The 55,561-nt window shown below is 71.2% G+C and carries 58 protein-coding genes (2 of these 58 only partly in view); 17 read left to right on the forward strand and 41 right to left on the reverse strand.

Annotation, left to right across the window (positions count from 1 at the left end; translation table 11 throughout):
* Positions 1–768 carry the 3' portion of a magnesium and cobalt transport protein CorA gene (locus ACX25U_RS12320; protein ID WP_454391482.1) on the forward strand. It extends 348 nt beyond the left edge of the window, so 768 of the gene's 1,116 nt are visible here — the last part of the coding sequence; the start codon falls outside the window, past its left edge; its stop codon occupies positions 766–768.
* A 23-nt stretch (positions 769–791) separates the two neighbouring features.
* Positions 792–1,304: a hypothetical protein gene (locus tag ACX25U_RS12325; protein WP_454391484.1), complete on the forward strand. Its 513-nt coding sequence runs from the start codon at positions 792–794 to the stop codon at positions 1,302–1,304.
* A 36-nt stretch (positions 1,305–1,340) separates the two neighbouring features.
* On the opposite strand, the gene ACX25U_RS12330 is transcribed toward ACX25U_RS12325, so the two are convergent.
* Entirely contained in the window at positions 1,341–2,090 is a 750-nt protein-coding gene (locus tag ACX25U_RS12330) for a hypothetical protein (protein ID WP_454391486.1), read from the reverse strand.
* A gap of 234 nt (positions 2,091–2,324) precedes the next feature.
* On the opposite strand from ACX25U_RS12330, the gene ACX25U_RS12335 reads away from it, so the two are divergent.
* The 3 genes from ACX25U_RS12335 to ACX25U_RS12345 are packed head-to-tail and all read left to right on the forward strand — an operon-like array spanning position 2,325 to position 5,372.
* Positions 2,325–3,611 (forward strand): magnesium transporter MgtE N-terminal domain-containing protein, encoded by a 1,287-nt coding sequence (locus ACX25U_RS12335; RefSeq protein WP_454391488.1) that lies wholly within the window; start codon positions 2,325–2,327, stop codon positions 3,609–3,611.
* Positions 3,601–4,197: a DUF1003 domain-containing protein gene (locus ACX25U_RS12340; protein WP_454391490.1), complete on the forward strand. Its 597-nt coding sequence runs from the start codon at positions 3,601–3,603 to the stop codon at positions 4,195–4,197. The genes ACX25U_RS12335 and ACX25U_RS12340 overlap by 11 nt, the downstream gene beginning before the upstream one ends.
* A gap of 41 nt (positions 4,198–4,238) precedes the next feature.
* The gene (locus ACX25U_RS12345) at positions 4,239–5,372 is read left to right on the forward strand and encodes an Mrp/NBP35 family ATP-binding protein (protein WP_454391492.1); all 1,134 of its coding nucleotides are present in this window, start codon (positions 4,239–4,241) and stop codon (positions 5,370–5,372) included.
* Positions 5,373–5,474: 102 nt separating this feature from the next.
* On the opposite strand, the gene ACX25U_RS12350 is transcribed toward ACX25U_RS12345, so the two are convergent.
* A complete protein-coding gene (locus ACX25U_RS12350) occupies positions 5,475–5,864 on the reverse strand; it encodes a hypothetical protein (protein ID WP_454391494.1) in 390 nt (129 codons plus the stop codon).
* A gap of 81 nt (positions 5,865–5,945) precedes the next feature.
* On the opposite strand from ACX25U_RS12350, the gene ACX25U_RS12355 reads away from it, so the two are divergent.
* The gene (locus ACX25U_RS12355; RefSeq protein WP_454391496.1) at positions 5,946–6,491 is read left to right on the forward strand and encodes a DUF6185 family protein; all 546 of its coding nucleotides are present in this window, start codon (positions 5,946–5,948) and stop codon (positions 6,489–6,491) included.
* A gap of 24 nt (positions 6,492–6,515) precedes the next feature.
* On the opposite strand, the gene ACX25U_RS12360 is transcribed toward ACX25U_RS12355, so the two are convergent.
* The 5 genes from ACX25U_RS12360 to sigE form a co-directional block, all read right to left on the reverse strand.
* The gene (locus tag ACX25U_RS12360) at positions 6,516–7,181 is read right to left on the reverse strand and encodes a hypothetical protein (protein ID WP_454391498.1); all 666 of its coding nucleotides are present in this window, start codon (positions 7,179–7,181) and stop codon (positions 6,516–6,518) included.
* Positions 7,182–7,342: 161 nt separating this feature from the next.
* Positions 7,343–7,780, reverse strand: coding sequence for a sec-independent translocase (locus ACX25U_RS12365; RefSeq protein WP_454391499.1), 438 nt, complete (start codon positions 7,778–7,780; stop codon positions 7,343–7,345).
* Between the two features lie 177 nt (positions 7,781–7,957).
* Positions 7,958–9,826: a trypsin-like peptidase domain-containing protein gene (locus tag ACX25U_RS12370; RefSeq protein ID WP_454391501.1), complete on the reverse strand. Its 1,869-nt coding sequence runs from the start codon at positions 9,824–9,826 to the stop codon at positions 7,958–7,960.
* A gap of 103 nt (positions 9,827–9,929) precedes the next feature.
* Complete coding sequence (locus tag ACX25U_RS12375) at positions 9,930–10,895, reverse strand: anti-sigma factor family protein (RefSeq protein WP_454391503.1); 966 nt, start codon at positions 10,893–10,895, stop codon at positions 9,930–9,932.
* The gene (sigE, locus tag ACX25U_RS12380; RefSeq protein WP_454394231.1) at positions 10,892–11,593 is read right to left on the reverse strand and encodes an RNA polymerase sigma factor SigE; all 702 of its coding nucleotides are present in this window, start codon (positions 11,591–11,593) and stop codon (positions 10,892–10,894) included. The genes ACX25U_RS12375 and sigE overlap by 4 nt, the downstream gene beginning before the upstream one ends.
* Positions 11,594–11,838: 245 nt before the next feature.
* On the opposite strand from sigE, the gene ACX25U_RS12385 reads away from it, so the two are divergent.
* A complete protein-coding gene (locus ACX25U_RS12385) occupies positions 11,839–12,537 on the forward strand; it encodes an O-methyltransferase (RefSeq protein WP_454394233.1) in 699 nt (232 codons plus the stop codon).
* Between the two features lie 123 nt (positions 12,538–12,660).
* Here ACX25U_RS12385 and ACX25U_RS12390 read toward each other — a convergent pair whose 3' ends face one another.
* Complete coding sequence (locus tag ACX25U_RS12390) at positions 12,661–12,828, reverse strand: DUF3117 domain-containing protein (protein WP_003966491.1); 168 nt, start codon at positions 12,826–12,828, stop codon at positions 12,661–12,663.
* A gap of 162 nt (positions 12,829–12,990) precedes the next feature.
* On the reverse strand, positions 12,991–13,155 hold the full coding sequence (locus tag ACX25U_RS12395) for a hypothetical protein (protein WP_454391505.1): 165 nt from the start codon (positions 13,153–13,155) through the stop codon (positions 12,991–12,993).
* 98 nt (positions 13,156–13,253) lie between these two features.
* Between ACX25U_RS12395 and chcB the strand changes: the two genes are divergently transcribed.
* Positions 13,254–14,057: a 2-cyclohexenylcarbonyl CoA isomerase gene (gene chcB / locus ACX25U_RS12400; RefSeq protein ID WP_454391507.1), complete on the forward strand. Its 804-nt coding sequence runs from the start codon at positions 13,254–13,256 to the stop codon at positions 14,055–14,057.
* Positions 14,058–14,087: 30 nt separating this feature from the next.
* Here the strand turns inward: chcB and ACX25U_RS12405 are convergent, their stop codons facing one another.
* On the reverse strand, positions 14,088–14,672 hold the full coding sequence (locus ACX25U_RS12405; protein ID WP_454391508.1) for a DNA-3-methyladenine glycosylase I: 585 nt from the start codon (positions 14,670–14,672) through the stop codon (positions 14,088–14,090).
* Positions 14,669–15,016 (reverse strand): DivIVA domain-containing protein, encoded by a 348-nt coding sequence (locus ACX25U_RS12410; RefSeq protein WP_454394235.1) that lies wholly within the window; start codon positions 15,014–15,016, stop codon positions 14,669–14,671. The genes ACX25U_RS12405 and ACX25U_RS12410 overlap by 4 nt, the downstream gene beginning before the upstream one ends.
* Before the next feature lie 132 nt (positions 15,017–15,148).
* Here ACX25U_RS12410 and folP point away from each other — a divergent pair, with 132 nt between their 5' ends.
* Positions 15,149–16,009 (forward strand): dihydropteroate synthase, encoded by an 861-nt coding sequence (gene folP / locus ACX25U_RS12415; protein ID WP_454391510.1) that lies wholly within the window; start codon positions 15,149–15,151, stop codon positions 16,007–16,009.
* 80 nt (positions 16,010–16,089) lie between these two features.
* On the opposite strand, the gene ACX25U_RS12420 is transcribed toward folP, so the two are convergent.
* Both ACX25U_RS12420 and dapE read right to left on the reverse strand, forming a co-directional pair.
* A complete protein-coding gene (locus ACX25U_RS12420; protein WP_454391512.1) occupies positions 16,090–16,848 on the reverse strand; it encodes an LOG family protein in 759 nt (252 codons plus the stop codon).
* A gap of 115 nt (positions 16,849–16,963) precedes the next feature.
* Complete coding sequence (gene dapE / locus ACX25U_RS12425; protein ID WP_454391514.1) at positions 16,964–18,043, reverse strand: succinyl-diaminopimelate desuccinylase; 1,080 nt, start codon at positions 18,041–18,043, stop codon at positions 16,964–16,966.
* A gap of 94 nt (positions 18,044–18,137) precedes the next feature.
* Here dapE and ACX25U_RS12430 point away from each other — a divergent pair, with 94 nt between their 5' ends.
* Positions 18,138–19,109, forward strand: coding sequence for a heavy metal transporter (locus ACX25U_RS12430; protein ID WP_454391516.1), 972 nt, complete (start codon positions 18,138–18,140; stop codon positions 19,107–19,109).
* A gap of 9 nt (positions 19,110–19,118) precedes the next feature.
* On the opposite strand, the gene ACX25U_RS12435 is transcribed toward ACX25U_RS12430, so the two are convergent.
* Positions 19,119–20,210 carry a bifunctional succinyldiaminopimelate transaminase/glutamate-prephenate aminotransferase gene (locus tag ACX25U_RS12435; protein ID WP_454391518.1) on the reverse strand — a complete coding sequence of 364 codons (1,092 nt, stop codon included), beginning with the start codon at positions 20,208–20,210 and terminating at the stop codon, positions 19,119–19,121.
* A 122-nt stretch (positions 20,211–20,332) separates the two neighbouring features.
* Complete coding sequence (fdxA, locus tag ACX25U_RS12440; protein WP_073947263.1) at positions 20,333–20,650, reverse strand: ferredoxin; 318 nt, start codon at positions 20,648–20,650, stop codon at positions 20,333–20,335.
* A gap of 140 nt (positions 20,651–20,790) precedes the next feature.
* Here fdxA and ACX25U_RS12445 point away from each other — a divergent pair, with 140 nt between their 5' ends.
* A complete protein-coding gene (locus ACX25U_RS12445; protein ID WP_454391520.1) occupies positions 20,791–21,882 on the forward strand; it encodes a GNAT family N-acetyltransferase in 1,092 nt (363 codons plus the stop codon).
* A gap of 29 nt (positions 21,883–21,911) precedes the next feature.
* Positions 21,912–22,787 carry a transglutaminase family protein gene (locus ACX25U_RS12450; protein WP_454391522.1) on the forward strand — a complete coding sequence of 292 codons (876 nt, stop codon included), beginning with the start codon at positions 21,912–21,914 and terminating at the stop codon, positions 22,785–22,787.
* A gap of 160 nt (positions 22,788–22,947) precedes the next feature.
* On the opposite strand, the gene ACX25U_RS12455 is transcribed toward ACX25U_RS12450, so the two are convergent.
* From ACX25U_RS12455 to ACX25U_RS12500, 10 genes are all read right to left on the reverse strand, one after another.
* The gene (locus tag ACX25U_RS12455; protein ID WP_454391524.1) at positions 22,948–23,562 is read right to left on the reverse strand and encodes a response regulator; all 615 of its coding nucleotides are present in this window, start codon (positions 23,560–23,562) and stop codon (positions 22,948–22,950) included.
* A complete protein-coding gene (locus ACX25U_RS12460; protein WP_454391526.1) occupies positions 23,559–24,773 on the reverse strand; it encodes a sensor histidine kinase in 1,215 nt (404 codons plus the stop codon). Before ACX25U_RS12460 ends, ACX25U_RS12455 begins: the two co-directional genes overlap by 4 nt.
* Positions 24,770–25,510 (reverse strand): ABC transporter permease, encoded by a 741-nt coding sequence (locus tag ACX25U_RS12465; RefSeq protein ID WP_454391528.1) that lies wholly within the window; start codon positions 25,508–25,510, stop codon positions 24,770–24,772. Before ACX25U_RS12465 ends, ACX25U_RS12460 begins: the two co-directional genes overlap by 4 nt.
* Positions 25,507–26,460 carry an ABC transporter ATP-binding protein gene (locus tag ACX25U_RS12470; protein ID WP_454391530.1) on the reverse strand — a complete coding sequence of 318 codons (954 nt, stop codon included), beginning with the start codon at positions 26,458–26,460 and terminating at the stop codon, positions 25,507–25,509. The genes ACX25U_RS12465 and ACX25U_RS12470 overlap by 4 nt, the downstream gene beginning before the upstream one ends.
* 147 nt (positions 26,461–26,607) lie before the next feature.
* Positions 26,608–28,878, reverse strand: a complete 2,271-nt coding sequence (locus tag ACX25U_RS12475; RefSeq protein WP_454391532.1) for a hypothetical protein — start codon at positions 28,876–28,878, stop codon at positions 26,608–26,610.
* Between the two features lie 157 nt (positions 28,879–29,035).
* A complete protein-coding gene (locus ACX25U_RS12480) occupies positions 29,036–29,428 on the reverse strand; it encodes a DUF6113 family protein (RefSeq protein ID WP_454394237.1) in 393 nt (130 codons plus the stop codon).
* Positions 29,429–29,448: 20 nt separating this feature from the next.
* Entirely contained in the window at positions 29,449–30,333 is an 885-nt protein-coding gene (gene mshB, locus ACX25U_RS12485; RefSeq protein WP_454391534.1) for an N-acetyl-1-D-myo-inositol-2-amino-2-deoxy-alpha-D-glucopyranoside deacetylase, read from the reverse strand.
* A gap of 153 nt (positions 30,334–30,486) precedes the next feature.
* Positions 30,487–32,241, reverse strand: coding sequence for a DEAD/DEAH box helicase (locus tag ACX25U_RS12490; RefSeq protein WP_454391536.1), 1,755 nt, complete (start codon positions 32,239–32,241; stop codon positions 30,487–30,489).
* An 87-nt stretch (positions 32,242–32,328) separates the two neighbouring features.
* Positions 32,329–32,532, reverse strand: coding sequence for a cold-shock protein (locus tag ACX25U_RS12495; RefSeq protein ID WP_023544341.1), 204 nt, complete (start codon positions 32,530–32,532; stop codon positions 32,329–32,331).
* Positions 32,533–32,770: 238 nt separating this feature from the next.
* The gene (locus tag ACX25U_RS12500) at positions 32,771–33,130 is read right to left on the reverse strand and encodes a hypothetical protein (RefSeq protein ID WP_454391538.1); all 360 of its coding nucleotides are present in this window, start codon (positions 33,128–33,130) and stop codon (positions 32,771–32,773) included.
* Between the two features lie 187 nt (positions 33,131–33,317).
* Here ACX25U_RS12500 and ACX25U_RS12505 point away from each other — a divergent pair, with 187 nt between their 5' ends.
* A complete protein-coding gene (locus ACX25U_RS12505) occupies positions 33,318–33,848 on the forward strand; it encodes a hypothetical protein (protein ID WP_454391540.1) in 531 nt (176 codons plus the stop codon).
* A gap of 92 nt (positions 33,849–33,940) precedes the next feature.
* Here the strand turns inward: ACX25U_RS12505 and ACX25U_RS12510 are convergent, their stop codons facing one another.
* Both ACX25U_RS12510 and ACX25U_RS12515 read right to left on the reverse strand, forming a co-directional pair.
* Positions 33,941–34,966, reverse strand: a complete 1,026-nt coding sequence (locus tag ACX25U_RS12510; RefSeq protein WP_454391542.1) for a helix-turn-helix domain-containing protein — start codon at positions 34,964–34,966, stop codon at positions 33,941–33,943.
* A gap of 229 nt (positions 34,967–35,195) precedes the next feature.
* A complete protein-coding gene (locus ACX25U_RS12515; RefSeq protein WP_454391544.1) occupies positions 35,196–35,663 on the reverse strand; it encodes an ATP-binding protein in 468 nt (155 codons plus the stop codon).
* Positions 35,664–35,804: 141 nt separating this feature from the next.
* On the opposite strand from ACX25U_RS12515, the gene ACX25U_RS12520 reads away from it, so the two are divergent.
* On the forward strand, positions 35,805–36,689 hold the full coding sequence (locus ACX25U_RS12520) for a helix-turn-helix domain-containing protein (protein ID WP_454391546.1): 885 nt from the start codon (positions 35,805–35,807) through the stop codon (positions 36,687–36,689).
* Positions 36,686–36,895, forward strand: coding sequence for a DUF397 domain-containing protein (locus tag ACX25U_RS12525; protein WP_454391548.1), 210 nt, complete (start codon positions 36,686–36,688; stop codon positions 36,893–36,895). Before ACX25U_RS12520 ends, ACX25U_RS12525 begins: the two co-directional genes overlap by 4 nt.
* A 304-nt stretch (positions 36,896–37,199) precedes the next feature.
* Here the strand turns inward: ACX25U_RS12525 and ACX25U_RS12530 are convergent, their stop codons facing one another.
* Entirely contained in the window at positions 37,200–37,394 is a 195-nt protein-coding gene (locus ACX25U_RS12530; RefSeq protein ID WP_454391550.1) for a hypothetical protein, read from the reverse strand.
* Between the two features lie 188 nt (positions 37,395–37,582).
* On the opposite strand from ACX25U_RS12530, the gene ACX25U_RS12535 reads away from it, so the two are divergent.
* Positions 37,583–39,700: an alpha/beta fold hydrolase gene (locus ACX25U_RS12535; protein WP_454391552.1), complete on the forward strand. Its 2,118-nt coding sequence runs from the start codon at positions 37,583–37,585 to the stop codon at positions 39,698–39,700.
* 8 nt (positions 39,701–39,708) lie between these two features.
* Here the strand turns inward: ACX25U_RS12535 and ACX25U_RS12540 are convergent, their stop codons facing one another.
* The 12 genes from ACX25U_RS12540 to ACX25U_RS12595 all read right to left on the reverse strand — a co-directional run bounded on the left by ACX25U_RS12540 (position 39,709) and on the right by ACX25U_RS12595 (position 52,543).
* On the reverse strand, positions 39,709–40,776 hold the full coding sequence (locus ACX25U_RS12540; protein ID WP_454391554.1) for an ABC transporter ATP-binding protein: 1,068 nt from the start codon (positions 40,774–40,776) through the stop codon (positions 39,709–39,711).
* Positions 40,757–41,743 (reverse strand): ABC transporter ATP-binding protein, encoded by a 987-nt coding sequence (locus ACX25U_RS12545; RefSeq protein WP_454391556.1) that lies wholly within the window; start codon positions 41,741–41,743, stop codon positions 40,757–40,759. The genes ACX25U_RS12540 and ACX25U_RS12545 overlap by 20 nt, the downstream gene beginning before the upstream one ends.
* Positions 41,744–41,750: 7 nt before the next feature.
* Positions 41,751–42,731 carry an ABC transporter permease gene (locus tag ACX25U_RS12550; RefSeq protein ID WP_454391558.1) on the reverse strand — a complete coding sequence of 327 codons (981 nt, stop codon included), beginning with the start codon at positions 42,729–42,731 and terminating at the stop codon, positions 41,751–41,753.
* The gene (locus ACX25U_RS12555; RefSeq protein ID WP_454391560.1) at positions 42,724–43,647 is read right to left on the reverse strand and encodes an ABC transporter permease; all 924 of its coding nucleotides are present in this window, start codon (positions 43,645–43,647) and stop codon (positions 42,724–42,726) included. The genes ACX25U_RS12550 and ACX25U_RS12555 overlap by 8 nt, the downstream gene beginning before the upstream one ends.
* A gap of 6 nt (positions 43,648–43,653) precedes the next feature.
* Entirely contained in the window at positions 43,654–45,273 is a 1,620-nt protein-coding gene (locus ACX25U_RS12560; protein WP_454391562.1) for a peptide ABC transporter substrate-binding protein, read from the reverse strand.
* Between the two features lie 155 nt (positions 45,274–45,428).
* Positions 45,429–46,019, reverse strand: coding sequence for a GNAT family N-acetyltransferase (locus ACX25U_RS12565; RefSeq protein WP_454391564.1), 591 nt, complete (start codon positions 46,017–46,019; stop codon positions 45,429–45,431).
* A complete protein-coding gene (locus tag ACX25U_RS12570) occupies positions 46,016–46,432 on the reverse strand; it encodes a VOC family protein (RefSeq protein ID WP_454391566.1) in 417 nt (138 codons plus the stop codon). Before ACX25U_RS12570 ends, ACX25U_RS12565 begins: the two co-directional genes overlap by 4 nt.
* Before the next feature lie 132 nt (positions 46,433–46,564).
* Positions 46,565–47,725 carry an ABC transporter ATP-binding protein gene (locus tag ACX25U_RS12575; protein ID WP_454391568.1) on the reverse strand — a complete coding sequence of 387 codons (1,161 nt, stop codon included), beginning with the start codon at positions 47,723–47,725 and terminating at the stop codon, positions 46,565–46,567.
* Entirely contained in the window at positions 47,718–48,764 is a 1,047-nt protein-coding gene (locus ACX25U_RS12580) for an ABC transporter ATP-binding protein (protein ID WP_454391570.1), read from the reverse strand. The genes ACX25U_RS12575 and ACX25U_RS12580 overlap by 8 nt, the downstream gene beginning before the upstream one ends.
* Before the next feature lie 51 nt (positions 48,765–48,815).
* Complete coding sequence (locus ACX25U_RS12585) at positions 48,816–49,739, reverse strand: ABC transporter permease (protein ID WP_454391572.1); 924 nt, start codon at positions 49,737–49,739, stop codon at positions 48,816–48,818.
* 33 nt (positions 49,740–49,772) lie between these two features.
* Positions 49,773–50,699: an ABC transporter permease gene (locus tag ACX25U_RS12590; RefSeq protein WP_454391574.1), complete on the reverse strand. Its 927-nt coding sequence runs from the start codon at positions 50,697–50,699 to the stop codon at positions 49,773–49,775.
* A 185-nt stretch (positions 50,700–50,884) separates the two neighbouring features.
* Positions 50,885–52,543, reverse strand: coding sequence for a peptide ABC transporter substrate-binding protein (locus ACX25U_RS12595; RefSeq protein ID WP_454391576.1), 1,659 nt, complete (start codon positions 52,541–52,543; stop codon positions 50,885–50,887).
* A 774-nt stretch (positions 52,544–53,317) separates the two neighbouring features.
* Between ACX25U_RS12595 and typA the strand changes: the two genes are divergently transcribed.
* Entirely contained in the window at positions 53,318–55,234 is a 1,917-nt protein-coding gene (typA, locus tag ACX25U_RS12600; RefSeq protein WP_454391578.1) for a translational GTPase TypA, read from the forward strand.
* Positions 55,235–55,328: 94 nt separating this feature from the next.
* Here the strand turns inward: typA and ACX25U_RS12605 are convergent, their stop codons facing one another.
* Positions 55,329–55,561, reverse strand: partial view of an ABC transporter family substrate-binding protein gene (locus tag ACX25U_RS12605; protein ID WP_454394239.1) — the 3' end only. It continues 2,011 nt past the right edge of the window; only the last 233 of its 2,244 coding nucleotides appear in the window; its start codon lies off the right edge, out of view — the gene reads right to left on this strand; it ends in the stop codon at positions 55,329–55,331.

A 55,561-nucleotide genomic window follows, 5' to 3' on the forward strand; every position in this document is an offset into this window, starting at 1 on the left:
TTCACCGTCTTCAAGACCATCCACTACCTCGACCACGACAAGCTCACCGCCAACAGCGAGATCGTGGAGACCGGCGAGGTCATGTGCTTCACCGGCCGGGACTTCTTCATCACCGTCCGGCACGGCGGCAAGGGCTCGCTGCGCGCGCTGCGGCACCGGCTGCAGGAGGACCCCGAGCTGCTGACCAAGGGCCCCTCGGCGGTGCTGCACGCCATCGCCGACCACGTCGTCGACGGCTACATCGCGGTCGCGGACGCCCTGCAGGGCGACATCGACGAGGTGGAGACGGAGGTGTTCTCGCCGGGCCGGGGCGGCACCGCGCGCGGCACCGACGCAGGCCGGATCTACCAACTCAAGCGCGAAATCCTGGCGTTCAAGCGGGCGGTGTCGCCGCTGCTGCGGCCCATGCAGCTGCTGAGCGAGCGGCCGATGCGGCTGGTCGACCCGGACATCCAGAAGTACTTCCGGGACGTGGCCGACCACGTGGCCCGGGTGCAGGAGCAGGTCATCGGCTTCGACGAGCTGCTCAACTCCATCCTCCAGGCCAACCTCGCGCAGGCCTCCGTCGCGCAGAACGAGGACATGCGGAAGATCACGTCCTGGGCCGCGATCATCGCCGTACCGACGATGGTGTGCGGGGTGTACGGCATGAACTTCGACCACATGCCCGAGCTGCACTGGAAGTACGGCTACCCGCTGATCGTGGCCGTCATGGCCGGGATCTGCCTGGGCATCCACCGCACGCTGAAGCGCAACGGCTGGCTGTGAGCGGGCTCGTTAGTCTTTCTGCCATGACAAGTGAGCTGCTCGACCGGGCCCTCGTCGAGGAGGCCACCAAGAAGTCCGGCCTCATCTGGGTCAAGGGCCCCGGCGTCCCGGCGCGCGCCCTGTGGCACGTCTGGCACGAGGGCGCGGCGTGTCTGGTCGGCGACGGGCCCGGCGAGCAGCCGCTGCCGGGACTGACCGACGGGGCCGGCGCCGAGGTGACGGTGCGCAGCAAGGACAAGGGCGGCCGCCTGGTCACCTGGGCAGCGAAGGTCGTGGAGCTCGCGCCGGACTCTCAGGCGTGGCAGGCGGCGGTGGCCGAGCTGAAGGGCAAGCGGCTCAACGCACCCGACGGCGAGGCCATGACACAGCGGTGGGCCCGCGAGTGCCGGGTGCTGCGCCTGGAGCCCACGGGGGCGACGGCGCCGCTGCCGGAGGGTTCGCTGGCCGAGGCGCCGCTGCCGACGCCGGCGACGACCCGCCGGCCGGTTCCGGCGGGGCTGCCGCGGCTGCTGATGAGGAAGCGGCGGGGGAAGTAGCGGCCCGGTGGGAGAGGAGTACCGGTGGGAGAGGGGTCAGGACGTCGGCAGCTGCCTGCCGTAGTCGACCGTCTCGCTCCTCTCCGGCTGGGCCAGGGGGAAATCCTTGCCCCACTCCGAGAAGGCCAGGGTCCCCGCGTCGCCCGCGCGCTCCAGGCGCAGGGGATAGGGATTGCCCTCCAGGGAGACGTCCAGGGTGCCACCGGTGCCCTTGCCGCCGGTGATGCGGATCGTGCGGACGCCGGACTGCTTGTGGTGGCCGTCGGTCGACAGCGTGCCGTGCAGTGTCAGCAGACCGTCGAGGAGAACGTCCTTGTCCGTGAAGCCGCTGAACCGCTTGTACGCGGGGTCGCCCTGCGGCACCTTCACGTACTTGCCGTCGAGCTTGTCGGCGGCCCCGGCGCCCTTGCCGCTGCCGTCGACCTGGCCCCAGAACCCGGCGTCCGCCTTCAGATACAGCTGCTCCCCGACCCGCAGCAGCCCGAAGGTCACCCCCTCGGAGGTGACCGAGCCGGAGCCGCCGTCGGCCTTCAGCCGCATGTCGAGCCGGTACGTACTGCCGTCGCTGACCACGTTTCCGGACAGGTGCACGGTGTCCGCGGACTCGGCCGCCGTCCGCGTCCTGGCCTGGATCTGCTCGGCCGGCAGCCTGCCCACCCCGTTGGTGCCGGCGTCCGGGTCGCCCTCGGAACACCCCGTCAGACCCGCGCCCGCTACGACAACCACGGCGCACAGCGCGCTCGTCAGCGCGGCCCGGCGGGTACGGCCCTGGGGAATCGCAGTCACAGGCGGCGCTGCCTTTCTGAGGGGGGTCCTGAGCGGCGTACGGCAGCGTACCGGTGCCGCACGAGGCGGGCGGAGCCAGACCGTCCACCACCCTCACCAGCGCGTATCCCAGAGGGACGGGCTAGCCTGAAGCCCACCTGAGCGGGCATTTGGGAAAAGAAACCCAGCACATACGTCACGCATCACGCAGCACAGAGCCACGAGCTCACAGAGCCAGGCAAAGGAGGCGCAGCCATGGCAGCGGGCGCCCCCCGGATCTTCCTCTCGCACCTTTCCGGCGTCGCCGTCTTCGATCCGGCGGGCGACCAGGTGGGGCGCGTACGGGATCTGGTCGTCATGCTGCGCGTCGGGCGCCGGCCGCCCCGCCTGCTCGGGCTGGTCGTCGAACTCCCCACCCGGCGCCGTATCTTCCTGCCCATGACCCGGGTGACGAGCATCGAGTCCGGTCAGGTCATCACCACCGGCGTGCTCAACGTCCGGCGCTTCGAGCAGCGGCCCACCGAGCGGCTCGTCTTCGGCGAACTGCTCGACCGACGGGTGGCGCTCGCGGAGACGGGCGAGGAGGTCACCGTCCTGGACGTGTCGGTGCAGCAGCTGCCCGCCCGCCGGGACTGGGAGGTCGACCGGGTCTTCGTGCGCAAGGGGCGCAAGGGCGGCGCGTTCCGGCGCAACCGGGGGGAGACGATGACGGTGGAGTGGTCCGCGGTCACCGGTTTCTCGCTGGAGGAACACGGGCAGGGCGCGGAGAGTCTGCTCGCCACCTTCGAGCAGCTGCGCCCCGCCGACCTCGCCAACGTGCTGCACCACCTGTCGCCCAAGCGGCGCGCGGAGGTCGCCGCCGCCCTGGACGACGACCGCCTCGCCGACGTCCTCGAGGAGCTCCCGGAGGACGACCAGATCGAGATCCTCGGCAAGCTGAAGGGCGAGCGCGCGGCCGACGTGCTGGAGGCGATGGACCCGGACGACGCCGCCGACCTGCTCGCCGAACTGCCCGCGGAGGAGCAGGAGCGGCTGCTGAGCCTGATGAAGCCCGCCGACGCGGCCGACATGCGCCGGCTGATGTCGTACGAGGAGCGCACGGCGGGCGGTCTGATGAACCCCGAACCGATCGTGCTGCGCCCGGACGCCACCGTCGCCGACGCCCTGGCCCGGGTCCGCAACCGCGACCTCTCCCCCGCGCTGGCCGCCCAGGTCTACGTCTGCCGTCCGCCCGAGGAGACGCCGACCGGCAAGTACCTGGGCACGGTGCACTTCCAGCGGCTGCTGCGCGACCCGCCCTACACCCTCGTCGGCTCGATGCTCGACGACGACCTGCTGCCGCTGGCCCCCGACGCCGCGCTGCCGGTCGTCGCCGGGTTCTTCGCGACGTACGACATGGTGGCGGCGCCCGTCGTCGACGAGGCCGGGTCGCTGCTGGGCGCGGTCACCGTGGACGACGTCCTGGACCACATGCTGCCGGACGACTGGCGGGAGACGGAGTACCACCTGGACGAGGAGGGGGCGGCCACCGATGCCGGCTGAGCGCGAGAGCACCCGCGAGCGGCTCCCGGCGGGGGCCACCGCCGCCGGGCGGCCGCGGGCCGGCCGGCTGGACCAGCCGCGCCCGCCGCGGCGCCGGCTGCTGCCGGAGTGGGACCCGGACGCCTTCGGGCGGCTGTCGGAGCGCATCGCGCGTTTCCTGGGCACCGGACGGTTCATCGTCTGGATGACCGTGGTGATCATCATCTGGATCGTGTGGAACGTGGCCGCGCCACGGCACCTGCGGTTCGACGAGTACCCGTTCATCTTCCTGACCCTGGCGCTGTCCCTGCAGGCCTCCTACGCCGCCCCGCTGATCCTGCTGGCGCAGAACCGGCAGGACGACCGGGACCGGGTCAACCTCGAACAGGACCGCAAGCAGGACGAGCGGTCGATCGCCGACACCGAGTACCTGACGCGGGAGATCGCCGCGCTGCGCATGGGCCTGGGCGAGGTGGCGACCCGCGACTGGATCCGCTCGGAGCTGCAGGACCTGGTCAAGGATCTGGAGGCGAGAAGCGTCGACGGGCACCGGCCCGGGGTATTCCCGGCAGAACACCCGGGCGGACGTGACATGGACGACCGCTGACAGGTCCCTGTTCCCCCGTGGCGCGCCGTACCATCGTCCTTATGGTTACGGAAGACGCGGTGCGCGAAGCGCTGGCGACGGTTGACGACCCCGAGATCCACCGGCCCATCACCGAGCTCGGCATGGTCAAATCGGTGGAGATCGGCGCGGACGGTGCGGTCGCGGTCACCGTGTACCTGACGGTTTCCGGCTGCCCGATGCGCGAGACGATCACCCAGCGGGTGACCGACGCGGTCTCGCGCGTCGAGGGCGTCACCCGCGTCGGCGTCTCGCTGGACGTGATGAGCGACGAGCAGCGCCGCGAGCTGGCGGCCGCGCTGCGCGGCGGGCAGGCCGAGCGCGAGGTCCCCTTCGCCAAGCCGGGCAGCCTCACCCGGGTGTACGCGGTCGCCTCCGGCAAGGGCGGCGTCGGCAAGTCCTCGGTGACGGTGAACCTGGCGGCGGCGATGGCGGCCGACGGGCTGAAGGTGGGCGTGGTCGACGCCGACATCTACGGCCACAGCGTGCCGCGCATGCTGGGCGCGGACGGCCGTCCGACCCAGGTCGAGAACATGATCATGCCGCCGTCGGCGAACGGCGTGAGGGTCATCTCCATCGGCATGTTCACCCCGGGCAACGCCCCGGTGGTCTGGCGCGGCCCGATGCTGCACCGGGCGCTGCAGCAGTTCCTCGCGGACGTGTACTGGGGCGACCTGGACGTCCTCCTGCTGGACCTGCCGCCCGGCACCGGTGACATCGCGATCTCCGTGGCCCAGCTGGTCCCGAACGCCGAGATCCTGGTCGTGACGACGCCTCAGCAGGCGGCGGCCGAGGTGGCCGAGCGGGCGGGATCCATCGCCGTGCAGACCCACCAGAAGATCGTCGGCGTGGTCGAGAACATGTCCGGGCTGCCCTGCCCGCACTGCGGCGAGATGGTCGACGTCTTCGGCACGGGCGGCGGCCAGCGGGTCGCCGACGGCCTGACCCGCACCACGGGTGCGACGGTCCCGGTCCTCGGCTCCATCCCGATCGACGTCCGCCTGCGCGAGGGCGGCGACGAGGGCAAGCCGGTCGTCCTGACCGACCCGGACTCCCCGGCGGGCTCGGCCCTGCGTGCGATCGCCGGCAAGCTGGGGGGCCGCCAGCGGGGCCTGGCGGGGCTGTCACTGGGCATCACCCCGAAGAACAAGTTCTGACGCTGCCCACGACTTGCCCACACCGAGGGGGCGCCGTTCCGTGAGAACGGCGCCCCTCGGTGTGGGCCTTTCCCCGTGGCGGCGCTCCTGCGGTCGGCGATCTCACTCGTCGCGGCGTCCCGGGCACAGGTCGAGCGGGGTGCACAGCTGGACCACCTGGTAGGAGCCCTGCTCGAGTTCCGCGCGCCGCTCCCCGTCGCCGTGCGGCAGGAACCGCCACTGCGAGGGCTTCGTGTGGCGCGTCCGGCCCGCCCTCTCCCCGTGCGCGTGGAGCGGGCGGGCGCTCGGGTCATTGGTCTCCACGAAGACCTCGTCGTCGGCGAGCGGGAAGGGGTCGTGCAGCAGGCACAGGCCGAAGCGGTCCAGGTTGCCGTGCTTCTCGAGCACCGCCACCAGGTCCCGGACGAACCCGGCGTCCTGAGGTCCCAGCCCTTCGGCTTCCTCGAACCGGGGCAGCGGGCTTCTCCGGGCGGACACCTGTGTCTCAGTCACGATTCCTCCGTCAACTGAGGTGTTGACAGCAACGATCGGTGGCTCTGGGTGATCGCGTTATGCGGTTCGGCCCTTCTCGAAGTGGAACAGGGCCAGGGCCGCTGCGACGACGGCGCCGATGCGCCACGGGTCGAGAGGGATTCCTCGGGTCGGCTGGACACCTTCTTCAGCCCCACCGGTTGTCCCGACGTCGTCGTGAGCTTCGTCCTGTACCAGTTGGCGTGGGCCGGGGCCGGATTCGTCCTCGGCGCGCTGTGGCGTCCGCCGCCCGGGCACCGCAGTCCCGCACGTACGTGGAGCCTGACCCTCGCCTACGCCCTCCCCATCTGCATGGCCGCCGTGCTCGTCCGCGTCACCGACACGAATCCCGGCCACATCCTCCTGTACGTCCTGCTCATGCTGACCATCCTCACGGTCACCGGCATCTGGATGGACACGGAGACCCGCAGAGGGGAACGGCAGCTCCGGCCCAGCCGTTTCGCCCTGCTGCTGTCGATCTACCAGTCGCGCGGCTTCTCCGGACAGCTCGCCTGGATCCTCGCCCAGGTCGCGGCTGCCGTGGGGATCTGGAGCCGGTTGGCCCGCCGCGCCCAGGGAGACCCGGGGCGATCCATGGGAACCGCCTGACGGCCGTGGTGGCCCCCCGGAGGGTCAGGCGTACGCGTTGATGTCCTTGATCATGGCGAAGCCGAGTCCGTACGCGCTCATGCCTCTGCCGTACGCGCCCACATGGACGCCCTCCTGGGTCGATCCGGCGAGCACCCAGCCGAACTCCGACTCGCGGTAGTGGAAGGGCGTCGGGACGCCGTCCACGGGCAGGGAGAGCGTCGACCAGGCCGAGCTCGTCAGGTCGTCGGCGAGCGCCCACGCGGTCTCCGTCTGCTGCTCCAGCCAGTCGTCCCGCAGGGTGTGGTCCATCTGGGTGGGCCAGGTGACGGACAGCAGGCCCACCCCGGCCAGCCAGGCCGCCGAGGAGACGGAGGTGGCCTCCAGCCGGCCGGTGCCGTCGGCGAGGTGCCGTACGGGGTGGGCGGCGACGGTGACGACGACCGCGAACTTCTCCCTGGGCTCGTCCCCGGACACCTGCTCGTTGCGTACGGAGGGCTCGTCGCCGTGCCCGGTGGAGCCGTGTTCCACGGAACCGTCGGCCGAGGTGCCGACCTGCATCAGCCAGCGCGGCCCCGTGAAGGCCTCGTCGAGGCCGTACCACGGGAAGGGCGCCAGCAGGTAGCCGTCGACCGTGCGCCGGGCGAAGGTGGACCGTTGTCCGCCCTCCGCGGCCGACGCCTGCGCGCCTGCCCGACTCGTCGTCTCCATGTCCCCGGACGCCTCCTCGCTCTCGTCGGACCGACGGTGACCCGCCCCCCTTCGGGCGTACTCGTCCGGTCCGCACAACAACTCGGCAGCATATCCATCCCGCTTCGGGCAGCCGGGAAACCGCCCGGCGCGTGGGTCGCGGGTGCGCGGGGGACGACGGCTCAGGTGGCGTCCGCGTCGAAGGGCGGGCGCTCGTCGCGGCCCAGGGCCTCGGGCTTCTTGGTCATGTCGATCCGGCCGCCGGCCGAGCCCGAGGAGGACCCGGAGGACCCGGACTCACGGCCGTGCACCGTGTCCGTGAGGTCGGCCATCTCCTTCTTCAGGTCGAAGCCGTTGCGGATCTCCTTCAGCCCCAGTTCGTCGTTGTCCAGCTGCTTGCGGATGAACGTCTTGGGGTTGAGGTCCTCGAACTCGAAGTCCTTGAACTCCGGACCGAGCTCGTGCCGGATGTCCTGCTTGGCGCTCTCCGAGAAATCACGGATCTTCCGGATCGTGCGCGTCACGTCCTGAATGACCTTCGGGAGCTTGTCCGGACCGAACACGAGCACGGCCACGATGATGATCGTCACCAGCTCGAGCGGTCCTATGTCGTTGAACACCTGAAGCTCCTTGCGATGTCCTCGGTCCTCGGCCCTCGGGTGGTCCGGTCTGTGCGGGTCTCTTCCGTGGTCCGGGCCGGAACCACGGTACCCGGCGCAGGCGCCCGACCGGTACCGCCCCGAGGTGTCGGACTGCGTGTACACGACGGATTTGCCGCGGCGTTTGCCCCGATTCGGTCAGTTGCCGCTCGAGGACCCGAGCACGAGGGAGATCTTCCGCTCCCTTCCGTTGTGCACGACGGTCAGCTCCAGGCGGTCGCCGGGGCGGTGGGCGCGCGTCTTGACGATCAGTTCCTCACCCGAGTGGACGCGCTGGCCGTTCACCGCGGTAATGACGTCGCCGGCCTTGATGCCGGCCTTGGCGCCGGGGCCGCCGGGGGTGACCGGGGAGCCGCCGTCACGGCCCTTGGTGTTCACCCGCGCGCCGTCGCCGGTGTAGTTCATGTCGAGGGTCACGCCGATCACCGGATGGCTGGCCTTGCCCGTGCTGATCAGTTCCTCGGCCACCCGCTTGGCCTGGTTGACGGGGATGGCGAAGCCGAGGCCGATGGAGCCGGCCTGGCCGGTCTGCAGGTCGGAGCCGGTGTCGGCGGAGCGGATGGCGGAGTTGATGCCGACGACCCGGCCCTGGGCGTCGAGGAGGGGGCCGCCGGAGTTGCCGGGGTTGATCGGGGCGTCGGTCTGCAGGGCGTCGACGTACGACACGTCGCTGCCGTCGCCCTTCTCGCCGCCGGCCGTGATGGGGCGCTCCTTGGCGCTGATGATTCCCGAGGTGACGGTGTTGGCGAGGTCGAAGGGCGCGCCGATGGCGACGACCGGGTCGCCCACCTGCACGTTGTCGGAGTTGCCGAGGGGTATGGGGGTCAGGCCGCGTACGCCGCGGACCTGGACGACGGCGAGGTCGTAGCCGGTGTCCCGGCCGATGATCCTGGCCTTGGCGGTCTGGCCGCCGCTGAAGGTCACCGATATGTCCCCGCCGGAGGCGGCGTTCTCCACGACGTGGTTGTTGGTGAGGATGTGGCCGAGGCGGTCGAGCACGAACCCGGTGCCGGTGCCCTGCTCGCCGGAGCCGCTGACGTGCAGCGTCACCACGCTGGGCAGGGCACGGGCGGCGATTCCGGCAACGCTGTCCGGGGCGCGCCCGGCGGGCTCCTTCCCGGCCTGCGGCAGCTCCACGGTCCCCACACCGCCGTTGCGTTCGAAGTACGCCCCGGCCAGCCCGCCGAGCCCGCCGGACACCAGCGCGAGCACCACGGCCCCGCCCACCAGCGCCCGCGTCACCCGCCGATGCCGTTGCTCCGCACTGAGCACCCCGGCCCCGCTCTGCTGCAACGGCGCGGCGACCTGCCCCCGGGCCCAGGGGTCGTAACGCCCCCAGGGCCCGCCGTGGGTGCCGGGCGGCAGGGCGTCCGGGCCTGGTGAGCCGTGGGCCGGCGCGTCCACCGCGGACGGGCCGCCCGGCACGGCCTCCACCGCGGAACCCACGGGCGCGGCAGCCGGAGCCGCCGACATGCCGGGATACGGGGCGGACGCGATCGCCGGGTGCCGTACCGGAGGGGCGGGGGCCCAGGGGCCCGGTTCGCCGTACGGCGGGGTGCTGTAGGGGTCGGGGTCGTGCAGGGGCTTGGGGCGCTCGGCGGAGGGGCCGGCGGGGGCGGACACCGCGGGCTCCTCCGAGGTGCGGGACGCCGCGGAGGCGTCCTTCGTGCCGTCGGCCGCCGGGGCGAGTTCGAAGTCGCCGCCGTCACCGCCGCCGCCCGGACCCACGAGGGGCCGTTCCAGCTCGTAGTCGCCGTCGGCGTGGGCACTCCGGGGCGCGGCAGCCTGTGCGGGGGCAGTGTCCTCGGCCGCGCCGCCGGTGGAAGCCGCGGCCGGATCGCCGGCCACCCCGTCGGCCGCAACCCCGCCCGGAGCCCCGCCCGGAGCCGCGTCCTCCGGTCCAGCCGCATCCGGCTCCGGGGGCGGGGTGCCCTCCGGCCGCTCCCCCGGAGGGACTCGGTTCCACCACTTCGGGCGGGCGGACTTCGTGGGCTTCCGCTCGTTCATGTTCTCCCCACAGCGGGTCGCGGCACGGCTCCGCGCCCGGACCGGTGTCATGGGCGCGACCTGTGGATTCAACCAGGTTCGCGGCCCGCCGCGCAGGGGCCGGTCAGCGCGCCGTGCGGGAGGAGGCCGAGGGTGAGGGCGCGCTGAGCGGGCCGTGCGCCGTGAACCCCTGGTCCATGGACCAGGAGGTCAGGGAGACCGGCGGTGTCGCGGTGAGCGGATGTATCAGCGGGGACATCACGGCCGCACCGGCGACCACCGGCGTGGTCAGCGTGTGCGTCATGTCCTGCGCCTGCCCGGCGTCGGGCGGCACGACGCCCGGCAGCAGCGGCGCGGACAGCGCGGTCGGCGCCATCGGCGCCCCGCCGGACGACCGCTGCCCCTGCGCCGACAGCGGTACGGTCGGCTGACGGCGCCGCGAGTTCTCGGAACCCGGCACCACCGCCGCGCTCCCCGTACGCGCCGGAGTCACATTGCTGCCATTGCCCGAGCCGCCACGTGCCTCCGCGCCGCCCGCGCCGCCCGCCATGCCGGTGGTCAGCCCGCCGAGCGCGACCGCGGCCAGCGACACCGCCCCGGCGGCGACGAACGCGAACCGCAGCCCGCGCGAGGCGGACCGCTCGCCGTCGGTACGGCCGACCGGATGGATCCGGAAGCCGCGGTCCTCGGCGGCGTCGGCCGGTGCGGCGGCATGCGGCCGGGCCGGCACGTAGCCGAACTCGAACCGCTCGCCGCGCTTCATCCCGAACACCCCGGAGCGTCCGGAGAGTCCGCCGGGCAGCCCTCCCCCGCCCAGCGGCGAGCCGTCGCCGTCGGTATCACCTCCGGGCAGGCCCTGCAGACGGGCCAGGAAGCTCTCGGAGGGAGGCGGTGGGGCCGCCTGGGCGAAGACGTTCTTCAAACGGCGCTGTGCGTCGACCTCCGCCTTGCACTTCGGGCAGGTGGCCACATGCGCTAGGACACGCTCACGCGCGTCATGACCGAGCTCTCCGTCGACCAGGGCGGCGAGACGGTCTCCCAGATGCTGTTCCGCGAGGCGCCCCTCGGGATCGGGTCGTGATCCACTCACGCGCTCGCGCCCCCTCCCCCCAGCGCGGGGACCCGGGGCACGAAGCCGCGGCGCTCGGCCCGCGCCTGAGGCGAGCGGTGCGCGAGGGCCTTGCGCAGCTGGGAGCGGCCGCGGTGGATGCGGGAGCGGACCGTGCCGAGCTTGACGCCGAGGGTCGCGGCGATCTCCTCGTACGACAGTCCTTCGATGTCGCACAGGACGACCGCGGCGCGGAACTCGGGCGCGAGGGTGTCGAGGGCCTGCTGGACGTCCGCGTCGAAGTGCGCGTCGTTGAACAGCTGCTGCGGCGTCGGCTCCTTGCTGGCCAGCCGCTCGGCCGCGTCGTCGCCGAGCGAGTCGAAGCGGATGCGCTGCTTGCGGCGGACCATGTCCAGGAACAGGTTCGTGGTGATGCGGTGCAGCCAGCCCTCGAACGTCCCCGGCGTGTAGGTCGACAGGGAGCGGAAGACCCGGACGAAGACCTCCTGGGTGAGGTCCTCGGCGTCGTGCTGGTTGCCGGTGAGGCGGTAGGCGAGGCGGTAGACACGGCCGCTGTGCGTGCTGACGATCTCCTCCCAGGTGGGCGGAGTCCACGCCTGCCCGTCCGCGTCGGTGGAGAAGGTCGCGGTCTGGGCGGATTCGGCGGCGCGGCGCGGGTCAGCAGCGGTGTCGGTCACAGATTTCGGCCTGCCCGCCGACCCGAGAAAGCGCCGCAGCACTCCTCCGCGATCCACGGGCGCAGCCGCACCTCCCCTGTCGGCTCTGGTGGTGTCCAGTGGAGCCCCTACCATACCCACCTCGTCCGTTAGTTCCGGATAAGCAGTTTTACGAGAACTTGACACGCGCTCGCCCGGCTCGTGCGGCTGCGTCGGCACTTGCTCGGCGCCCCGATCCATCCCATACCCCCGTCCACGCCGCCGTCGCGTCCCGCGCCACTTCCTCATCCCTTCAAACGACCGGTCCCATCTGCGGGTTCCCGGCCCCAACGGATACAGTCACGCCCAGGCATCCACGGGGACAGGAGAGGGTCATTACCGGCAACCGGCAGACGAGCTGGGCGTTCGCCGACGCCTATGTCGCCGAGGACGACGCGCTGCGCTGGGCCCGCGAGAGGGCCCGTGAGGCGGGGCTGCGCCCGGTGTCGCCCGGCGCGGGAGCCGCGCTGCGGTTGCTGGCCGCCGCCGTGGACGCGAAGGCTGTCGCGGAGATCGGCACCGGTACCGGGGTCTCCGGGATCCACCTGCTGCACGGCATGCGGCCGGACGGGGTGCTGACCACCGTCGACCCCGAGCCGGAGCACCAGCAGTTCGCCCGCCAGGCGCTCCGCGCCGCCGGCTTCGCCGCCAACCGCGCCCGTTTCATCCCCGGCCGCGCCCTCGACGTGCTGCCCCGGCTCGCGGACGCGGGATACGACCTCGTCTTCTGCGACGGCGACCGGCTGGAGTTCCCCGAGTACCTCGCCGAATCGTTGCGTCTGCTGCGCCCGGGAGGCCTCGTCGCCTTCGAAGGCGTCTTCGCGCACGGGCGGACGGTGGACTCCGGGCCGCAGCCGACGGAGGTCCTGCGGCTGCGGGAGCTGCTGCGCACGGTGCACGAGAGTCCCGACCTGGTGTCGTCGCTGCTGCCGGTGGGCGACGGCCTGCTGTGCGCGGTCAAGCGCTGAGCGCTCCGGCATCCGGGCCTCGCGCCCGCACCTGCCGACAACGCGTCCCCACCCCCTGACAAGCAGCTGCCCCGACACCGCGTACGATGCCGGGGCAGCTGAAAGGCTGTGGTCGCTTGCGCGTCAGCCGACGACCTTCTTGAGGGCGTCGCCGAGCGCGTCGGCCTCGTCAGGGGTCAGCTCGACGACGAGCCGACCGCCGCCTTCGAGCGGAACGCGCATGACGATGCCACGCCCCTCCTTGGTCACCTCGAGCGGGCCATCACCCGTCCGCGGCTTCATGGCCGCCATGCTCGTTCCCCTTCCTGAAACCCAGCTCATCGTCAAAGCCGACGACCCACCGTGAGGGCACGCGCGCGATTCCTGTCCAGAACGGGCCAGGACGCGCGTCACCGGCATCGAACACATTGCTTCCCAGCCATTATCCCGCATCCCAGGACCCGATGACCAACATCAGTAGGCATCGCTTGGGCAACGCGCGCGAGCAAAACCACTCAATTCGGCGATGTGGCTGCGATACTGCGCACCCGCACGGACACCCGACGGCGGCGAACCCTCCGAAATTATTTGACGCAGGTCACACGCCCGCCCCGCGCCGCGGCCGATGATCTCCGTCATGCTGTCCTTCGGACACAGGACGTACCGATCGGTACGACAATCAGTGCAGCGATCAACGCAGCGGTACGTCACAGCGGCGACACCGGAGGGGATGCCCCATGACCGACACCGTGCTCTACGAGGTGAGCGACGGGCTCGCGACCATCACGCTGAACCGCCCCGAGGCGATGAACGCGCTGAACATCGCCACCAAGGTCGCCCTCCGGGACGCGGCCCGGTCCGCGGCGGACGACGACACCGTACGCGCGGTGCTGCTGACCGCCGCCGGGGACCGGGCGTTCTGCGTGGGCCAGGATCTCAAGGAGCACATCGGGCTGCTGGCCGCCGACCGGAAGACCGGGTCGGGGCAGACGATGATCACCGTGCGGGAGCACTACAACCCGATCGTGCGGGCGCTGGCGGGCGCGCCGAAGCCGGTGGTCGCCGCGGTGAACGGGGTCGCGGCCGGGGCGGGCTTCGGCTTCGCGCTCGCCGCCGACTACCGGATCGTGGCGGACACGGCGTCCTTCAACACGTCCTTCGCGGGGGTCGCGCTCACCGCCGACTCCGGCATCTCCTGGGCCCTGCCGCGGGTGGTCGGCCCCTCCCGGGCCACCGACCTGCTGCTCTTCCCTCGCAGCATCACCGCCCAGGACGCCTACGAACTGGGCATCGCCAACCGGATCGTGCCGGCCGCCGAGCTGCGGGCCGAGGCCGAGAAGGTGGCGCGGGCGCTGGCCGAGGGTCCGACGGTGGCGTACGCGGCGCTGAAGGAGGCGGTGGCGTACGGCCTGACGCACTCCCTGGAGGAGACCCTGGAGAAGGAGGACGAGCTCCAGACGCGGGCGGGGCGGTCCGAGGACCACGCGATCGCCGTGCAGGCGTTCGTGAACAAGGAGAAGCCGAAGTATCTGGGTCGCTGACCTGCCCGTTCCCGGTGCCGCCCCTGCCGGTCAGGGGCGGCGCGCCACGCAGTCCGCGAGGTGGTCGTCGACCAGGCCGCACGCCTGCATCAGGGCGTACGCCGTCGTCGGGCCGACGAAGCGCAGGCCGCGCTTCTTCAGGGCCTTGGACAGGGCCGTGGACTCGGGGGTGATCGCCGGGACGTCGGAGAGGGTCTTCGGGACCCCGCGGCCGGCCGGGTCGGGGGCGTGGGACCAGATCAGGGCGTCCAGTTCGCCGGGGGACCAGTCGGCGAGCACGCGCGCGTTGGCGAGCGTCGCGTCGATCTTGGCGCGGTTGCGGATGATGCCCGGGTCGGCCAGCAGGCGCTCGCGGTCGGCGTCCGTGAAGTCCGCGACCGCCGGGATCCTGAAGTCGGCGAAGGCGGCGCGGAAGCCGGGGCGGCGGCGCAGGATGGTGATCCAGGACAGGCCCGACTGGAACGCCTCCAGCGCGAGGCGTTCGAAGAGCGCGTCGTCGCCGTGGACCGGGCTGCCCCACTCCTCGTCGTGGTACGTCACGTACTCCGCCGCGGACAGCGCCCACGGGCAGCGCGGGGCCCCGTCCGGACCGGCGATCGCGGCGCCGTCCGTCACTGCTGGTCCTCCGGCTCGGGCTTGGCCGGGCGTACGTGGGCGGCGGCCTGGGCGCCGGCCAGCGCGGACTCCAGGTCGGCGATCCGCGCGTCGCGCTCGGCGAGCTCGGCGCCGAGGCGGCCGAGGGCGTCGTCCACGTCCGCCATGCGGTAGCCCCGGACGGCGAGCGGGAAGCGCAGGCCCTCCACGTCCGCGCGGTTCACCGGGCGGTCCGGCGGCAGCGGGTCCTGGAACCGCTCCGGCGCGGCCTCGGGCAGCGGTCCGGTGCCCTCGCCGCCGCCCACCACCGCGAGGGTCACCGCGGCGACCACGACGGCGAGCGCGACGACCAGGAACAAGAACATAACCATCGCTGGGGTCCCCACGGAGTCTGTCGTATGTGTGTGGGTCCGATCGTGCCATGCGACGCTGACGGTTAGGGTCGCAGGCGGTCGAAGACCGGGACGTACCCGGGACGTACGAGGAGGTCGCAGGGGATGCTCAGGCTGGGCAGGCGTGAGTTCGACGCACACGAGCCGGTGATCATGGCGATAGTGAACCGGACCCCGGACTCCTTCTACGACCAGGGGGCGACGTTCCGTGACGAGCCGGCCCTCGCGCGCGTGGAGCAGGCGGTCGCCGAGGGCGCGGCGATCATCGACATCGGCGGGGTGAAGGCCGGGCCCGGCGAAGAGGTGACCGCCGAGGAGGAGGCCCGGCGGACGGTCGGCTTCGTCGCCGAGGTGCGGCGGCGGTTCCCCGACGTGGTCATCAGCGTCGACACCTGGCGGGCCGATGTCGGCGAGGCGGTCTGCGAGGCGGGGGCCGACCTGCTGAACGACGCGTGGGGCGGGGTGGATCCGCGGCTCGCCGAGGTCGCGGCGCGGTACAAGGTCGGGCTGGTGTGCGTGCACGCGGGTGGCGCGCAGCCTCGGACTCGGCCGCACCGGGTGACGTACGACGACGTCATGGCCGACATCCTGCGGGTGACCGTGGGGCTGGCCGAGCGGGCGGTGGCGTTGGGCGTGCCTCGGGAGTCGGTGCTGATCGATCCCGGGCACGACTTCGGGAAGAACACGCGGCACAGTCTGGAGGCCACCCGGCGGCTGGGGGAGATGGTCGCGACCGGGTGGCCTGTGCTGGTGTCCTTGTCCAACAAGGACTTCGTGGGCGAGACGTTGGACAAGCCGGTGAAGGAGCGGGTGGTGGGGACGTTGGCCACCACGGCTGTTTCGGCCTGGCTGGGGGCGCAGGTGTACCGGGTGCACGAGGTGGCCGAGACCCGGCAGGTGGTGGACATGGTGGCGTCCATCGCGGGGCACCGTGCTCCGGCGGTTGCCCGGCGGGGACTGGCGTAGTTCCACGTGCCGTACCAAGGGGCTCCGCCCCCTGGGTCCCGGCCTGTGCCCACCACCCGTCCCGGTGGGACGAACAGCGACTACTTGCCCGCCTCCTTCGACATCAACGCCACCGCCTCCTCCACGTCGTCCGTCACGTGGAACAGGGCGAGGTCCGCCTTCGCCGCCTTGCCCTCGGCGATGAGGGTGCCGGTGAGCCAGTCGACCAGGCCGCCCCAGTAGGCGGTGCCGAAGAGGACGATCGGGAAGCGGGTGACCTTCCGGGTCTGGACGAGGGTGAGGGCCTCGAAGAGTTCGTCCAGGGTGCCGAGTCCGCCGGGCAGGACCACGAAGCCCTGCGCGTACTTGACGAACATCAACTTGCGGACGAAGAAGTAGCGGAAGTTGAGGCCGATGTCGACGTAGGAGTTCAGGCCCTGCTCGAAGGGCAGCTCGATGCCCAGGCCCACCGAGATGCCCCCGGCCTCCGACGCGCCCTTGTTCGCCGCCTCCATCGCGCCCGGGCCACCACCCGTGATCACCGCGAAACCCGCCTCGACCAGACCCTTGCCCAGCCGGACCCCGGCCTCGTACTCCGGCGAGTCCACCCGTGTGCGCGCCGAGCCGAACACGCTGATCGCGGGCGGGAGCTCGGCCAGTGTGCCGAAGCCCTCGATGAACTCCGACTGGATGCGCAGGACGCGCCAGGGGTCCGTGTGGACCCAGTCGGTGGGAGCGCGCTCGTCCAGCAGCCGCTGGTCCGTGGTGCTCGCCTGGACCTGGCCCCGACGCCGGAGGACCGGCCCCATGCGCTGCTCGTCCGGCGGCTGCTTCTTGCCCTCGGGGTTGCCTGTCGGCATGTGCGCTCCCTCCGTTTGCTGGACATTCCGTCTCAGCGTAGATCTACGCGGGTCAACGGCGGGGGATGCGGGCCTGTCCGCCATGAAACGCCGTGCGCCCGCTCTGTGGCGCCGGTCAGCTCGTCAGCCAGGCCCGCAGCCGCTCCTCGCCCGCGAGGATCCTGGCCGTGTCCACCCGCTCGTCCCGCTTGTGCGCCAAGTGCGGATTGCCGGGGCCGTAGTTGACCGCGGGGACGCCCAGCGCCGAGAAGCGCGAGACGTCCGTCCAGCCGTACTTGGGCCGCGGGGTGCCGCCGACCGCCTCGATGAACGCCGCCGCGGCCGGATGGTTCAGGCCCGGCAGGGCGCCGCCGCTGTGGTCGTCGATCACGAACTCCTCGACCCCGCAGTCCGCGAAGACCTCGCGGACGTGGGCGACGGCCTCCTCCTCGGTGCGGTCCGGGGCGTAGCGGAAGTTGACCGTGACCACGCACTCGTCGGGGATGACGTTGCCCGCCACCCCGCCGGAGATCCCGACCGCGTTCAGGCCCTCCCGGTACTCCAGGCCGTCGATCACCGGGTAGCGCGGCTCGTACTCCGCGAGGCGCTTCAGGATCGGCGCGGCGGTGTGGACGGCGTTGGAGCCCATCCAGCCGCGCGCCGAGTGGGCCCGCTCGCCCTTCGTCTTCAGCAGCACCCGCAGGGTGCCCTGGCAGCCGCCCTCCACCTCGCCGTCGGAGGGTTCCAGCAGCACCGCGAAGTCGCCCTCCAGCCACTCCGGGTGCGCCTCGGCGACGTGCCTGAGGCCGTTCAGCTCGGCGGCGACCTCCTCGTTGTCGTAGAAGACGAAGGTCAGGTCGCGGTTGGGGGCCGGGACCGTGGCCGCGATACGCAGCTGCACCGCCACGCCGGACTTCATGTCGCAGGTGCCGCAGCCCCAGAGCACTCCGTCCTCGTCCAGCCTGGACGGCACGTTGTCGGCGATCGGGACGGTGTCGATGTGGCCGGCCAGGATCACCCGCTCGGACCGGCCCAGGTTCGTCCGGGCCACGACGTTGTTGCCGAAGCGGTCCACCGTCAGGTGCGGCAGCTCGCGCAGCGCGCCCTCGATCGCGTCGGCCAGCGGCTTCTCCGTGCCGCTCTCCGAGGGGAAGTCGACGATCCGCGCGGTCAGGCGCGCGGCGTCCAGCGTCAGGTCAAGCGGGGTATCGGCCATGCCGTCGACCCTAACGCGCCGATCCGCCCCCGCGCCGTCACAACTTGTCCACACCGGCCTCAGCAGCCCCTGCGGTCTCAAGTACCTTGTAGGCGTGCGCGACCCGTCCCCCTCCCCCAAGCGTCGTGGCCGCCTCCTCCGGTTCGGGGCGGCCCTCGTCGTCCTGCTCGCGCTCGCGGGCTACCTCTCGGTGCAGTTCCTCACCGGGCGCACCGGGGGCCCGGCCTGCGAGGTCGTCTCCGGCAAGGAGGACGGCGCGTCGTACCGGTTCACGCCGGAGCAGGCGGTGAACGCGGCGACGATCGCGGCCGTCGGCACCGGGCGCGGCATGCCCGAGCGTGCGGTGACCATCGCGCTGGCCACCGCGCTGCAGGAGTCGGCCCTGCGCAACATCGACTACGGCGACCGGGACTCGCTCGGCCTGTTCCAGCAACGGCCCTCGCAGGGCTGGGGCACGCCGGAGGAGATCATGGACCCGACGTATTCGGCGGGGATCTTCTACGACCACCTGGCCAAGGTTCCCGGCTACACGAGGCTGCCGCTCACCGTGGCCGCCCAGCGTGTGCAGCGCAGCGGTTTTCCGCAGGCGTACGCCAAGCACGAGCCGGACGCGACGCTGCTCGCCGCCGCGCTCACCGGGCGCTCCGCGGCCACGCTGACCTGCCAGGGCCGCCCCGGTGCCACCCGGATCGCCGGTCCGGGCACGGTGCGTTCCGCGCTCGTACGGGACTTCGGGCGGGACGTGGTGCAGGAGGCCGGCGCGGAGGTGGGCGGCGGCTCGTCGCCCACGCCCGGCCGGACCGCGGGCGCGGGGGAACGGACCGTGACGCTGCCCGTGCCCACCGACACGGCCGCCGCCGGGCGCAGCGCGCGGCAGCGGGGCTGGCAGCTCGCGCACTGGGCGGTGGCCAACGCCTCCGCGCTGCACATCGAGCGGATCTCGTACGCCGGCCGGGAGTGGACGGCGGGGACGACCGACGGCCGGTGGCGGACGGCGACGACGCGGGGGGCCGCGGGGGCGGAGCGGGACGCGGGAGCGGTCCGCATCACCACGACCGGGCGTTAGCGCGGGCCGTTACAGCCTTGCCGCCGCCGCTGCCACCCTCTCGTCCGTGGCCGTCAGGGCCACTCGTACGAAGTCGGCGCCCGCTGGGCCGTAGAAGTCGCCCGGGGCGACGAGGATGCCTCGGTCGGCCAGGTGGGCGACCGTGTCCCAGCAGGACTCCTCCCTCGTGGCCCAGAGGTAGAGGCTCGCCTCGCTGTGTTCGATGCGGAAGCCGTGGGAGAGCAGGGCCCGGCGGAGGGTCGCGCGGCGGGCGGCGTAGCGTTCGCGCTGCTCCCGGACGTGGGTGTCGTCGCCCAGGGCGGCCACGACCGCCGCCTGCGTGGGCGCCGGGGTCATCATGCCGCCGTGCTTGCGGATCTCCAGCAGCGGGCCGAGGACGGCCGGGTCGCCGACCAGGAAGGCGGCGCGGTAGCCGGCCAGGTTGGAGCGCTTGGAGAGGGAGTGGACGGCGACGATGCCGTCGTACGAGCCGCCGTTCACGTCGGGGTGGAGCACCGAGACCGGGTCCGCCTCCCAGCCCAGCTCCAGGTAGCACTCGTCGGAGAAGACGAGGACGCCGTGCTCACGGGCCCAGGCGACGATCCGGGTGAGCTCCTCCTTGCTCAGGACCTTGCCCGTGGGGTTGGAGGGCGAGTTCAGCCACAACAGCTTCAGGTTCGCCGGATCGAGCTCCGTCGGATCGTCGTAGACGAGGTGGTCCGCGCGGGCCAGGCGGGCGCCGACCTCGTAGGTGGGGTAGGCCAGGCGCGGGTACGCCACCTTGTCGCCGGGGCCCAGGCCCAGCTGGGTGGGGAGCCAGGCGACCAGTTCCTTGGAGCCGACGACCGGCAGGACGTGCCGGTGGGTGACCCCGCGCGCGCCGAGGCGGCGCTCGGCCCAGCCGGTGATCGCGTCGCGCAGCTCGGGCGTGCCCCACACGGTCGGGTAGCCCGGGGAGTCCGCCGCCGCGACCAGCGCCTTCTGGATCAGCTCGGGGACCGGGTCCACCGGGGTGCCGACCGACAGGTCGACGATGCCGTCCGGATGGGCCGCGGCCGTCTTCTTGTACGGCTCCAGCTTGTCCCAGGGAAACGCGGGAAGCCGGTCGGAGACTGCGGACACGGGGATCAGGCTCACTTTCTGGTACGGCAAACGCCTCGGTCCCGTGCGGCGGTCGGAGCGCTCGGGGCGATCAGGCCGTACGGGACCGAGGCGGCGCGGTGTGCGGGCCGCTTGACGACTGGTTACGCCTGCGGCGGCAGCGCGGCGATGATCGGGTGGTCGCGCTCGATCAGCCCGAGCTTGCTGGCGCCGCCGGGAGAGCCGAGCTCGTCGAAGAACTCGACGTTCGCCTTGTAGTAGTCCTTCCACTCCTCCGGAGTGTCGTCCTCGTAGAAGATCGCCTCGACCGGGCAGACCGGCTCACAGGCTCCGCAGTCGACGCATTCGTCCGGGTGGATGTACAAGGACCGCTGGCCCTCGTAGATGCAGTCGACCGGGCACTCCTCGATGCACGCCTTGTCCTTGACGTCGACACAAGGCTGCGCGATGACGTAGGTCACGCTGTCGTTCCTCCTCGATAGGGCGCTGGCGGGCCTCCACAGGCTCCGCCGCCTGGCGCGCGGGAGCGCGGCGTCGTCGATGCCCACCCCTAGTATCTCCGTTCCGGGGCATGATCCGAACAGGAGGGGTGACCAGATCCGTGGAAATATCGGCTGCAGGGCGCCTCGAGGTCCGTATCACCGCTGCTGACGTGGGCAAACGGGTCTCCGTACGGCGCTTGGGCGAACCCGGCGCACCGGGCGAGAAGTTCACCGACACGGTCGGTGTTCTCACATCATGGGACAACGGTGTGCTGCTGATCACACGAAAGAGTGGCGAGACCGTCCGCATCGCGGAATCCTCCCTGGTCGCGGGCAAGGTCGTACCGGCCGCGCCGGCCCGGCGCCGGGGTCCGGCCGCCACGTACGACGAGCTGGCGCGTGTCGCGGCGCGGGCCTGGCGGCCGGTGGAGAGCGAGCGGCTGGGTGACTGGGAGCTGAGGGCCGCCGTCGAGAAGGTGCCGCGCGAAGCGCGTCGACGGGGGGCGGTGGTCGGGCGACGGGCGGGCTTCACCCGGCGGGCCAACTCGGTGCTGCCGCTCGGCGACCCGGGCCTTCCGCTCGACGAGGCGCTGGCCGCCGTACGACGCTGGTACGGCGAGCGCGGCCTGCCCGCGTACGTCCAGACCGCCACCGGCGCCGAGGGCACGCAGGAACTGCTGTGCGCGGAGCTGGAGCGGCGCGGCTGGGTGCGCGAGGTGAGTGCCGAGCTGTGGATCGGGGCGCTCGCGCCGGTCGCGGACCGGGCCGAGGGCTCCGGGGTCGTGCTGTCCCGCACGGCCGACGAGGCGTGGCTTGCGCGGTACCGGCGCAAGGGGGTGAGCGAGGTGGCCCTGAAGGTGCTGGGCAGCGGACCGTCGGTGTGGTTCGCGAGCGTGCCCGGCGAGGGCGGTGTGCCCGCGGCGATCGGGCGGTGTGTCGTCGACGGGCGGTGGGCGTCCTTCGCCGCGGTCGAGGTGGATCCGGCGCTGCGGCGGCGGGGGCTCGCCACCACCGTGCTGGCCGCGCTCGCCCGCCGGGCCCTCGACGAGGGCGCGTCGGCGGCCTGGCTGCAGGTCGAGACCGACAACGCGGCGGCGCGGGCGCTGTACGGCGCGCTGGGCTTCTCCGCGCACCATGCGTACCACCACTACCGCGAGCCGGACTCCGGTCCGGGCGCGGTGTCCGGAAACTCCGCCTCCGGACGGTCGTAGCGATCGCCGTGGAAGGGCACGAGGCTGCTATGCGCCCCCTTTATCCCCCGCCGCCCGAACGCTCCGCCGAGCTGCGCCGCCGGTTCGCCGAGGAGGTGCGGTCCGAGCGGCCCGACCTGGCGACGCTGTGCCTGCTGGTGGGCGCGGAGGGCGACGGCACGCTGGACGAGGCGGGCATGGACGCGGCGCAGGTCGAGCTGGACCGGCTCGCGGGGCTGCTGCCGTACCGGCCGGGCGGCCCGCGGGCCTGGGCGCAGGCGCTGCGCGAGCTGCTGGGTGAGCGGTGCGGGTTTCGCGGCTGTGCCGCGGACTACCAGCGTCTGGAGTCCTCGTTGCTGCACGCGGTGCTGGCGCGGCGGCGCGGGTTGCCGATCCTGCTGTCGGTGGTGTGGATGGAGGTCGCGCGGCGGGCGGGGGCGCCGGTGTACGGGGTCGCGCTGCCGGGGCATTTCGTGGTCGGGTTCGGGGTGGTGTCCGGGGCGGCGGAGGAGCGGGAGCACGAGCAGGTGCTCGCGGATCCGTTCGACGGGGGGCGGGTGTTGACCGGGGCGGACGCGGAGTTGCTGGTGGTGGGGGCCACGGGGGCGCCGTTGCATCCCTCGATGCTGGTGCCTGCGGCGCCTTTGGAGGTCGTGGGGCGGATCCTGAACAACATCCGGGCGTGGGCGGCCGTGCGGCCCGAGCGGTCGGATGTGGCGTTGTGGGCGGTGGAGTTGTCGTTGCTGCTGCCTTCGCATTCCGCGCGGTTGCGGTATGAGCGGGCGCAGTTGCTGGTGCAGCGGGGGGATTTTGTGGGTGGGGCGGTGGAGTTGGAGGCGTACGCGGATGTCGTGGCCGCGGTGGATGAGGCCGGGGCTGAGCTGGTGCGGAGGCAGGCGCGTTCGGCGCGGGCCATGCTGAACTGAAACCGTGGGTTGCTGCCGGGGGGGTGGGGACGCTCACCGCGCTTGCGGGGTGCCTCCCCCAAGCTCTTCGAGCAGGGGGGACCCCCAGCGCCCACCCGTGCCGCCCTGGGGGCCCCTGCTCGAAGAGCTTGGGGGGAGGCACGACTGCCCGCAGGTTGAGTCACAACCAGCCCTTCTCCCTCGCTATGCGTACCGCCTCCGTCCTGTTTCGTGCCGCCAGTTTCTGGATTGCTGTGGAGAGGTAGTTGCGGACCGTGCCCTGGGAGAGGTGGAGGGTGGCGGCCAGTTCCGCGTTGGTGGAGCCGTCTGCCGCGGCTCGGAGGACCTCGCGTTCGCGGTCGGTCAAGGGGTTGGCGCCGTCCGCCAGGGCCGCGGCTGCCAGGGTGGGGTCGATGACCCGCTCGCCGGTCAGGACCTTGCGGACCGCTTCCGCGAGTTGGGCGGCCGGGGCGTCCTTGACCAGGAAGGCGTCGGCGCCCGCCTCCATGGCGCTGCGCAGGTGGCCGGGGCGGCCGAAGGTGGTGAGTACGACCAGTTTCAGCGCGGGGAGTTCCTTGTGGAGCCGGGCGGCGGCCTCGATGCCGGTGCAGCCGGGCATCTCGATGTCGAGCAGGGCCACGTCGACGTCGTGCGCGTGTGCCGCCGCCACGACCTCGTCCCCGCGCGACACCTGGGCGACGACCTCGATGTCGTCCTCGAGGCCGAGCAGGGCGGCCAGTGCCTCGCGGACCATCGACTGGTCCTCGGCCAGGAGGACCTTGATCGTGCGGCTCATGCCGGGGATCCTACGTCCACGGCGGGTGTGAGCGGCACGCGGGCGACGAGCCGGAAGCCGCGCTTGACGCGGCCCGCCTCCAGCTGTCCGCCCGCCTTCTCCAGGCGCTCGGTCAGGCCCGCCAGACCGTTGCCGGGGCCCTTGCCGGAGCCACCCGAGCCGTTGTCCTCGACGGAGAGTTCGAGGAGCGGACCGTCCAGGGTCTGGCGGCGGACCAGGTCCACCGTGCAGCGGCGCGCGCCGCTGTGCCGTACGACGTTGGTGACCGCCTCGCGCAGCGCCCAGGCGAGGGCGGACTCGCTCTCCTCGGGGACGCCGGTGAGGTCGGGTTCGGCGGGTACGTCCGCGGTGACGTCGGCGGCCGTGAGCGCCACCCGGGCGCCCGCCAGTTCGGCGGACAGGCGGGGGCGACGGTAGCCGGTGACCGCCTCGCGGACGTCCACCAGCGCCTGGCGGCTGACCTGTTCGATGTCGGCGACCTGCTGGGCGGCCTTGTCGGGGTGGCCGGGCAGCATGCGGCCGGCCAGCTCGCTCTTCAGCGTGATCAGGGAGAGGGAGTGCCCGAGCAGGTCGTGCAGGTCGCGGGCGAGGCGCAGCCGTTCCTCGTTGGCGGCGAGCTGGGCGACGGTGGCGCGGGCCTGGCGCAGCTCGATCGTGGTGCGCACGAGTTGCCGTACGCCGGTCATGGCGAAGCCGATGAGGACGACGAGCAGGAGCAGTTGCCAGATGTCCCTGTCGCCGAGGTACAGGGCGGTCAGCACCATCACGGCACCGGTCAGCGGGATCGTCCAGTACGTCGTGCGCAGGGAGAGCGCCGTCCCGCAGGAGACCGAGACGTAGACGAACAGGCCGAGCCAGTGCGCGCCGAGCGTGAGGCTCAGCACGAGGGCGAGCGCGCCCATCCCGGCGATCAGTCCGCCGACGTACCGCTGGTCCATGGTCCGGCCGGCGGGGCGGCCCATGTGGCGGAAGACCACCGCCAGGTAGACCACGACGAAGGCCGCCAGGCCCACCCCGCCGGCCACGGTGCCGGCGAGGGTGTGGCGGCCGGAGGCCAGGTCGTGCACCGATGGGCTGAGGAACAGCAGCCAGATGCCGATCCACAGGCTCTTCCACCGTGCCTCGCGGATGTCGCGCGGGGGCTCTCCCATGTGTATCGCCCACTTCGTACGGGCCTCTTCCCGCACCCGGTCCTCCGTCGAAGCGCTCACGCCTTCAGCGTGTCCTTCCGGTACAGCCAGGCCGCGCCGCCCGCGAACAGGGCGAAGGAGACGACGAGGACGGCGATGTCCTGGGTGTGCGGGGCCCGGCTCTGTTCGATGGCCTGCCCCAGTGCAGCGTACGCGTGGGTGGGCAGCCACTCGGCGATGTCCTGCAGCCACTGCGGGAAGGTGGTCGCCGGCATCCACAGGCCGCCGAGCATCGACAGGCCGAAGTAGACGATCATGGTGATCGGCCGGACCGCGTCACCGGTGGCGAGGTAGCCGATGGCGACCCCGAGGGCGGCGAAGACCAGGCTGCCGGCCCAGATCGCGCCGGTGAGGGCGAGCCACTGCCAGGCGTCGAGGCGTACGTGCTTGACGGCGGCGGCGACCGCGAAGACGACGACGATGGACGGCAGGCTCACCACGGCGGCACCGGCGGTCTTGGCGAGGACGTAGCCGTGCCCGGGCAGGGAGGTCAGCCGCAGCTGCCGTACCCAGCCGCTCTCGCGCTCCTTGGCGATGCGCTCGCTGTTGCCCATGAGGACGGCGGTCAGGGCGCCGAAGGAGGCCATCGAGACCATCATGTACGTCGGCAGGGTCAGGCCGCTGCCGCCGACCTCGGTCACGTCGTCCACGTTGCCGGCGATGATCAGGAACAGGATCGAGGGGTAGAGCATGGAGAAGAACAGGAACTTGCGGTTGCGCAGGGCGCGGGTGAGTTCCAGCCTGACGAGACTGCTCATGACTGCTTGGCCTCCTCGGCCTCGGTGATGGCGACGAACGCCTGCTCGAGCCCGAGCCCGGCGACTTCGAGGTTGCGGGGGTACACGCCGAGCCCGTAGAGGGCGTGGACGGTGGCGTCGGCGTCGGAGGACTGGATGCGGACGGTCTGGCCGGACTCCGCGGCGGAGCCGCTGTTCGACGCAGTGATGGAGGTCAGGAAGGGCAGGCCGCGCAGGGCGGTCTCGTCGACCGGGCCCTGAAGGTCGAAGGAGACGCGGCGCGCTCCCGCCTTGGCCTTGATCTCGGCGGCGGTGCCGTCGGCCAGCAGCCGGCCCCGGTGCAGGACGAGCACCCGGTCGGCGATGGCGTCCGCCTCCTCCAGGTAGTGGGTGGCGAACAGGACCGTACGGCCCTGGTCGGCCTGCTCGCGCATGGTGGCCCAGAAGGCCTGGCGGGCGGAGACGTCCATGCCGGTGGTCGGCTCGTCCAGGACGATCAGGTCGCTGTCGCCGGCGGTGGCGAGGGCGAAGCGGACGCGCTGGACCTGGCCGCCGGAGAGCTTGTTGACCTTGCGGTCGGCGATCTTGGAGATACCGGCCCGGGCCAGCACGTCGTCGACCTCGTACCGCCTGGGGTGCAGGGCGCAGGCGAGCCGTACCAGTTCGGCGACGGTGACCTCCTCCATCAGCCCGCCGCTCTGCAGCATGGCGCCCACCCGCCCGGCGACGATCGCCTCGCGCGGGCTGGTACCGAACACGCTGACCGTGCCGCTGTCGGCGTGCTTGAGGCCCAGCAGCAGGTCGAGGGTGGTCGACTTGCCGGCGCCGTTCGGGCCGAGCAGGGCCACGGTCTCGCCCGGGTGCAGGGCGAGGGTCAGCCCGTCCACGGCCCGTGCGTCGCCGTAGCTCTTGGTCACCTGGTCGAACCCCACCACCGTGGTCGTGGCGGCGGTCTCCGCTGTCGTTGTCATGGCCATCATGCTGGCCGAGGGGCGGGGGCGCCCGGCAGTGCCGGGGGTCCTGACTGCCGGATGACAGATGTCATGCGCGCGGGGTGACACGACGAGAGGGCACCCGCGTCCGTGCGGACCGGGTGCCCTCTCGCAGCGGTGAGGCGCCTAGCCGGGGTTGGTGTCGATGACGCCCACCCGGTTGGTCTTGCTCGTCAGGGCCTGGCGCAGGGCGACGTATACGTCCTGGGGAGTGACGGCGGTCTTCTTCCCGGTGCCCCGGGTGATCAGCACGCCGTCGAAGGTCTGCCCATAGAGCTCCTTGAGCGACTTCAGGTCGGGGCTGTCGACGAGCTTGCCGTTCACGGCCTTCACCCTGAGGAACTTCCACAGCGAGTTCTGCGGGCTGAACGGCACCGAGTGCGCCGGGTCCGTCATGACCGTCACCCTGTCGGACATCGCCGGCTCCGCGAACTCCTTCATCATCCGGTCGACCTCGGCGTTGGAGACCGTGGGCTGCCGGGTGGTGGTGGGCAGCCGGGCCGGTGCGGCGGAGCCCGTCTCCACCTGGGTGCGGTACGCCTGCCGGACCGCCTCGGTCGAACGGGCCGCGTCGATGCCCTTGCCCGGCTTGCCGTAGACGGCGACGGCCTTGCCGGACGCGAACTTGATGCCGCCCTCGGTCACCGAGCCGGCGCCGCCCGAGGCGTTCTGCAGGGCGACCTGCAGTTTCTCCTCGTCGACCGGCATCTGCGGCTCGACCTCGCGGTGGTTGCCGAACAGGGAGCCGATCACCGAGACGGGGTTGTAGTCGCTCGTCGCCGCCGCGCTGGCCGTGGCCTGGGTGTCGAACTGGAGCCCGGCCTGGTCCGGCTTGAGGGTGACCGTCTTGCCGTCGACCGACAGCTTCAGCGGCTGGTTCACCCGCTTGCCGAAGGCGTCGTCGAGCTTCTTGACCGCGTCGTCGCGAGTGCCGCCGCCGATGTCGACGCCGAGCACGGTGGTGCCCTTGGGCACGTCGGAGCGGTTCATCAGCAGCCCGGCGCCGTAGGCGACACCGGCCACGACGACCACGCCGCCGACGAGCAGGGGCAGCTTGCCGCGGCCCTTCTTCTTGGCGGTCTTGGGCGCGCCGGCACCGGACGCGGCGGCGCTCTTCGGGGCCGGCCGGGGCATGCCCGGCGGGGTGTGCGACATCGGTCCGCCGCCGGCGGCGCCCGAACCGAACGGCTCGCCCACGCCGGGCGTGATGACCGGCATGCCGCTGGTGACGGTGTGGCCGGAGACGTTGCCCGGCCGGCCGCCGTAACCCGGCGTGCCGGGCTCCGGCGCGAGTTTCTGCGGGGTGAGGACCGCGGTGTCGTCGCTCAGGCCGCCACCCGGGCGCGCGGTGTGCGCGCCCGGAGCGCCGGGAGCGCCGCCCGGGCGTCCCGCGGGTCCGCCGCCGGCGTTCGGCCGCAGCCGGCCGTCACCGGTGACCGGGCCGCCGGTCGGGCCCGCGGGCCCCTGCGGACCGCCCGGCCCGCCAGGTCCGCCGGTCCCGTTGAAGTCGCTGGGACCGTTCGGGCCACCCTGTCCGCCGTAACCGCCCTGCCCGGCCTGCCCGTTCTGGCCGCCGTGCCCGTTCTCGGAGAAGTACGGCAGGTCGTCGCGGCGCGGCTCGCCACCGCCACCGCCGGAACCGGGGCGGGGGCCGCCGGGCCGCGGGCCCGCCGCCAGCGCCTCGGTCACGTCGAAGGAGCCGGTGCCGCCGCCGTGGCCGGGGGCGACGGGGCCGCCGGTGGCGCCGGACAGCCCGGTGCCCTTGGCGGAGCCGGAACCGGAGGCACCCCCGGGCCGGGAGCCGTTCGCCGCGCCGGGCACGCCCACGGAGCCGACCACGCCGCCGGGGCGGGCGCCGGAAGAGCCCGCGCCCGAGGACCCGGCACCCGTACCGGAGGAACCCGTGCCGGACCCGCTCGACGCGGGCGAACCACCGGCCGTTCCGGCCTCGTTGGTGGAGCCGCCGCCCTGACCGCCCTTGCCCGCCTGGGGCTTGCGAGGCGCGAACCAGTCGCTGGTCGGCTTCTCCTCGGCCGGCGCCGCGGGTTCGGCGGCCGGCTCCACGGGGGCCTTGGCCGCCGGGGCGGCCGGCGGCTGCTGCGCCTCGCCGCCGGTGCCCGCCCCGGCGGTGTCCTCGGCCCTGCTCTCGGAATTGCTCGAGGAGACGGGCGTGCGCATGACCACCGGCGGAATCGGCCTGGATCCGGGGATGTTGATCCGGATCCGGGTGGTCAGCGTGGTCTCGGTCTTGCGTTCCTCCGGCTGCGCGGCCGAACGGCCCGCGTCCGCACGGTCGTCGGACACCGCCGGGATGCCGTACGGCGGGGTCCCCGAGGGGTAGGCGGGTCCGCCGCGCCCGTTGGGCCCGGAGGACGGAGTGTCAGTTTCACGACTCAAGGCAGGTTCTCCCGGTTGGCTCCACCGCCCGTTTCGACCTCAGCGCGGGCGGCTCGGCGGCGCGCACCACCATACTGGCCACGTCCGGCCCGTTTCCCGGGACCGCCGGGGAAAACCGCACCGGACCCGCACGGGCAGCGCGGGAAGAAGTGGTACGTCATTTGCCAAGTCGGACGCCGTCGCCGTCGGGTTGCCGCCCGCGCCCCAGAGTGGCGCAGATCACAGCAAGGGCCATGCCGCCGAGCAGGAAGAGATAGGAGCCGCCGCCGGCCGCGAACATGAAGTCCCCCTCCGGACGGCTGACGGTGAGCAGGACGACCATGACGATCCAGCCGGCGGCACCCGCCACGGCCCCGCCCCGGCTGCCCGCGGCCCGCGCCCCGCCGAGGAACAGCCCGGCGGCACCGGCGAGCGCGAGCAGCAGCCCGCCGGGGAACCAGGCGGCCTGCACGAGCGCCCCCGCGACCGCGACCACGGCGCCGAGCAGGAAGAGCCCCAGATAGGCGACGATCCGCCCGGCGGAGGGAGGCTTGAGGGGCTGCGCGAGCATGGAACCCGGTCCGCCCGAACTCACGACGCCGCCTCCTCGGTCCCGGTGAAAAGATCGGTCTCCACGTCACCGGCCTGTTCCCCCCGCACCAGCTCGTAGTACTCGGTGGTGAAGACGGGCTGGGCAAGCTGGTTGGACAGAACGAAGTACGGCTCGGCGACCTCGATCTGGGTGGCGTGCGCCCGCATGGCGGCGGCCTTGGCGGCGGCGTAGGCGCTGCCGTCGATCCGGGTGGTGACCCGCTCGTCGTCCACGACGCCGGGAACGTCGTCGACGGCAGCGGACGCGCTGAACGGCAGCCCGGGCAAGTCGTCCCCCAGCCGGGCGAAGGCGGCCTCGGCGGCGGAACGCGGCATCCGGTTCCAGTACACCTTGGCGATCCGCCAGGGCTCGCCGAGGTCGGGCCGTACGGCGGGATCGGCGGCCAGGTCGGCGGCGCGCATGGCGATGCGGTGGGCCTGGATGTGGTCGGGGTGGCCGTAGCCGCCGTTGTCGTCATAGGTGACGAGAACCTGCGGCCGCACCTCACGGATCACGGCGACGAGATGCTCGGCGGCCCGGTCGACGTCGGCCTGCCAGAGACAGCCGGGGTCGTCGTTGTCGGCGAGCCCCATCATCCCGGAGTCCTGGTACCGCCCGGCCCCGCCGAGCAGCCGGAAGTCCTCGACCCCGAGCTCCCGCATGGCGGCGGCGAGTTCCTGCCGCCGGTACGCTCCGAGAGCGGCCCCGCTCAGATGCCCCAGCTCGGCCGGGATGACCTCGCCCCGCTCCCCCAGCGTGCAGGTCACCAGGGTCACCCGGGCACCCTCGGCGGCGTACCGCGCCATGGTCGCCCCGTTGTTGATCGACTCGTCATCGGGGTGCGCATGCACCAGCATCAGCCGCCGAGCGGCCCGTTCCGTCATGGGTCCCACCCTACGAGGCCCCGTGCGCTCCCTGGCCGCCTCCCCGGCGCCGCAGGGCTCGGCGTGGGCGCAGGGGACCCCTCGCGCCGACGCCCTCCTCCGCCTTGCAGCCGACCGCTCTCCCAAGCTCCGCCGGACAGGCCCTGGTTCCAGCTACCCGGCCGGGGTGCGACGGTCGCCTCGGCCGGAGCCACGACCGCCGGTGCCGGCAGCGCCGCCCGTGGCTCCGCCGGCCGCGGCCCGTCGGCCGGAGCCGCGGACAGCCTTGCCGGAGGAAGCGCCCTTCGCCGTACCCGTCGCGGTCCGGCGGCCGGAACCGCGGACGCCCGCACCACCGTCACCACCCGTGGGCTTGGCGGCTCCCGCCCGGCGGGAAGCACCGCGCCCGCCGGCTGCGGAGGTGTCACCGGCTGCTGCGCGCCCGCCGGCTGCGGAGGTGCCACCGGCTGCTGCCGTCCCGGCCTCGGCCCGGCGGTCCGGGCCCCGGCCCCCCGTCGCACCTGTCGCCACTCCGGTCCCGCCGCCGTTTCGGCGTCGGCGGCCGGACCGCCTGCCGGGCTCGGTACCGGTCTTCCGGTCCGTGCGGGGCGCCGCCGGTGTCGTGGGCCGGGGGATCTCGATGGTGACGGCCACGCCGGACGGCTCGCGGGCTCCGGTGATGGTGGCCAGTTCCGCGTCGCTCGACGTGATGCGGGCCGCCCGGGGGCGGATGCCCGCGTCCGACATGAGCCGGGTGACGTCCCGTTTCTGGTCGGGCAGGACCAGCGTGACCACGCTGCCGGAGCCGCCGGCGCGGGCCGTGCGGCCGCCCCGGTGGAGGTAGTCCTTGTGGTCGGCCGGGGGATCGACGTTCACGACGAGGTCGAGGTCGTCGACGTGTATGCCCCGGGCCGCGACGTTCGTCGCCACCAGCGCGGTGACCTGGCCGTTCTTGAACTGTTCCAGGGTGCGGTTGCGCTGCGGCTGGGAGCGGCCCCCGTGCAGTGCCGCCGCACGGACACCGACGGCCAGGAGCCGTTTGGCGAGCCGGTCCGCCGACCTCTTGGTGTCGAGGAAGAGGATGACCCGGCCGTCACGGGCCGCGATGCGCGTGGTGACGGCCTTCTTGTCGGTCTCGTCCTGGACGTGGAGCACGTGGTGCTCCATGGTGGTCACCGCTCCGGCGGACGGGTCCACGGAGTGCACCACGGGGTCGGTCAGGAACCGCTGTACCAGGCGGTCGATGTTGTGGTCCAGGGTGGCCGAGAAGAGCATGCGCTGTCCGTCGGGCCGCACCTGCCGGATCAGCTTGGTGATCTGTGGCAGGAAGCCCATGTCCGTCATCTGGTCGGCTTCGTCCAGCACCGTGATGCGTACGCTGTCGAGCACGCAGTCCCCGCGTTCGACGAGGTCGTTGAGCCTGCCGGGACTCGCCACGACCACCTCGGCGCCGCGCCGGAGCGCACCGGCCTGCTTGGTGATGGACAGCCCGCCGACCACGGTGGCCAGCCGGAGGTTCACCGCCGTCGCGTAGGGGGTCAGGGCGTCCGTCACCTGCTGGGCGAGTTCACGGGTGGGCACCAGCACCAGGGCGAGGGGCGCCTTGGGCTCCGCGCGCAGTCCGGCCGTACGGGCCAGGAGCGCCAGCCCGAACGCCAGGGTCTTGCCGGAGCCGGTGCGTCCCCGTCCCAGCAGGTCACGGCCGGCGAGCGAGTTGGGCAGCGTGGCGGCCTGGATCGGGAAAGGGGTGGTCACGCCCTGCGCGGTGAGGGTCTTCAGCAGCCCCGCGGGCATGTCCAGACCGGCGAAGTCCTCGACGGCGGGAAGAGCGGGGGTCGTGCTTTCCGGCAGCCGGAATTCCCTCGGCGACGAGACGGACGGTGGGGGTGACGAGGCGCGCCGGTTCGGCTTCTGGGGTCTGCGGGCCATGCGGTTGTCTGCCTTCCTGAAAACAGCACAAACCGGGGTCCGCACCATGACGGTGCGGACCCCGGTGAGCGGATACGCGTCCGGCGGTCAGGCGGGGACGATGTTCTCCGCCTGCGGGCCCTTCTGGCCCTGCGTGACGTCGAAGGAGACCCGCTGGCCCTCCTGGAGCTCACGGAAGCCCTGGGTGGCGATGTTCGAGTAGTGAGCGAAGACGTCGGGGCCGCCGCCGTCCTGCTGAATGAAGCCGAAACCCTTTTCGGCGTTGAACCACTTCACGGTTCCCTGTGCCATGACCTTCTCCTTCTGTAGGCAGAGGCCCCATCCGGAGATGCCGGAAAAACAAATAATGCGCCTAAAGGAGAAGCATTCCCGTCAGGCGCACATAGGTTCATGGGTACCACAACTGCAACGCCCTAACCATAACACAGCTCGGCGCCCCGCGGTGGATCAGACGACATCGAGGGGCGCTGTGCTGTGACCGGCGGGCCACGCGGTCGGACGGCCGGCGCCTCACACGCGCCGCCGAACCTCAGGTGAGCCCCATCCAGGTGAAGATCGCGAGGAGAGTGGGCGCGGGGCAGGCCAGTGCTCCCAGCAGGAGCAGGCGGCTCTCCGGGGTCAGCCGGCGGACGCCGGGTGCGAAGGCAAGCGCGGTCAGCGCACCCACGGCGGCGGCGACGATCAGGGCGCACCACAGCAGGAAGCCCCCGGCGGACGCCCCCTCCGTCACAGCCGACACGACCACCACGCCGACCAGATACGCCAGCCAGGCACAGGACACCAGTGTCAGCCCCCACAGAACGGCAGCCAGTACGGCGACGCCGGTCCGGGCGCGGCGGGGCGCCGGCGGGCGGGGGCCGTGCGGCCTTGCGTATGTACTCGGGTTCAACGTTGGTCCTTTCGTCCGCACCAGTCGTGACCGATCCTCGCTGCGCGCCGACCGACTCGGTATGAGCGCTCGTACTCAATTCCCAGAGGATCGCCGACTGAGCGCCATGCACCGGCAACCTGCACCCGCTCGCAGAGCTCCTACTTCACGACACGTCACGCAGGGAGACGACGATGACTGGAGCCCGATGCGAGCACGTCATGCCTTCGCACTCGCCGTTGCCCTCTCCGTGACGGCCCTGGCGAGTGCCTGCGAGGAACAGCCCTCCGCACCGGCCGCCCCCTCACCTGCCCCGGCCCGGGCGGGAAAGGAGGAGCAGGAAGACGCGATGCGGCGGGCCACGCGCGCCCTGAACGCCGTGGAGCCCGATGGCGCCTCGCGCGTCGACGAGGGAATGGAACGCCTGGAACAGGGGCTGACCAAGACGTTCGCAGCAAAGGGCGGCCGCCCTTACACCTTCGACGTCGCCTGCCGGACCCCCACCGCCCCCTCCATCGCCCTGACTCTCCAACGGGGCGGGTCGGAGAGCGAGTACGAGGTGGAGTGCGGCGACCGCGCGGCGGACCAGTTCAACATCCCGGCCGGCGCCCCCTTCACCGTTCGGATCACACCCGCCCAGCGGGGCACGGACGGCATCATCCTGTGGCGGCTGAACACCATCGCCCCTGCTGACGTGGACGACTGCAACGACGACATCCAGGGGTGCCAGGCGCATTGACCCGCAGGGCCGTCCAGCGCGTGAGCGTGATCGACCTGAGTGCTCATGGGGTGCTCGAACGAGCGCCTCGGGGACGGTATTGGTCGGGGTGTTCAGGATGCGGCTACGTACTGGGCGGCCTCCGGGGAGGAGGTCCGGCAGTCGCGGCAGCGGCCGGGTTCGGGGGCGCGGAAGGCGCGGTCGCAGCCGGGGCAGTTCTGGAGTGGGTGGTGTACGGGCGGTGGGGTGCTCGGGGCGCGGAACGGGGGCGGGGGCGGGAGCTGGGTCGTGAGGCGGTGGGCCAGGAGGGCGGCGGGCCGTCGCAGTCCCTCGGGTGGGAGGTCGGCGGTCAGGGCGTGGCGTACGGCCGCCGGGCCCGCCTCGCGCTCCAGCCAGGCGGCGACGCCCGGGGCCAGGTGCGCGGTGTCGCAGGCGGAGAGGAGCAGGCGGGGGTCGTGGCGGCGCAGGTCCGCGAGGAGGTCGGTGGCCGCCTGGAGGAGTGCGGGGGCGGGGTACGCGGGGCGGGGGACGGCGGGCAGCGGCTTGCGGGGCGGCCGCTTCTCGCGCGGCCTGCCCGTCTCGCACGTCGCTTGTTTCTCGCCGCCGCTCTCGTGCTCCTCGCCGCTCTCGTCGCGGTTCTCGTGGTTCTCGCGTTCCTCACGCTTCCCGCGGTTCTCGTGCTGCGTCGGTGCCGTCGCCGGTCGGGCGGGGCGATCGGGAGCGGGGTCGGGTGCGTCGGCGTGATGGTGGCGGGCCGCGGCCGGCTGGTTGCAGGAGATCGTCCGCGTGACGATACGGCCGCCAGGTACGCGTTCGCGGACGCGGCGCAGATAACCGTGGGCCTCCAGCTCGCGCAGGGCGGCGGCGATAAGGGTGGCCCCCTCGGGGAAGCGCGCGGCGAGGGTCTTGATGTCGACCCGGGCGCCCTTCCGCAGCGACTGGAGGTGCACGCCGAGCCCGATCGCGAGCAGGGACAGCTCGGGGTGCTGGGCCAGGTGGTTGCCGACCACCGTGAAGCGGGTGGTGTGGCGGGTGTTGTCGTGCACCAGGCCGCCGGTGTGGCGGCCCCGGTTCGGGTGCTTGTCGTCCGCAGTACGGGACTGGACGTGCGGGGGCACGCTAGGGTTCTGGATACCCATCGGGAAGTTGCCTCTTCCTCGGTGGTCAGGCCCTCGCACTGGGATGGCAGTCCCGGCGGGGGCCGTCGCATGTTTGCGGTTGTGTTGCTGCGTTGCGCTGAGCGTAGGGCCGCTGGGGGCTGTGAAATCCAGCCGAGCCAGGGATGTTCACCCTCCCGAGTGAGCGCGGGCCACGGGCGGGAGGGGTGGGGCTTGGTGCGGGTTCTTTCTCCCCGTCGTTCCTTTGTTTTCAGGCGTCGACGGCACCGGAACCCGTGGGGGCGGGTTCTGGTTGCGGCAAGCACAGTTCGGCCCAGATCGTCTTGCGCTGGAAGCGCCCCTCGGTCACGCCCCAGCGGTCGGCGAGGGCGTCCACGAGCAGCAGGCCACGGCCCGACTCGGCGTCCGTGTCCGGCTCTTGGAGCTTCGGGCGACGGTCACCGCGTGTGTCGGTGACTTCGATACGGAGCGTGCTGCCGACCACGTAGAGCGTCAGGCGGAAGCTGCGGCCGGGGAGCCGGCCGTGGGTGGCCGCGTTCGCCGCCAGCTCGGCCACGACGTGGCTCGCCGCCTCGACCGGGAGTTCCCACTTGCGGAGCTGGTCGGCGGCGAGCAGCCGGGCCAGGCGCGCGCCTCGCGGGGTGGACGACAGGAGCACGCTGAAGTTGTGGATGTCGGTGTCGAGTTGGGCCGTGGTCTCGGCAATTTCCTGATTCACGTCACTCAGCGTGGCCGCACAGGCTTACCGTGATGAGTAATCACATCGTTGCGTAGGGTCACTGTCCATGGCTTGTCCGGTGCTGTCCAAGCTGTCGACGGCGTTCCTACGGGTACGGCACGGCACTACGGAGGGGCGCGCATGTCGGTGGACGGCGAGGCGGTACGGACCCGGGTCGACTCGGAGACGACGGACGAGCCGGGGTGGGAGGTGGACCCGGACGACGACTGGGCACTTGCCGTAGTGGCCACCGTGGGACGGCAGTTGAGGCTGCGGCGGGAGGCAGTCGGGATGCGCGTCCCCGAGTTCGGCGCGGCGGTCGGGTACGGCGACGACCTGGTCTACAAGATCGAGAGCGGGAAGCGGATCCCCCGGCCCGAGTACCTGGACATGGCGGACGAGGTGCTGAGCGCCGGTGGGCTCATCTCGGCGATGAAGGAGGACGTGAAGAAGGTCCGGTACCCGAAGAAGGTACGGGACCTGGCGCAGATGGAGGCGCGGGCGGTTGAGCTGCAGCTCTACGACCCACTGAACATCCATGGGTTGTTGCAGACGCCGGAGTACGCGCGCGGGCTGCTTCTCATGCGGCGCCCCGCCTATTCAGCAGACGAGGTGGAGCGGTTCATGGCCGCTCGCGTGGCACGCAAGGCCATCTTCGAGCGAAACCCAGCGCCTGAACTCAGCTTCGTCCTGGAGGAGTGGACACTGCGACGCCCGCTGGGCGGGAAGGCGAATCTGCGCCACCAGTTGGAGCATCTACTTGAGGTCGGGCAGTTGCGAAACGTCGAGTTGCAAGTGATGCCGATGGACCGTGAGGAGCACGCCGGCCTGGCTGGCGGCATCGAGGTCCTGAAATTCGAGGACGGCTCGATGGTGGGGCGTTCACCAGCCGTTGCCAGCGGTCGACCGGTCTCCGACCCCAGGCAGCTCCGTATTCTGGAACTCCGGTATGGCATCATCCGGGCGCAGGCTCTCACGCCTCGTGAGTCGACCGCGTTCGTCGAGCAACTGCTGGGGGAGACATGATCCGCAACACCTCGTCCGGGGACGCCTCCAACCTGGCGTGGTTCAAGAGCAGCTACAGCAGCAGCAGCGAGGGCGACTCCTGCGTCGAGATCGCCACCGAGCCCGGCACCGTCCACGTCCGCGACTCCAAGAACATCGACGGCCCCCGACTCGCGATGATGCCGAGGGCCTGGGCTCACTTCGTGTCGTACGCGTCCGAAGTCTGAGGACTGCGGCGACGCCTCGGCTCTCGTCAGTGGTGCCGGCAGTAAAGGCGGAGGCCGCCGGCCGCACTGTCGGCAGGTGCCGCGAACCGGGCGAGCCCTCCAGGACCACAAGAGCAGCGCCGGCGAGCGCGCTGGTCAGTCCGTCCGAGACGGCGAACACCCCGATGCCGTCGTTGAGAACGGGAGCGACATAGCGGGGGCCTCGAAGTACATCTCCCACTCGACGACGGCGTCGTCCGGCGCCGCGCACGGGGCATCCGCGACCGGCAGACCCGCGCCCAGCGGTACGAGGAGCTGGACCGGGTCAGAACTTGATGCCGCCGATCATCCCCGCGATGTTCGACGTCAGTTCGCTGATCGTCGGGGCGACCGTGGAGGAGGCGAGGTAGAAGCCCAGGAGCATGCACACGATCGCGTGGCCTGCCTTGAGGCCGGACTTCTTGATCAGCAGGAAGACGATGATCGCCAGCAGCACCACCGCCGAAATCGAGAGTGCCACGGCGGCTCACCTCCAAAGGTCCCGGGACGCGGGGGGTGTCGGGGGTCGTCGGACTATGGGGGCAGATAGATCCACACAGGGGGCAGCAGGTTCATACCCACTATGCGCTAACGATCATAACTATCCGCACGCGCGCATCGAGTGGCGCACGGCCGCACAAGGGGGCGCATGGCCAATATGGTCATGGCATGACGACAGAGCCTGTCTCCTTCCCCCGACGGCACGCCCGTACCCAGCGGTTCACGCTCGGCGCGCCGCGCGCGTTCACCGTGGCGCCCGACGCCTCCCGCGTCGTGTTCCTGCGCTCCGGCTCCGGAACCGACCGGGCCAACTCCCTCTGGGTGCTCGACCTCGCGGACGGCCAGGAGCGTGTGGCCGCCGATCCTCGCGTCCTCCTCGGCGGCGCCTCCGAGCACCTGTCCTCCGAGGAGCGGGCGCGCCGGGAAAGGACTCGCGAGGGCGGCGCCGGCATCGTCGGGTACGCCACCGACATTGCTGTGGAGTTGGCGTCTTTCGCCTTGTCAGGGCGGCTTTTCACGACCGAGCTGCGGACGGGTGCGGCACGTGAACTGCCCGCCCCCGGGCCGGTGATCGACCCCCGCCCCGCCCCTGACGGGCGGCACGTCGCCTACGTCGCCGACGGCGCCCTGCGGGTCGTGGGCGCCGAGGGGGAGGGCGACCGGGCGCTCGCCGAACCGGAGTCGGAGGGCGTCGCCTACGGTCTCGCGGAGTTCATCGCGGCCGAGGAGATGGACCGCCACCGGGGCTTCTGGTGGGCGCCGGAGTCGGACCGGCTGCTCGTGGCGCGCGTGGACGACACGCCGGTGGGGCAGTGGTGGATCTCCGACCCGGCGCACCCGGGGCGGGAACCGAACCGGGTCCGCTACCCGGCCGCCGGTACCGCCAACGCGGACGTACGGCTGTTCGTGCTCGGGCTCGAAGGAAGCCGTGCGGAGGTCGTCTGGGATCGCACCCGCTACCCGTATCTGGCTCGTGTGCACTGGTCAGAGGCCGGGGCGCCGCTGCTGCTCGTACAGGCGCGCGACCAGCGCAGCCAGCTGTACCTGGCCGTGGACCCCGACACCGGGGCCACCCGCATGGTGCACGCCGACGAAGATCCAAGTTGGCTTGATCTTTTCCCCGGGGTGCCGTGCTGGTCCCCCTCCGGACAGCTCGTGCGGATCGAGGACGAGGGCGGCGCGCGGGTGCTGGCGGTCGGCGAACGACCGCTCACCGGAACGCAGTTGCACGTGCGGGCCGTGCTGGACGTGTCGGACGACGACGTGCTGGTCTCCGCCTCGGCCGGGGAGGAGGCCGCCGCGCCCGAGACCGGCGAGGTGCACGTCTACCGGGTCAACGAGCTCGGCGTGGAGCGCGTGAGCCAGGAGCCCGGCGTGCACTCCGCCGTGCGCGCCGGGAGCGTGACCGTGCTCGTCTCCGCCACGCTCGACCGGCCCGGCGCCCGGGCGCGGGTGCTGCGCGAGGGCAAGACCGTCGCCACTGTCCGCTCCCACGCCGAAGATCCCGGTTTGTCCCCGCGCGTGACCCTCACCCAGGGGGGCGCACGCCGAATTCCGTGCGCCGTGCTTATGCCTACGGACTACCCCGGTGACACTCTCCTCCCCGTGCTCATGGATCCGTACGGCGGTCCGCACGGCTCCCGCGTGGTCGCCGCGCACAACGCGCACCTCACCTCCCAGTGGTTCGCCGACCAGGGCTTCGCGGTGGTCGTCGCCGACGGCCGGGGCACCCCGGGCCGCTCCCCCGCCTGGGAGAAGGCCGTCCACCACGACTTCACGGTCACCCTCGACGACCAGATCGAGGCCCTGCACGACCTCGCGAAGACCCACCCGCTCGACCTCGACCGGGTGGCGATCCGCGGCTGGTCCTACGGCGGCTACCTGGCCGCCCTGGCCGTGCTGCGCCGCCCGGACGTCTTCCACGCCGGCATCGCGGGCGCCCCGGTCACCGACTGGCGGCTGTACGACACCCACTACACCGAGCGGTATCTGGGCGACCCGGCCGCGCATCCGGAGCCGTACGCCCGCAGTTCCCTGGTCACCGACGAGGGCCTGTCCTCGCCCGCCGAGCCGCACCGGCCGCTGATGATCGTGCACGGTCTGGCCGACGACAACGTGGTGGTCGCCCACGCCCTGCGGCTGTCCTCCGCCCTGCTCGCCGCCGGCCGCCCGCACGAGGTGCTGCCGCTGTCCGGGGTCACCCACATGACTCCGCAGGAGCAGGTCGCCGAGAACCTGCTGCTGCTCCAGGTGGACTTCCTCAAGCGCTCCCTGGGGCTCGTCTGAGCGCCCTCTCAATGTGTTTTCGTGCTGTTCTCCCCGTCGGCGTCCCGTTCCCCCGGCGGCACCACCTGCCGCTCCGCCGCGAAGTGGCACGCCGAGTCGTGCGCGGCCGGCCCGGTGTCGTAGCGGAACTCCGCGGGCACCGCCAGCGGCGGCACCTCCAGCGCGCAGCGCTCCCGCGCCTTCCAGCAGCGGGTGCGGAAGCGGCAGCCGGAGGGGATGTTCGTCGGGGACGGCACGTCACCCGAGAGGATGATCCGCTCCCGGCGCTCCCGGGTGTCCGGGTCCGGCACGGGTACGGCGGACAGCAGCGCCTGGGTGTAGGGGTGCGTGGGATGGTCGTAGATCTGCTCGTCGGTGCCGATCTCGACGATCCGCCCGAGGTACATCACCCCCACCCGGTCGGAGATGTGCCGCACGATCGACAGGTCGTGCGCGATGAAGACGTACGACAGCTCGAACCCGTCCTGCAGCCGCTCCATCAGGTTGATCACCTGGGCCTGCACGGACACGTCCAGGGCGGAGACCGGCTCGTCGGCGACGACGATCTCCGGGCGCAGGGCCAGCGCCCGTGCGATGCCGATGCGCTGGCGCTGACCGCCGGAGAACTGGTGCGGGTAGCGGTTGACGTACTCCGGGTCGAGGCCGACCACGTCCAGCAGCTCCCTCACCTTGCGGCGCCGGTCGCCCTTGGGGGCCACCTCGGGGTGGATCTCGTAGGGCTCGCCGATGATGTCGCCCACCGTCATCCGGGGGTTGAGGGAGGTGTACGGGTCCTGGAAGACCATCTGGATGTTGCGGCGTACCGCTTTCAGGGCCTTGCCGGACAGCTTGGTGATGTCCTCGCCGCGGTAGCGGATCTCGCCGGCCGTGGGCCGCTCCAGGTTGCACAGCATCTTCGCGACCGTCGACTTGCCGCAGCCGGACTCGCCGACGATGCCGAGGGTTTCGCCCCTGCCGAGGGCGAAGTCCACGCCGTCGACCGCCTTGACCGCTCCGACCTGCTTCTTGAACAGGACGCCCCGGGTGAGCGGGTAGTGCTTGACGAGCCCGCTCACCTCAAGAATCGGCTCGGCCATCCAGGCACTCCCTCCAGAAGTGGCAGGCGCTTGTGCGGGTCCCGGAGACCTCGTACAGGGGCGGTACGTCCGTCCGGCACACGTCACGGGCCAGGGGGCAGCGGGGGTGGAAGGCGCAACCGGGCGGGACGGCCTGCAGGTTGGGCGGCAGGCCCTTGATGGCGTAGAGCTCCCGGCCCTTGCGGTCCAGGCGGGGGATCGAGTCCAGGAGGCCGCGGGTGTAAGGGTGCGCGGGCGCCTTGTAGATGTCGTGCACCGGCGCCGTCTCCACGATCCGGCCCGCGTACATCACCGCGATCCTGTCGGCGACGTCGGCGACCACACCCAGGTCGTGGGTGATGAGGACGAGCCCCATCCCGTACTCGCGCTGGAGCTCGGCGAGCAGGTCCATCACCTGGGCCTGGACGGTGACGTCGAGGGCGGTGGTCGGCTCGTCGGCGATGATGAGCGCGGGTTCCAGGGCCAGCGCCATGGCGATCATGATGCGCTGGCGCATGCCGCCGGAGAACTGGTGGGGGTAGTCGCGCACCCGCTGGGACGCGGCCGGGATACGGACCCGGTCCATCAGCTCGACCGCCTTGGCGCGGGCGGCCCTGCGGGACATGCCCCGGTGCACGATGAACATCTCACCGAGCTGGTCGCCGACCGTCATGACGGGGTTCAGGGCGGACAGCGCGTCCTGGAAGATCATCGCCATCTCGGCGCCCCGGATCCGCCGCCTCTCCTCCTCCTTCAGCGTCAGCAGGTCCCTGCCGCGGAAGAGGACCTGGCCGCCGCCGATCCGGCCGGGCGGGATGTCGAGGATGCCCATGATCGCCTGCGCGGTGACGGACTTGCCGGAGCCGGACTCCCCGAGCACGGCGAGCGTCTCGCCCGCGTCCACCTCGCACGTGACCCCGTTGACGGCGTGGACCACCCCGTCCCGGGTGCGGAACTCCACGTGCAGATCACGGACTTCGAGCAGCATGGCGCCGTCACCTCAGCCTCGGGTCGAGAGCGTCGCGCACGGCGTCGCCGAGCATGATGAAGGCCAGGACCGTGATCGCCAGGGCTCCGGCCGGCCACAGCAGCGCGTGCGGGGCGTTGCGGACGTAGGGGGAGGCGGCGGAGATGTCGATGCCCCAGGACACACTGGGCGGCTTCAGCCCGACGCCGAGGTAGGACAGGGTGGCCTCCAGCGCGATGTACGTGCCGAGCGCGATGGTGGCGACGACGATCACCGGGGCGACGGAGTTGGGCGCGATGTGGCGCAGCAGGATGCGGGAGGGGGAGGCGCCGAGGGCGCGGGCGGCCTGGACGTAGTCCTGCTGTTTGGCGGTGATGACCGAGCCGCGCGCGATGCGGAAGATCTGCGGCCAGCCCAGCAGCACGATGAACCCGACGACCGGCCAGACGGTGTTGCTGCTGACGACGGACAGCAGGACGAGACCGCCGAGGACGACCGGGATGGCGAAGAAGATGTCGGTGATCCGGGACAGGACGGCGTCCCAGGCCCCGCCGAAGAACCCGGCGAGCCCGCCCAGCACCGAGCCGAGGAGCGCCACCCCGAGCGTGGCGCACACGCCGACCGTGACGGAGGCGCGGGCGCCGTGGACGGTGCGCGTGTAGACGTCGCAGCCCTGGCCGTCGTAGCCGAAGGGGTGGCCGGGCGCCGGGCCGTCCTGGGCCCTGGCCAGGTCGCACGTGAGGGGGTTGCCCGGGGCGATCAGGGAGGGCCGGATCGCGATGAGGACCAAAAAGCAGATCACCAGCGCGGAGACGAGGAAGACGGGGTTGCGGCGCAGGTCGCGCCAGGCGTCGGACCACAGGGAGCGGGGCTTGGTGGCGGGTCCGGTGCCCTCCGGACCGCCGGGCGCCCCCTCCAGGGTGCTCGCCTCGCTCGCCCCGAGGTCCATCGCGCCGCCCATACCGGTGCCGGCGACGGCGCGCTCGGGCTCGTACGGCTGCTCAGGCATAACGGATCCTCGGGTCGAGTACGGCGTACAGCAGGTCCACGAGCAGGTTGGCGACCAGGAAGACCAGGACGAGGACGGTGACGAAGCCGACGACGGTCTGGGTGTTCTGGCGGAGGATGCCCTGGTAGAGCTGGTAGCCGACGCCGTGGATGTTGAAGATGCGCTCGGTGACGATGGCTCCGCCCATCAGGGCGCCGATGTCGGTGCCGATGAAGGTGACCACCGGGATGAGCGAGTTGCGCAGCAGGTGCCGGACGACGATCCGGCAGCGGGGCAGGCCCTTGGCGACGGCCGTGCGGACGTAGTCGGAGCGCCGGTTCTCGGCGATGGAGGTACGGGTCAGGCGGGTGACGTAGGCGAGGGAGACGGAGGCGAGGACCAGGCCGGGCACGATCAGCTCGCCGAAGGCCGCCTCCGGGGAGACCGACGGTTTGATCCAGGCCCACTGGACGCCGAGCAGCAGTTGCAGGAGCAGGCCGGTGACGAAGGTGGGGACGGAGATGACGACGAGGGTGAGGACGAGGGCCGAGGTGTCGACGGGCCGGCCGCGGCGCAGGCCGGTCACCACGCCGAGCGTGATGCCGATGACGATCTCGAAGAGGATCGCGACGACGGTCAGCCGGATGGTGACGGGGAACGCCGACGCCATCAGCTGGGTGACGGGCTGGCCGTTGAACGCCGATCCGAAGTCGCCGGTGAAGACGTTGCCCATGTAGGTCGTGTATTGCTGCCACAGCGGCTCGTCGAGGCCGAACTCCCTTCTGAGCTGGGCGGCGGTGGCGGTGTCGCAGGCGCGTTCGCCGCACAGTCCGGCGATGGGGTCGCCCATCACGTTGACCATGAGAAAGATCAGCAGCGTGGCCCCGAAGAAGACGGGGATCATCTGGAGCAGCCGGCGCGCGACATAGCGTCCCATGGTGGCTCAGCCGACCTTGATCTCGTCGTAGACGGGGACGCTGAAGGGGTTGAGCGCGACGTCGTGCAGCCGGTCGGTGTAGCCGGCGCTGCCGTTCTGGTACCAGAGCGGGATGGCGGCCATGTTGTCGCGTACGACGCCCTCGGCCTGCTGGAACAGCCGGATCGCCCTGTTCTTGTCGCTCTCGGCGTTGGCCCGGTCGACGAGGTGGTCGAACTGCTTGTCGGACCACTTGCCGTCGTTGGAGGAGGCGTTCGTGTAGTAGAGCGGCTGGAGGAAGTTCTGGATGAGCGGGTAGTCCATCTGCCAGCCGGCCCGGAAGGGCCCGGTCATCTTGTGCCGGCCGATCTGGTTGCGGAAGTCGGCGAAGGTGCCGACCGGGTTGCCGACGCACGCCTTGTCGTTGCCGAGCGCGTTGTTGATGGAGTTGCACACGGCGTCCACCCACTGCTTGTGCGAGCCCGAGTCCGCGTTGTACGTGATTTTCACCTGGCCGCCGGGGAGCCCGCCGCCCTCCTGGATCAGCTTCCTGGCCGCCGCGGGGTCGTAGTGGCAGGCGCTGCCGCACAGGCCCGGCTTGTAGCCGCCGTCGGTGCCGAGGACCGGGGAGGTCCAGTCGGTGGCGGGGGTGCGGGTGCCCCGGAAGATGGTCCGGGTGATCTGCTCGCGGTTGATGGCCATGGACAGGCCGGTGCGGACCTTCCTGGCCCCGCTGGTGTTCCACTTCGGGTCGTAGAACGGGAAGGCCAGGGTCTGCAGGATGCCGGCCGGGGTGTTGATGTAGCGGCCGCCCAGGTCGGTCCTGACGTTCTTGAGCTGGCCGGCGGGGATGTCGTCGACGAGGTCGAGGTTGCCGGCCAGGACGTCGGTGTACGCGGTGTTGTTGTCGGTGTAGACGACCAGGGTCACGCCGTCGTTGCGGGCCTTGTCGGGGCCGGGGTAGCCGTCCCACTTCCTCAGGGTCATCTGCGCGCCCTTGGTGTACGACTCGATGGCGTACGGGCCGTTGCCGACCGGCTTGTCCAGCCAGGCGGAGTGGTGGGTGAAGAAGGTGCGGGGCAGCGGGGCGAAGGCGGCGTAGCCGAGGGTGTCGGGGAAGGTGGAGAACTTCTGGTCGAGGGTGACGGTGAAGGTGCGCGGACCGGTGATCCTGAGTCCGGAGAGGGTGTCGGCGGTCTGGGTGCCGGTTTCGGGGTGGACCTTGCCGTAGCCCTGGATGTAGCCGAAGAAGTACGCGTTCTTCTGGTTGTTCCGCAGGCTCGCGCCGTAGTTCCAGGCGTCGACGAAGGACCTGGCGGTGACCGGCTCGCCGTCGCTGAACCTCCAGCCGTTCTTGACGGTGACGGTGAAGTGCCGGGAATCGGTGGTGTCGATCCGCTCGGCGAGCATGTTCTCGGCCTTGCCGGTCTTCGGGTCGTACCGCTTCAGCCCCCGAAAGATCATGTCGAGGACCTTGCCGCCCTGCACCTCGTTGGTGTTGGACGGCTCCAGCGGGTTCTGTGGATCACCCCAGGAGGAGCTGAGCACCCTGCCGCCACTGCCGCTCCCCCCGCCTCCGCAGGCGGCGAGGACGAGCAGGGCCACCACCGCACCGGCGGCCCACCTGGCGCGCGCTGCTCCACGCAAGGGTGCCTCCTCGGGATGCGACGGCCTGAGGGACATATCACCACATAAGCTACATGTCCTATGTCCGCCGCACCGATGGGGGCATCACTCCAGCCGGACGGGTGTACGCGCGACGTTCCGCGAGCACACCGGGCCTTCCGGACCGCACGACACGCTCAGACGACGGCCGGGTACGGGTCCGTCGCGAGTCGTGCGTGGAGGTGGGTGTCGTGGTACGTGCCCGGCTCACCCGCGGCGGGCAGGAAGCCGCGCAGCACGCCCTCGTAGACGAAGCCGCAGCGGTCGGCGACCCGGCAGGAGGCCGTGTTGCCGACGGCGTGCCCCAGATCGATGCGGTGCAGGCCGAGCCGTTCGAAGCCCCAGCGGACGCACAGCTCGACCGCCCGGGTGACCGTGCCGCGGCCGCGCGCCTCGGGCAGGAGCCAGTACCCGACTCCTGCGTGGCCCATGGGGAGCTCGATCTGGTGGAGTTCCACGCTGCCGAGCACCTCCCCGGTGGCGGCGTCGGTGACGCAGTACGGCGCGAACCTGCCCTGCTGTAGAAGCTCGGCGCGTCTGGCGACGAAGGACAGCGCTCCGGCCTCGTCCACGGGCGCGGGCCGGGTCGGGGACCAGCGCAGCGATTCGGGGTCGTTCAGACCCCTCAGCAGGGCGGGCGCGTCGTCCTCGCGCCAGGCCCGCAGGTGCAGGCCGAAGCCGTCGAGTTCCGTGTACGGCAGGGCGTCCGTCTCCGTCGTCCGCGTCATGGGGTGCTCCTCGGGTGCCGTAGGGATTCGGGGCGCGCCACGAGCTCCACTTCGAAGCCGTCCGTGTTCTCCAGGTAGGCGGCGTAGTGGTGGGGACCGCCGGCGTACGGGTGGCGGTCGGTGAACATCAGTGTCCAGCCGTGCCGGGGCGCCTCGGCGGCCAGGGCGTCGAGCTCGCGCCGGGTGGGCACGTGGAACGCCAGATGGTTGAGGCCGGGGCGGAGCCGGTCGTGCCGGTCGCCGCGCAGGGCCGGGGACCGCTCGATCACGAGGTAGGTGTCGCCGGACCGCCAGCTCACCCCCGCCGGCCAGTCCTGGTACGGAGCCCAGCCGAGCCGTCCGAGGAGCCAGCCCCAGCAGCCGCGGGCGCGCTGGAGGTCGGCCACCCAGAGCTCGATGTGATGCAGTGTCACCCGGCGGCTCCCCTCCCCCGTTCCTCCGTGCGTTGCCCGCCCCCGGGGAAACGGGCGGCGCATACGACGGGTTCCCGGCACCGCCGTGCGGTACCGGGAACCCGTCGGGATCGCGTCCTGCCGCTCAGCGCGTCACGCCGCGTGGACGACGTCCTTCTCCTCGGCGAAGTGGCAGGCCGACTCGTGGGCCGCCGGGGAGTCCGTACCCTTGAATCGCTCGGGCACGGCGAGGAGCGGGACCTCCTCGGCGCACTTGTCCTGGGCCTTCCAGCAACGGGTGCGGAAGCGGCAGCCCGAGGGCGGGTTGGCCGGGGACGGCACGTCGCCGGTGAGGATGATCCGCTCCCGGTTCTCGCGGGCGTCCGGGTCCGGCACGGGGACCGCCGACAGCAGCGCCTGGGTGTAGGGGTGCGTCGGGTGGTCGTAGATCTGCTCGTCGGTGCCGATCTCGGCCATCTTGCCGAGGTACATCACGCCCACGCGGTCCGAGATGTGCCGGACGATCGACAGGTCGTGCGCGATGAAGATGTAGGACAGGTTGAACTCGTCCTGCAGCCGCTCCATCAGGTTGATGACCTGCGCCTGGACGGAGACGTCCAGCGCCGAGACCGGCTCGTCGCAGATGATGACCTCGGGGTTGAGCGCGAGGCCGCGGGCGATGCCGATGCGCTGGCGCTGACCGCCGGAGAACTGGTGCGGGTAGCGGTTGACGTACTCCGGGTTGAGACCGACGACGTCCAGCAGCTCCTGCACCTTGCGGCGCCGGTCGCCCTTCGGGGCCACCTCGGGGTGGATGTCGAAGGGCTCGCCGATGATGTCGCCCACCGTCATCCGGGGGTTGAGCGAGGTGTACGGGTCCTGGAACACCATCTGGATGTTGCGGCGCACCGCCTTCAGCGCGCGCCCGGACAGCCGGGTGATGTCCTGGCCCTTGTAGAAGATCTCGCCGGCGGTCGCCTGCTCCAGGTTCATCAGCAGCTTGGCGACGGTGGACTTGCCGCAGCCGGACTCGCCCACGATGCCGAGGGTCTCGCCCTGGTACAGGTCGAAGGAGATTCCGTCGACCGCCTTGACCGCGCCGATCTGCTTCTTGAACAGGATGCCCTGGGTCAGCGGGAAGTGCTTGACCAGGTTGCGCACCTGGAGGATGGGCTCGCCGCGCTGGACGGTCGCGTCGATCGCCGCGACCGCCTCCTCCTCGGAGGCCGCGTCGACGGTGTCCACCTCGGAGACGTTCGGCGTGGTGTCGTCCTTCGGCTCGTCGTCCTTCGCGAGCTTCGTGGGCTCAGCCATGGATCGTCTCCTTCCAGAAGTGGCATGCGGAGCGGCGGCCCGGGAGCTCCGTGCCGTCGCGCTCGGTCACCGGCACCAGCGGCGGTACGTCGGTGCGGCAGACGTCCTGGGCCATGCCGCAGCGCGGGTTGAACGCGCAGCCCGGCGGGATCGCCTGCAGGTTGGGCGGCAGACCCTTGATGGCGTACAGCTCCTGGCCCTTGTGGTCCAGGCGCGGGATCGAGTCCAGCAGGCCCTTGGTGTACGGGTGCGCGGGGCGCTTGTACAGCTCGTGCACCGGCGCGGTCTCGACGATCCGGCCGGCGTACATCACCGCGATCTTGTCGGCGACGTCGGCGACCACACCCAGGTCGTGGGTGATCAGGATCAGGCCCATGTTGTACTCGCGCTGCAGCTCGGCGAGGAGGTCCATCACCTGGGCCTGGACGGTCACGTCGAGGGCCGTGGTCGGCTCGTCGGCGATGATCAGGTCCGGCTCCAGGGCGAGCGCCATGGCGATCATGATGCGCTGGCGCATACCGCCGGAGAACTGGTGCGGGTAGTCGCCGACGCGCTGCTTGGCGGCCGGGATGCGCACGCGGTCCATCAGCTCGATGGCCTTGGCCTTGGCGTCCTTGCGGGACATGCCCTGGTGGGACCGGAACATCTCGCCGAGCTGGAAGCCCACCGACAGCACCGGGTTGAGCGAGGACAGCGCGTCCTGGAAAATCATCGCCATCTTGGCGCCGCGCAGCTTGCGCCGCTCGTTCTCCGGCAGCCGCAGGATGTCCTGGCCCTGGAAGAAGATCTCACCCTTGGCGATCCGTCCGGGCGGGCTGTCCAGGATGCCCATGATCGCCTGCGCGGTGACGGACTTGCCGGAGCCCGACTCGCCGAGCACGGCGAGCGTCTCGCCCGCGTTGACGCTGTAGTTGACGCCGTTGACCGCCTTGGTCACGGAGTCGCGGACCTTGAACTCCACGTGCAGGTCGCGGACTTCGAGGAGCGGCGCGGTCCCGTCCGCCCCGGCGTTGCTGGGGGCCATCTCCAGGCTGGTCATGCCGTCACCTTCATCATGCTTGGTCACAGGGGTTCGACTCATGGCGGTGCCTCACCGCAGCTTCGGGTCGAGCGCGTCGCGCAGGCCGTTGCCCAGCAGGATGAAGCCCAGCGCGGTGATGACGATGGCGATGCTCGGGTACGTCCACATGAAGTCCTTGACGCCCATGAAGTCGCGGCCCGCGGCGATCATGTTGCCCCACTCGGCGACCTCCGGGTCGACGCCGACGCCGAGGTACGACAGCGACGCCTCGGCCACGATCGCGATGCCGACGCTGCTGGTGCCGTACACCAGCACCGACGTCAGCGAGTTGGGCAGGATGTGCTTGCGGATGATCCGGCCCCGGCTCGCGCCCAGCGCCTTGGCCGCGTGGACGTAGTCCATCTCGCGCACCGAGAGGATCTGACTGCGCAGCAGGCGGGCGAAGGTCGCCCAGGAGAAGACACCGAGCGAGATCACGACGGGCAGCACGCCGCGGCCCATCAGCAGGATGATGACGATGGCGCCGATGAGCAGCGGGAAGGCGAAGAAGACGTCGGCGACGCGCATGATCACCGTGTCGGCCCAGCGGCCGTAGTAACCGGCCAGGGAGCCCAGCAGAACGCCGATGGTGAGGGCCACGAGGATCGAGGCGAGACCCACGACGAGGGCGATGCGGCTGCCGTAGATGAGCCGGGAGAACTGGTCGCGGCCGAGGGAGTCGGTGCCCAGCAGGTGTGCGCCGCCCGGGGACTGCAGCGTGTTCATCAGGTTCTGCTTGAGCGGGTCGTACGGCGCGATGAGCGGCGCGAAGATCGCGGTGAGGATGAGCAGGACGATGATCGCCAGACCCACCACGGCCAGCTTGTTGGCGAAGAAGCGGTGCCGGATGTCGGACCACTGACTGACCCTGGCGACGCTGGGTTCGGCGTCCGGGCGCGCAGGGGCGGGGCCGGCCGCCGTCGGCTCTCCCGTACCCGAGACGAGTTCGGTCATTGTGTGACTCCTAGAGGGGAACGACCCTGCGGGTCAGGCAAGGCGGATGCGCGGGTCGAGAGCGGCGTACAGCAGGTCGACGATCAGGTTCAGCACGACGAAGACCGCCACACTGATCGTCACCACCCCCACGATGATGGGGTTGTTGTTCTGCCCGATCGCCTGGATCAGCGCGAGGCCGATGCCGTTCCAGTTGAAGATCGTCTCCGTGATGATGGCGCCGCCGAGCAGCGTGCCGAAGGAGATGCCCAGGTAGGTGATCACTGGGATGACCGAGTTGCGCATGATGTGCCGGGTGAGCACCGTCCGGCGGGACAGGCCCTTGGCGATGGCCGTCTTGACGTAGTCGGCGCGCAGTACCTCCAGCATCGTGCTGCGCGCGAGCTGGGCCACGAGGGCCGCGTCGATGATGGCGAGGGTGACGGCGGGAAGCACGATGCCCTTGAGGTCGTCGCCGGCGATCAGCGGGAACCAGCCCAGCTGGATGACGAAGATGCGCTGCATGATCATGCCGAGCACGATGGACGGTATGCCGATGGCCATCGTCGTGAGGAAGGTCGCCGACACGTCCCAGACGGAATATCTGCGCATGGCGGCGAGCACACCGACCGAGATGCCGATGACGACGTCGATCACGATGGCGGCGACCGCCAGCTTCGCCGTGTTCCCCAGCTTCGGGGCCAGGATCTCGGTGACCGGCCGGCTCTGCGTGTAGTCCGTGCCGAGGTCGCCGGTGACGAGCTTGCCGACGTAGTTGCCGTACTGGACGACCAGCGGCTTGTCGAGCCCGTACTGCCTGTGCATCTCCGCGATGACGGCCGGGTCGCGCGCCTTGTCACTGCCGGCGATCTGACCCACCGGGTCGCCGGGGATGACGAACAGGCAGGCGAACAGAATCATCGTCGCGCCGAGCACGACCACGACGAGCTGGCCCAGCCTGCGGACCACGTACCTTCCCATGACTGCCTCTCTACCTCGCTGCCACTTCCTTAGCAGCCCCCAGCCCCGGAATGTGGGGGGTGGGGTGGGGACGGGAGGGGTGGATCACACCGCTCCCGACGGTCGGCGGGGGCCGTGGTGTCCGAGCCACAGCTCGGACACCACGACCCCCGGTTGCCGGATTCCGCGCCCTGCGCGGCGACCCGTTACTTCTGGCTCAGCTCAGCGAGGTTCGGGTTCTCGTGGAAGTCCATCTTGAGGTCGGCGAACTTCTTGGTGTTGGCGAGACGCAGCTGGTGGCGGTTCCACAGCGGGATCAGGGCCATGTCGTCCATGGCGACCTTCTCCGCCTCCTTGTAGATCGTGTCGCGGGCGGCCTGGTCCTCGGTGGCGCGGGCCTTGGCGAGCAGGTCGTCGAACTTCTTGTTGCTGTAGCGGCCGCGGTTGTCACCGGTGACCTTGCCGGAGGCGTCCTTGTTGATGGACGCGGTGGCCAGCAGCGGGAACAGGAAGTTGTCCGGCGTCGGGTAGTCCGCGCCCCAGGCGAAGCGGTACAGGCCCGTCGCCTTCGGCTTCTGCTGGTCGGCGAGGAGCTCGGCGAACGGCTTGCCGGTGGCCTTCACCTTCACGCCCAGGACTTCCTCGAGCTGCGCCTTGACGGCCTGGATCCACTCCTCGTGGCCCGCGCCGGTGTTGTAGCCGAGCTCGATCGTGTCGCCGGCCTTCAGGCCGCCTTCCTTGGCGAGCTGCTTGGCCTTGGCCGTGTCCTGCTGGACACAGGAGGTGCACAGGTCCTTCTGGTACACGTCCTTGAACGCCGGCGGCAGGATCGTCGTCGACTTGCTCTGCATGTTCTGGAAGACGCCCTTGATGATGGCGTCCCGGTCGATCGCGTAGGAGACGGCCTCGCGCGCCTTCTTGTCCTTCAGCGGGCCGTTGTCGGTGATCGGCAGGAGGTAGTTCATACCGTTGGTGTCCTGCTCGATCCACTGCCCCTGCGGGTCGTACTTGGCCTTGGCCGCCGGCAGCTGCGGGACGGGCATACGGGCCCAGTCGTACTGGCCCGACTGGAAGCCCTGGTACTCCAGCGTCACGCCGTTGTTGGAGTTGAGGATGTCGATCTGCACCTTGTCCAGGTGGGCCTTCGTCAGGCCGTAGTCGTCGTTGCGGACGAGCGTGATCGACTTGTTGTGCTCCCACTTGCCCGACATCTTGAAGGGGCCGTTGCCGATGGGGGCGTCGTTGTACGCCTTGTTCTTGGCGTCGCCCGCGACCTTGGGGACGGGGCTGAAGGCCGTGTGCGTGAGCTTGACGTAGAACTCGAAGTCCGGGGCGGACAGCTTCACCTGGAGGGTGTTCGCGTCCGGAGCGCTGAGGCCGGTCATGGTCTTGGCCTTGCCGCTCTGCACGTCACCGAAGCCCTCGATGCCGGCCAGGTGGTAGGCCACGTCGGACGCGGCCGACTTCTGCGCCACGCGGTTCCAGCCGCGGATGAACGACTCGGCGTCCACCACCTCACCGTTGCTGAACTTGGTGTCCTTCTTGATGTTGAAGGTCCAGGTCTTGCCGTCGGTGCTGACCTTCTTCGAGGTGGCCAGCGCCGGAACGACCTGACCGTCCGCGGTCGGCGCGTACAGACCCGTGAAGAGGTTGGTCGTGACGAGGATGCCCTCGGACTCCTGGGCGTTGTACGGGTCGATGGCCACCGGCTCGGTGATGCCCATCCGGAAGGTGCCGCCGTCCTTGCCGGAGCCCTCGCCGCCACCGTTGCCGCTGCCGCCGTTGTCACTGCCTCCGCAGGCCGTCGCAGCGAGGGCTATGACGATTGCACCAGCGACCCACTTGGCGCTCCTGGCACCACGCATGGGTTCCTCCTCTGAGTCCTTTTGTTCACCGCAAGAGGGAGCACGCGACATTCCACGGCCATGAAGGACGGGGAAGATCAGACGCACCCGCAACGCTCGTGAGTCGGCGCCTCCTGCAGCGCATGACTCGTCGACCCGAGCTCTACGCGCCTAACTATCTGCCATGGCTCACTGGCGGGCCACCGTCATTTGGTCTCGGTTCGATCACACCTGACGCCTACTTCTTCCAAAATCCGGACAAACGGTTTGGCGAAAGATCCCTGCGAAACGGACTTGTTACACAACTATCGGGGTCCGGTGTCCGAATAGCGGACAACTTGACAGGAAATCAGTTGCGCTCAGCGGCGGAATCGCACTCTCGACGCCGCGAGTGGGACGAACCGGGGCACACCCCACCGAGGGGTGCACACATTTGAGCCACCCTAGTGCCGCGGGGTCGCGGGCGCGATCGTCCGGGACACCCTCGGCCGTTCCATAGGGAAAACCCTGTACCACTTGCGGACACACCGCGGTCTTCCGGTAGGTCACGGACTTCGCGCGGCCGCCACGGCCGACATCGGCTTCCCGGTCGCCGCCTCCTCCCCGCTCCCCCCGGCCCCGCCCTCTCCCACGAGGCCGGGCGAGGTCGCCGACGGCCGGCGTCGGTCTGTGACGAGGGTCGCAGGACGGCACCCCGTACCATTGGGTGAGGCCGTGGCGTGTCCAGCCCGGCAGGGCCCGCGTAGCACCGACGTACGCGCAGGTCTTCCGCATATTTCGGGAGTACGCCTCACTATGACCGTGTCCAACACGCGTCACGACATTCGCAATGTCGCCATCGTCGCCCACGTAGACCACGGCAAGACCACCATCGTCGACGCCATGCTGAAGCAGGCCGGCGCCTTCGCCGCACACCAGCTCGACCAGGTCGACGAGCGCATGATGGACTCGAACGACCTGGAGCGTGAGAAGGGCATCACGATCCTCGCCAAGAACACGGCGGTGAAGTACCACCCCAAGGACGGCGGGGACCCCGTCACGATCAACATCATCGACACCCCCGGCCACGCCGACTTCGGCGGCGAGGTCGAGCGCGCCCTGTCGATGGTCGACGGCGTCGTCCTGCTCGTGGACTCCTCCGAGGGCCCGCTGCCGCAGACCCGCTTCGTGCTGCGCAAGGCCCTGCAGGCCCGCCTGCCCGTCATCCTCTGCATCAACAAGACGGACCGTCCCGACGCCCGGATCGACGAGGTCGTCAACGAGACGTACGACCTGTTCCTGGACGTGGACGCCGACGAGGACCAGATCGAGTTCCCGATCGTCTACGCCTGCGGCCGGGACGGCATCGCCTCGCTCACCAAGCCCCAGGACGGGACGGTTCCCGCCGACTCCACCAGCCTCGAGCCGTTCTTCTCCACGATCCTCGAGCACATCCCGGCGCCCACCTACGACGAGACCGCCCCCCTCCAGGCCCACGTCACCAACCTCGACGCGGACAACTTCCTCGGCCGCATCGCGCTGCTGCGCGTGGAGCAGGGCGAGCTGCGCAAGGGGCAGACGGTCGCCTGGATCAAGCGCGACGGCTCCGTGCAGAACGTGCGGATCTCCGAGCTGATGATGACCGAGGCGCTCACCCGCAAGCCCGCCGAGAAGGCCGGCCCCGGTGACATCTGCGCCGTCGCCGGCATCCCGGACATCATGATCGGCGAGACGCTCGCGGACACCGAGAACCCGGTCCCGCTGCCGCTGATCACGGTCGACGAGCCCGCGATCTCCATGACGATCGGCACCAACACCTCTCCGCTGGTCGGCCGCGGCGGCACCGGCAAGGGCGCCGACGCGAAGACCGCCGTCAAGGACCGCAAGGTCACCGCCCGCCAGGTCAAGGACCGCCTGGACCGCGAGCTCATCGGCAACGTGTCGCTGCGCGTGCTGGACACCGACCGCCCCGACGCCTGGGAGGTCCAGGGCCGCGGCGAGCTGGCGCTGGCCATCCTGGTGGAGACCATGCGCCGCGAGGGCTACGAGCTGACCGTCGGCAAGCCGCAGGTCGTCACCAAGGAGATCGACGGCAAGGTCCACGAGCCGGTCGAGCGGATGACGATCGACGTGCCCGAGGAGCACATGGGCGCCGTCACCCAGCTCATGGGCGTGCGCAAGGGCCGGATGGACAACATGTCCAACCACGGCTCCGGCTGGGTCCGCATGGAGTTCGTCGTCCCCTCCCGCGGCCTGATCGGCTTCCGCACCGAGTTCCTGACCCAGACCCGCGGCACGGGCATCGGCCACTCCATCCACGAGGGCTTCGAGCCCTGGTTCGGCACGCTGCAGACCCGTAACAACGGCTCCCTGGTCGCCGACCGCTCCGGTGCCGTCACCGCCTTCGCCATGACCAACCTCCAGGAGCGCGGTGTCCTCTTCGTGGAGCCGGGCACCGAGGTGTACGAGGGCATGATCGTCGGCGAGAACTCCCGCTCCGACGACATGGACGTCAACATCACCAAGGAGAAGAAGCTCACCAACATGCGGTCCTCGACCGCCGACGTGGCCGAGTCGATCGTCCCGCCGCGCAAGCTCTCCCTGGAGCAGTCGCTGGAGTTCTGCCGCGACGACGAGTGCGTCGAGGTGACCCCTGAGGCGGTCCGTATCCGCAAGGTCGTCCTCGACCAGCGCGAGCGCGCCCGCGCCGCGAGCCGCGCCAAGCACGCCTGACGCCGGCGGGCACACCTTCCTCGGCAGGCGCCGCTCACCGGAGCGGTGCCTGCCCCCGCGCCGGCGGGCCTCCGTCCTTCGGCTGCGCGCCGGTCTACCGTTTCAGGCCCTTCTTCAAGAAGCCCATGTCCTCGTAGACGGGCGTCTGGAAGCCGAAGGCGCCGATGTTCGCCAGGTTTTTGCGTACGGCCGTCAGCTGGGGACGCTGATAGAGGGGGATCGAGCCGGCGGCTGCCCAGATGCGGGAGTCGGCCTTGCGGAGCAGGCCGCGCTGCTCGTCCTCGTCCAGGGTGGCGACGGCCTGGTCGAAGAGCTGGTCGATCCGGT

It is taken from the genome of Streptomyces sp. JNUCC 63 (assembly GCF_054366325.1).

Coding starts and splice junctions, on each gene's coding strand:
- ACX25U_RS12325 (WP_454391484.1), top strand. CDS start 792: ATGACAAGTGAGCTGCTCGACCGGGCCCTCGTCGAGGAGGCCACCAAG.
- ACX25U_RS12335 (WP_454391488.1), top strand. CDS start 2,325: ATGGCAGCGGGCGCCCCCCGGATCTTCCTCTCGCACCTTTCCGGCGTC.
- ACX25U_RS12340 (WP_454391490.1), top strand. CDS start 3,601: ATGCCGGCTGAGCGCGAGAGCACCCGCGAGCGGCTCCCGGCGGGGGCC.
- ACX25U_RS12345 (WP_454391492.1), top strand. CDS start 4,239: ATGGTTACGGAAGACGCGGTGCGCGAAGCGCTGGCGACGGTTGACGAC.
- ACX25U_RS12360 (WP_454391498.1), bottom strand. CDS start 7,181: ATGGAGACGACGAGTCGGGCAGGCGCGCAGGCGTCGGCCGCGGAGGGC.
- ACX25U_RS12370 (WP_454391501.1), bottom strand. CDS start 9,826: ATGAACGAGCGGAAGCCCACGAAGTCCGCCCGCCCGAAGTGGTGGAAC.
- ACX25U_RS12390 (WP_003966491.1), bottom strand. CDS start 12,828: ATGGCGGCCATGAAGCCGCGGACGGGTGATGGCCCGCTCGAGGTGACC.
- ACX25U_RS12395 (WP_454391505.1), bottom strand. CDS start 13,155: ATGACGGAGATCATCGGCCGCGGCGCGGGGCGGGCGTGTGACCTGCGT.
- chcB (WP_454391507.1), top strand. CDS start 13,254: ATGACCGACACCGTGCTCTACGAGGTGAGCGACGGGCTCGCGACCATC.
- ACX25U_RS12410 (WP_454394235.1), bottom strand. CDS start 15,016: ATGTTCTTGTTCCTGGTCGTCGCGCTCGCCGTCGTGGTCGCCGCGGTG.
- folP (WP_454391510.1), top strand. CDS start 15,149: ATGCTCAGGCTGGGCAGGCGTGAGTTCGACGCACACGAGCCGGTGATC.
- ACX25U_RS12420 (WP_454391512.1), bottom strand. CDS start 16,848: ATGCCGACAGGCAACCCCGAGGGCAAGAAGCAGCCGCCGGACGAGCAG.
- dapE (WP_454391514.1), bottom strand. CDS start 18,043: ATGGCCGATACCCCGCTTGACCTGACGCTGGACGCCGCGCGCCTGACC.
- ACX25U_RS12450 (WP_454391522.1), top strand. CDS start 21,912: ATGCGCCCCCTTTATCCCCCGCCGCCCGAACGCTCCGCCGAGCTGCGC.
- ACX25U_RS12455 (WP_454391524.1), bottom strand. CDS start 23,562: ATGAGCCGCACGATCAAGGTCCTCCTGGCCGAGGACCAGTCGATGGTC.
- ACX25U_RS12465 (WP_454391528.1), bottom strand. CDS start 25,510: ATGAGCAGTCTCGTCAGGCTGGAACTCACCCGCGCCCTGCGCAACCGC.
- ACX25U_RS12470 (WP_454391530.1), bottom strand. CDS start 26,460: ATGACAACGACAGCGGAGACCGCCGCCACGACCACGGTGGTGGGGTTC.
- ACX25U_RS12480 (WP_454394237.1), bottom strand. CDS start 29,428: ATGCTCGCGCAGCCCCTCAAGCCTCCCTCCGCCGGGCGGATCGTCGCC.
- mshB (WP_454391534.1), bottom strand. CDS start 30,333: ATGACGGAACGGGCCGCTCGGCGGCTGATGCTGGTGCATGCGCACCCC.
- ACX25U_RS12490 (WP_454391536.1), bottom strand. CDS start 32,241: ATGGCCCGCAGACCCCAGAAGCCGAACCGGCGCGCCTCGTCACCCCCA.
- ACX25U_RS12495 (WP_023544341.1), bottom strand. CDS start 32,532: ATGGCACAGGGAACCGTGAAGTGGTTCAACGCCGAAAAGGGTTTCGGC.
- ACX25U_RS12505 (WP_454391540.1), top strand. CDS start 33,318: ATGCGAGCACGTCATGCCTTCGCACTCGCCGTTGCCCTCTCCGTGACG.
- ACX25U_RS12510 (WP_454391542.1), bottom strand. CDS start 34,966: ATGGGTATCCAGAACCCTAGCGTGCCCCCGCACGTCCAGTCCCGTACT.
- ACX25U_RS12520 (WP_454391546.1), top strand. CDS start 35,805: ATGTCGGTGGACGGCGAGGCGGTACGGACCCGGGTCGACTCGGAGACG.
- ACX25U_RS12525 (WP_454391548.1), top strand. CDS start 36,686: ATGATCCGCAACACCTCGTCCGGGGACGCCTCCAACCTGGCGTGGTTC.
- ACX25U_RS12535 (WP_454391552.1), top strand. CDS start 37,583: ATGACGACAGAGCCTGTCTCCTTCCCCCGACGGCACGCCCGTACCCAG.
- ACX25U_RS12540 (WP_454391554.1), bottom strand. CDS start 40,776: ATGGCCGAGCCGATTCTTGAGGTGAGCGGGCTCGTCAAGCACTACCCG.
- ACX25U_RS12545 (WP_454391556.1), bottom strand. CDS start 41,743: ATGCTGCTCGAAGTCCGTGATCTGCACGTGGAGTTCCGCACCCGGGAC.
- ACX25U_RS12550 (WP_454391558.1), bottom strand. CDS start 42,731: ATGCCTGAGCAGCCGTACGAGCCCGAGCGCGCCGTCGCCGGCACCGGT.
- ACX25U_RS12555 (WP_454391560.1), bottom strand. CDS start 43,647: ATGGGACGCTATGTCGCGCGCCGGCTGCTCCAGATGATCCCCGTCTTC.
- ACX25U_RS12565 (WP_454391564.1), bottom strand. CDS start 46,019: ATGACGCGGACGACGGAGACGGACGCCCTGCCGTACACGGAACTCGAC.
- ACX25U_RS12575 (WP_454391568.1), bottom strand. CDS start 47,725: ATGGCTGAGCCCACGAAGCTCGCGAAGGACGACGAGCCGAAGGACGAC.
- ACX25U_RS12580 (WP_454391570.1), bottom strand. CDS start 48,764: ATGACCAGCCTGGAGATGGCCCCCAGCAACGCCGGGGCGGACGGGACC.
- ACX25U_RS12585 (WP_454391572.1), bottom strand. CDS start 49,739: ATGACCGAACTCGTCTCGGGTACGGGAGAGCCGACGGCGGCCGGCCCC.
- ACX25U_RS12590 (WP_454391574.1), bottom strand. CDS start 50,699: ATGGGAAGGTACGTGGTCCGCAGGCTGGGCCAGCTCGTCGTGGTCGTG.
- ACX25U_RS12595 (WP_454391576.1), bottom strand. CDS start 52,543: ATGCGTGGTGCCAGGAGCGCCAAGTGGGTCGCTGGTGCAATCGTCATA.
- typA (WP_454391578.1), top strand. CDS start 53,318: ATGACCGTGTCCAACACGCGTCACGACATTCGCAATGTCGCCATCGTC.